This is a genomic window from Pseudomonas sp. SMV71, from assembly GCF_052042015.1.
Classification (GTDB): domain Bacteria; phylum Pseudomonadota; class Gammaproteobacteria; order Pseudomonadales; family Pseudomonadaceae; genus Aquipseudomonas.
Window position 1 is genome coordinate 54,773 of sequence record NZ_JBKGGU010000012.1, and the last position, 55,898, is coordinate 110,670.

Sequence of the window (55,898 nt, forward strand, 5' to 3'; positions counted from 1 at the left end):
CCCTCGCCACAGGGATTTTTTCCTCACATACGCCGCTATGGACCCTCCGCTCGCTCTGCGTACAATGCCCGCAGTCCCGCAGGAGCCCTCCATGACGCGCATCGCCACCCCTCGCAAACCCCGCGCACGCAGCCAGGCCCGGATCGATTCGATTCTCGATGCCGCCCGTACGCTGCTTGCCGCCGAAGGCGTGGCCAGCCTGTCGATCTACAGCGTCGCCGAGCGCGCCGCGATTCCGCCCTCCTCCGTCTATCACTTCTTCGCCAGCGTCCCGGCCCTGCTCCAAGCTCTGACCGCCGATGTCCATGCAGCCTTTCGTGCATGCCTGCAGGCGCCGATCGACCACACAGCACTGCACCATTGGCGTGACCTCTCGCGCCTGGTGGAGCAGCGCATGCTCACCATCTACAGCCAGGACGCCGCCGCTCGCCAATTGATCCTGGCCCAGCACGGCCTGACCGAAGTCACCCAGGCCGACCGCCAGCACGACCTCGAACTGGGCGAGCTGATGCACAAACTGTTCGACCGCCATTTCGAGCTGCCGACCCTGCCCACCGACATCGACGTCTTCGCCCTGGCCATGGAACTGGGCGACCGCGTCTACGCCCGCTCGGTACAACAACACGAGCAGATCACCCCGCGAATGGCCGAGGAAGGCATGCGGGTATTCGATGCGTACCTGGGGTTGTACCTGCCGCCCTACCTGCCCAAGCGACACGCCATCGGCTGATGCCCCGTGGGAGCAAAGCTCGCTCGACGGTCATGCCCAATCGCCAGCAAGCTTTGCTTCCACCGATTTAACGACGTTTGATCCTTCATCCATAGAAAAGCCCCAGAGGGCTCACGCCGTCCGGGGCTGCGGGTAAAGCATCGCTCACAACTTGGCGATCGACACCTCGGTGGATTTAACGAAAGCGATGACTTCGCTACCGATGGCCAGCTCAAGCTCCCTGACCGAACGGGTGGTGATGACCGAAGTGACGATGCCGGAAGCGGTCTGCACGTCGATTTCCGAGAGCACGTCGCCTTCGACGATTTCTTTGATGGTGCCTTTGAACTGGTTGCGTACGTTGATGGCTTTGATAGTCATGTTATTTCTCCTGGGGTCGAAATGAGCTGCAAGTGGCGAGCTACAAGCTGCAAGTAAAAGCGCTCGGCCTCACTTGCGGCTTGAGGCCTGAAGCTTGCAGCCGCTTCATTGCGCCCAACGCAGCTGCGTGGGCAGGGGTGAAACGGGTTCGGGTTCCGGGAGTTGGCCGGGCAAGGACAACACGCGGTTGAGGACTTCGGTTTCCAGCGCCGCCAGCCGATGAGAGCCACGGGCCCGGGGGCGTGGCAGGTCGATGGCCAGGTCAAGGCCGATCTGGCCGTCTTCGATCAGGATCACCCGGTCGGCAATCGCCACTGCTTCGCTGACGTCGTGGGTCACCAGCAGCACGGTGAAGCCATGTTGCTGCCAAAGGTTTTCGATCAACTGTTGCATCTCGATCCGGGTCAGCGCGTCGAGCGCTCCCAATGGTTCGTCGAGCAACAGCAGGCGCGGCTGATGGATCAAGGCGCGGGCCAGGGCCACCCGTTGTTTCTGCCCGCCGGACAGCGCCGCCGGCCATTCCTCGGCGCGGTCGGCCAGGCCTACGGCTTCCAGTGCCTGTAGCGCTTGCGGCCGCCAGTTGCCCTTGAGCCCGAGACCGACGTTGTCGATGATTTTTTTCCAGGGCAGCAAGCGCGCTTCCTGGAACATCAGTCGAGTGTCCTGCTGTGCAGCGCTCAGCGGCGCCGAGCCGGCCAGTAGCTGGCCGTCAGACGGCTGATCCAGGCCGGCCAGCAGGCGCAGCAAGGTACTTTTGCCACAGCCGCTGCGGCCGACCACCGCCACGAATTGCCCGGCGGGGATGTGCAGGTCAATGTCGCGCAACACCTGGCGCGAGCCGAAGGTCTTTTGCAACTTGCGCACCGCCAGAGGGATGCCGCGCAGCAGACGCGGAGGTTGTTGCGCAGTCATGCGACACCTCCCTTGTTGACCTGGTACGCCGGGTGCCAGCGCAGCCACACTCGCTCAAGTCCTCGGGCGGCAAGGTCGGCCAGCTTGCCGAGCACCGCGTACAGCAGAATCGCCAGCACCACCACGTCGGTTTGCAGGAACTCCCGGGCATTCATCGCCAGGTAGCCGATGCCGGAGCTGGCGGAAATGGTTTCCGCCACAATCAGCGTCAGCCACATGAAGCCCAGGGCAAACCGCACGCCCACCAGGATCGAAGGCAAGGCACCCGGCAGGATCACCTGCCAGAACAGGCTGAAACCGGACAAGCCGTAGCTACGGGACATCTCCACCAATGCCGGATCGACGTTGCGGATCCCGTGGTAGGTATTGAGGTAGATCGGAAACAGCGTGCCCAGGGCCACCAGGAAAATCTTCGCCGACTCATCGATGCCGAACCACAGGATCACCAGCGGGATCAGCGCCAGGTGCGGTACGTTCCTGACCATTTGCACTGAACTGTCCAGCAGCCGCTCGCCCCATTTCGACAAGCCAGTGATGAAGCCCAGGGTCAGGCCGATACCGCCACCGATCAGGAACCCGACCGCCGCGCGCCAGCCGCTGATGGCCAGGTGTGTCCAGATCTCGCCGCTGCGTACCAGATTGACCCCGGCCTCGATCACCGCCACCGGTGCCGGCAGGATCCGTGTGGACAGCCAGCCGGCCGAGACCGACAGCTGCCACACCGCCAGCAACAGCAGCGGCACCGCCCAGGGCGCCAGGTTGTGGATAACTTTCTTCATGGCCGCCTCAGCTCTGGGATGCGGCTTTGGGAAGGATATCGTTGGCGACCATTTCACCGAACGGGCTCACGTAACCACCGCTCTTCGGCAATTGCGGGCGTTCGACGTCCAGGTGCGGGAACAGCAACTCCGCCACGCGGTAGGATTCTTCCAGATGTGGATAACCCGAGAAGATGAACGTATCGATGCCCAGCTCGGCATATTCCTTGACCCGCGCCGCCACGGTAGGACCATCGCCCACCAGCGCTGTGCCGGCACCGCCACGCACCAGGCCGACGCCGGCCCAGAGATTGGGGCTGACCTCCAGCTTGTCGCGACGACCGCCGTGTAGCGCGGCCATGCGTTGCTGCCCCACCGAATCGAAGCGCGCCAAAGAAGCCTGCGCGCGGGCGATGGTGTCGTCGTCCAGATGGGAGATCAGCCGGTTCGCGGCTTGCCAGGCTTCGGCATTGGTTTCCCGTACGATCACATGCAGGCGGATGCCGAAGCGCACGGTACGGCCCAGCTTCGCGGCCTTGGCTCGGACCTGAGCGATTTTTTCCGCAACGGCCTCGGGCGGCTCGCCCCAGGTCAGGACCATTTCCACCTGCTCGGCCGCCAGGTCCTGGGCCGCTTCGGAAGAACCGCCGAAATACAGCGGTGGGCGCGGCTGCTGGATCGGTGGATAGAGCAACTTGGCGCCCTTCACGCTGATGTGCTCGCCGTCGTAATCCACGGTCTCGCCTTCCAGCACCCGGCGCCAGATGCGGGTGAATTCCACCGAAGCCTGGTAGCGCTGCTCGTGGTCGAGGAACAGGCCATCGCCCGCCAGCTCATCCGGGTCGCCGCCGGTGACCAGATTGAATAACGCCCGCCCGCCGGACAACCGGTCCAGCGTCGCAGCCTGGCGCGCCGCCACCGTCGGGGAAATGATTCCGGGGCGAAGGGCAACCAGGAATTTCAGGCGCTGGGTGACCGGAATCAGCGAAGCGGCCACCAGCCAGGAGTCCTCGCAAGAGCGCCCGGTGGGGATCAGCACACCGCCGAAACCCAACCGATCCGCCGCCTGGGCAATCTGTTGCAAGTAGCCGTGGTCGACGGCGCGAGCGCCTTCGGCGGTGCCAAGGTAATGGCCGTCGCCGTGGGTAGGCAGGAACCAGAAAATATTGAGGCTCATGGAGTGGTCTCCTGAAGGGATCGAATTACTGCGCGTTCGCAACCGCCGCTGGCGGCGTCCAGATCACGTCCTTGATGCTCAAGGGCTTGGGAATCAATTTGAGCTGATAGAAGCTGTCGGCGATTTTCTGCTGCGCCGCCGCCACGTCCGGGCTGAGGAACAGCGCCCCGTAGCCTTGGCGCTTGACCGAGGTCAGGGTGATGTCGGCGGGCAGGCCGAGCAGTGGCGACACCTGTCTGGTCACGTCTTCGGGGTTGGCCTTGGACCACTCGCCGACTGCGCGCACTTCGTCCACCAAGGCGGTAATGACCTGTGGATGCTTTTGCGCATAGGGCTTGGTGGCGAGGTAGAACTGATGGTTGTCGACGATGCCTTTGCCATCACGCAGGGTGCGGGCCTGCAATTGTTGTTCGGCGGCGGCCTGGTACGGGTCCCAGATCACCCAGGCGTCGACACTGCCGCGCTCGAATGCGGCGCGGGCATCGGCCGGCGGCAGGAAGACCGTCTGGATGTCGGAATATTCGAGGCCGGCGTCTTCCAGCGCTCGCACCAACAGGTAATGGACGTTGGAACCCTTGTTGAGCGCGACTTTCTTGCCCTTGAGGTCTTGTACCGACTGGATCGGCGAGCCCTTGGGCACCAGGATCGCCTCGCTGTCGGGCGCCGGAGGCTCGTAGGCGACGTAAAGCAAGTCGGCGCCGGCCGCCTGGGCAAACACCGGCGGGGTTTCACCGGTCACGCCGAAGTCGATCGAGCCGACGTTCAGGCCTTCCAGCAATTGCGGACCGCCGGGAAACTCGGTCCATTGCACGTCCACGCCTTGGGCCGCGAGGCGTTTTTCCAGAGTGCCCTTGGCCTTGAGTAGCACCAGGGTGCCGTATTTCTGATAACCGATCCGCAAGGTCTCGGCTTGAGCCTGGATCGTGGCGCCGAAGGACACAGCCGCAGTAAACAGAGCGACCAGCCCGCGACGCAAAATGACAGTGCGCATGGCGCCTCTCCTTTTTGCTGTGGGGTTTTGGCTGCACCTGCTTGGCCGTTGGCGGCTGAGTAAGGTGAGTTGAAACTGGGGTTACAACATTCAGATGCTCCAGCGAGCACTCAACAAACGTTCATTCAAAACGCGGGGGTCCAAGGGCCGGGGCCGGCGGGCCATGGCGCTGAAAAACTGTTCCAGCGCCTCATCCAGGCGCTTCTGCAAGGCCGGCGTCAATTGCGCCTGGGCGCTGCCTTCGCCATAAGCGATCTGGTTGTCCTCGGCGAAGATCCCATGAAGCATCTCCTGCGCCTTGAGCGCCGACAGCACGGGCTTGAGGGCGTAATCCACCGCCAGCATGTGGGCGATGCTGCCGCCGGTAGCCATGGGCAGCACGACTTTGTGGCTCAGGGCGCGTTCGGGCAGCAGGTCCAGCACGGTCTTCAGCGCACCGGAAAACGAGGCCTTGTACACCGGCGTTGCGATCAGCAGACCGTCGGCGTTCTCGATCTGCTGGAGCAGGTCGATGATCTTCGGGCTGTCGAAACGCGCATGCAGCAGGTCTTCAGCCGGAAAATCGCGCACCTGATAACTCACCACTTCCACACCTTGCTGCTGCAACCAGCGTTGCGAACGCTCCAGCAGCACCCCGGAACGGGATCGCTGGCTGGGACTGCCACCGAGTGAGACGACCAACATGCCAACCATTCCTTAAATGTCACGTGCGATTCGCGGTGGGCGATCTCGCTGTATGGAGCCAACCATAACAGCCGACTTATATATCTTTAAATCATATTTATTCATTTGGTTATTCGATACAGAGATATGCCGTCAACTTTCCTGAGCGCAAAAAAAGGCCGTCGAAACGGCCGAAAACCCTTGTGCACAGAAAAGACCAACCTGTGGGAGCGAGCTTGCTCGCGATGGCGTTGGATCTGCAGCGTCGATGTCGACTGTTTCACCGCCATCGCGAGCAAGCTCGCTCCCGCAGGTTCAGGTTTTGTATTAACGATTCGGTTGCGGTGTCAGGCGCAGATAGGGCTTCACCGCCCGATAGCCTTTGGGGAAGCGCCGCTTGATCTCTTCTTCATCCTTGAGCGAGGGCACGATCACTACTTCGTCACCGTCCTGCCAGTTGGCCGGGGTGGCGACTTTGTGGTTGTCGGTCAGTTGCAAGGAATCGATCACCCGCAGGATCTCGTTGAAATTGCGGCCCGTACTGGCCGGGTAGGTGATGGTCAGGCGGACCCTCTTGTTCGGGTCGATCACGAACAGCGAGCGCACGGTCAAGGTATCGCTGGCATTTGGATGGATCAGGTCGTACAGGTCCGACACCTTGCGATCGGCATCGGCCAGGATCGGGAAATTGACCACGGTGTTCTGGGTCTCGTTGATGTCCTCGATCCACTTGTGATGGGAATCCACCGGATCCACCGAGAGGGCAATCGCCTTGACGCCGCGCCTGGCGAACTCATCCTTGAGCTTGGCGGTGAATCCCAGTTCGGTGGTGCACACCGGCGTGAAGTCCGCCGGATGAGAGAACAGCACGCCCCAGCTATCGCCGAGCCATTCGTGGAAACGGATTTTGCCGACACTGGAATCCTGTTCGAAATCAGGGGCGATGTCGCCGAGTCTGAGGCTCATGGTGCGGCTCCTTGTGAGGTGTTGTGGAACCTGACTGTGCCTCGGTTCTGGTCCTTTTAAAAAGAATAAATATTGATCTGGCTAGAACTATTAAGAATATAAAAAACTGTTCACTGGCGCTGACCTATCTAATGGGCCGAAGATCCGCGACGAGGTTCGAGAAGGCCTCGAGTTGCTGAAAAGAGGAGTCGTTTCGAGAAAGGCTACAGGGGTGGGCCTGACTCGAAAACGTAAAGCCCCGCCAGGCATGTTGCCGGGCGGGGCTTTTTTTCGTTTCAACATTTCCTGACATGCCTATCAAATTGTTGACCCGATGCCGGAACGAGCGGCTAGGATAGGCGGCATGGACATTCAAGCGTTGTTGATTCATCTGCAGGATCAATTACCCGACTTGTTGGCGGTGTATCTGTTTGGCAGCCATGCGCAAGGAACCGCAGGCCCCGATAGCGATGTCGATATGGCCGTGCTCGTATCCGGCGAAATAGACCCGATGCGGTTATGGCAGATTGCAGGAGATATGGCGGATATAGCCAACGTTCCGGTGGATCTGATCGATCTGCGTGCGACAACCACCGTGATGCAGTACCAGATCGTGACTCGAGGCCAGCGATTGTGGGCCAGGGACGTACAGGCCGGGTTATACGAGAGTTTCATCCTCAGCGAAAAAACCGCCTTCGACGCAGCACGAGCAGGCTTGCTCAAGGATATTCAGGAAAAAGGCTCCGTGTATGGCCGATGATGTACTGATCAACAAAGCAGCGAGTATTGAACGCTGCGTCGCCAGGGTGAGGGAGGAGTACGAGAAGAACCCTGCCACCTTCGCCACGGACCTCACCCGCCAGGATTCGGCGGTTCTAAATATCCAGCGGGCCTGTGAAGCGGCGCTGGACATGGGGCAACATCTGATTCGACGCGAACGCCTGGGCGTCCCGCAAAGTGCCCGGGACGTGTTCGAGTTGCTTTATCAAGCTGGCTGGATCGCCGAAGACCTGGTGAAAAACCTGAAGAATATAGTGGGTTTCAGAAATATCGCTGTGCATGACTACCAAGCACTGCAACTGCCCATCCTGATCGCCATCATTACCCGGCACCTGGGCGATTTCCTGGCGTTCAGCGCGTGCATACTGCGTAAGGACTCGACAGAGACCGCCGTCTGACACCGAAAACCTAAAAGCCCCGCCGGGCATGTCGCCGGGCGGGGCTTTTTTGGGTTCTACGCCTTACATAAAGTTGTAGGTGTAGTTGAAGATCAGACGGGTCTGATCCTGGCTTTCGCCTGCACCGCTGCTACGATAGGTACCCTGACGAAGGGTGGTACCGAAGCCTTTCAATGCGCCTTGCTGGATTACGTAATCCACACGCATGTCGCGTTCCCACTCGGAGTAATCGCTGCCACCCGCGGTGGCGGATTTGACGTCGTCACCACGCAGGTAGGCAACCGAGGCTTTCAGGCCTGGTACGCCCAAGGAAGCGAAGTCGTAGGAGTATTGACCGAAGGTGGTGTTTTCACCGGCACGGACAAACCCGTTGATCATGCTGTCGGTGAACAGGTAGAAGCTCGCGCCACCGGCACCTTCTGGGCGTCCGTTGCCGTTAACGACGTTGCCTTGGTTCAGGTATACGAAGCCGCCGTCATCACCGACTTGCTGGTGACCCAGCAGGAAGGCGCTGCCGCCGAGGGTATAAGTGAACATGGCGCTCCAGGTCTTGTTATCGACCTCGCCCGGGGTCTTGGCATAGCCATTGTTGTTGTTGAACCGGTATCCCGCATCGCCGTTACGACCATCCGAACTGCTGTCGAAGTAACGCAGGTCGGTCTTGAAGGATTGGCCTTCGCTGATCGGGAAAACGTGTACGGCGCCCAGGAAGTGCTGTTTGTAATAGTCTTGCAGGTTGGCGTAGTAATACTGCAGGGTCAGGTCTTTGGTGACTTTCCAGTCAGCACCGGCAAAACGGAACTGGTTGCTGTCCTCGGTACCGCCTGCCACTGCCAGACCGGTGCTGTTGCTCGAAGCACGACCAGTGGCATGTTCCAACTGACCGGCGTTGAAGGTCACATTGTCGATTTCCTTGGAGGTGATGGTGCCACCTTCAAAGGTCTGTGGCAGCAGACGGCTGTCGTTGGCCACCAGGATCGGCAGGTTAGGCTGCAGTGCGCCACCCAGGTGAGCCTCGGTCTTGGAGAAAAGCGCCTTCACGTTACCCGACAAACGGCTCCAATCATGGACTGCCGAACCATCGGTGTCGCTTGGCATGTAGGAGCCATTATTGCGCCCCCTCCCACCATCGAGACGAATGCCAACCAACGCCTGAGCGTCGATACCGAAACCAACGACGCCTTGGGTGAAGCCCGACTTGTAGTCGAACTTGAGGCCGGTGCCCGTTTCGCGCAGGTCTTCGGCGCCGTCGTGGTTATCGTTATTGAAATACAGCGTGCGGGAACTGACAGACGCCTTGCTGTCTTCGATGAAACCGGCGGCGCCTGCCTGCTGCGCCAATACCCCAACGGCCACAGCCAGGGCCAAGGTGGACTTGTTCATGCTTCGCTCCTCTCGTTTTCTAATTCTTGTGTTTCTTTGGTTCCGGGTCGAATGCCCTGAATCCGCGGATGCGCGATTAGCGCCAGACTGTGACTGGCAAGTCAATCGTAACCATTTGTGATTACGACCATGGTCTAACCCCGCGATACCGGCCGGAAGAATAATGGATTCTTTATAATTCCAAAAAGAATTGTTTCCATAGTTTTCAGATTATTTTGAAATATAGCTGCCATCAAAGCATCGTCAAACTGAGATATGGATATCGGCCAGGCCGCGGATTGCTGAACGGTCCTTTCGTCGGCAGTTTTTCAGCCCGAGGAACGCTCTATCTCATGGGCTGCGGCGGGGCTCGGCGCTCACGCTTGCGGAGCGCAGTTGCTGCTGGCTGCAATCTTCAGGCTTCGTCCACCGACAATTCATTGTCTGAAGTCAAAAAGAGCAGCCAGGCGCACGGCTACGGGGAATGAAAGCTACAACGGCTTCTCGAAGATCTTCGAGTTGCGCTGGTAGTTATAGAGCGAGGCCCGCGCCGCCGGCAGCCGGTCGACGCTGCTGGGCTCGAAGCCTCGCTCACGGAACCAGTGGGCAGTGCGGGTGGTGAGTACAAACAAGGTCTTGAGTCCCTGGGCGCGGGCACGGGTCTCGATCCGCTCAAGCAATTCATCGCCCCGGCCACCGTGGCGGTATTCCGGGTTCACCGCCAGGCACGCCAGCTCGCCGGCATCCGAATCGGCGATCTGGTACAACGCCGCGCAGGCGATGATCATGCCTTCGCGCTCCACCACGCTGAACTGTTCGATCTCACGCTCCAGCACTTCCCTGGAGCGACGCACCAGGATCCCCTGCTCCTCCAGCGGGCTGATCAGGTCCAGCAAGCCACCGACATCTTCGATGGCCGCCTCGCGAACGACTTCGAACTGTTCCTGGGCTACCAGCGTGCCGCTGCCGTCGCGCGTGAACAGCTCGGCCAGCAGGGCACCGTCCTCGGCATAGCTGACGATATGACTGCGGGCCACACCACCACGGCAAGCCTGGGCCGCGGCGTCCAGCAGCTCGGCCTGATAGTCGCTGCCCAGGCGCTGGATGTGGGCTGGAACCTGCTGCGGACGCAATTCGCGCACCAGCCGGCCGTCTTCGCCGATTAACCCCTGCTCGGCGCCGAACAGCAGCAACTTGTCGGCCGCCAGGTCGATGGCCGCCCGGGTGGCGACGTCTTCGCAGGCCAGATTGAAAATCTCACCGGTGGGCGAATAGCCCAGAGGCGACAGCAGCACGATGGAACGCTCGTCCAGCAGGCGGTTGATGCCCTTGCGATCGACCCGACGCACCTCTCCGGTGTGGTGGTAATCCACGCCCTCCAGCACGCCGATGGGCCGTGCGGTGACCAGATTGCCGCTGGCTACCCGCAACCGCGAGCCCTGCATGGGCGAAGACGCCATGTCCATCGACAGGCGCGCCTCGATGGCGATGCGCAGTTGACCAACCGCGTCGATCACACACTCAAGCGTCGCCGCATCGGTGATGCGCATGCCGTGATGGTAATGAGGGGTCAGGCCTCGCGCGGCCAGGCGGGCCTCGATCTGCGGGCGTGAACCATGGACCAGCACCAGCCGTACGCCGAGGCTGTGCAACAGCACCAGGTCATGGACGATGTTGCCGAAATTGGGATGCTCCACCCCATCGCCGGGGAGCATGACGATGAAGGTGCAGTCGCGGTGGGCATTGATGTAGGGCGAAGCGTGACGAAGCCAATTGACGTATTCGGGCATGAACCTGAGCCTGTAATAAATAACAGCCGAAAAAAGACGGAACAGAACGCACAGCGGGCTGGTGGTTATCGTCGGAACAGGCTTGGCGACACGCGCGCTCTCCTCATGAATACGGGCCCGCGAGGGGGCGATTTAGTCAGCCGTGGCCGGCGTCAGGCAATAATGTCCGATCAGTTGCCGCAACAACTGCACGGTAGGTTGTATACGTGACATTTCGAGGTACTCACCCGGTTGGTGGGCACAAGCGATATCACCGGGGCCGAGCACCAGGGTTTCGCAGCCAAGGCGCTGAAGATAAGGCGCTTCGGTGCCAAACGCCACTGCTTCGGCACGGTAGCCGGTCAGTCGTTCGGCCACGCGCACCAGCTCGCAGTCCTCGGGCTGCTCGAACGGCGGCGCTTCAGGGAACAGCGGCGCATAGTCGATCCTGACCTTATGACGCTCGGCGATGGGGTCGAGCTTTTGCTGGATGGCCGCTCGCAGCATCTGCGGGTCCATGCCGGGCAAGGGTCGCAGGTCGAATTCCATGGAGCACTGGCCGCAGATCCGGTTGGGGTTGTCGCCGCCATGGATACAGCCGAAGTTCAGGGTCGGCTGTGGCACCGTGAACTGGGGATTGCGGAATTCCCGCTGCCATTGCAGACGCAGGCCGCGCAATTCGCCCATGGCGTCGTGCATGGCTTCGAGGGCGCTGTGACCCAGGCTTGGATCGGATGAATGGCCGCTGCGCCCGAGGATGTCGATGCGCTCCATCATCACGCCTTTGTGCAGGCGGATCGGTCGCAGGCCGGTCGGCTCACCGATGATCGCTGCGCGCCCCAATGGCCGTCCGGCATCGGCCAGCGCCCGGGCGCCGGCCATGGAGCTTTCTTCGTCGCAGGTGGCGAGAATCAACAAAGGTTGCTTGAACGGTTGCTCCAGCAGAGGCCTGAGCGCTTCGATGGCCAGGGCAAAGAAGCCTTTCATGTCACAGCTGCCGAGACCCACCCAGCGATTCTCGACCTCGGTGAGCTTCAGCGGATCGGTCTGCCACAGCCCACCGTCGAACGGGACCGTATCGCTGTGGCCGGCCAGCACCAGCCCTCCGGGACCGCTGCCGTACGTTGCCAGCAGATTGAACTTGCCGGGGCTGACCTGCTGGATATCGCAGAGGAAACCGAGGTCCCCGAGCCAGGCTGCCAGCAGTTCGATCACGGCACGGTTGGACTGGTCCAGCGCCGGCTGGGTACAACTGACCGAAGGCGTGGCGATCAGCGCAGCGAACTGATCTTTCATGGACGGCAAAGGCATCGCTGACTCCGGGCTTACGATTTGGCGTTCATCATAGAACCATCCGGCGCAAGGAAGAAACCGTCGCGGCACGTAGGACGAATGACTCCTGTACACTGCACGACCTTGGCAGCCACACCCTTCCCGGCTGCGCACCCCGATCCCTGGATTTTCCGGCCATGCAGAAAGAAACCGAAATCAAACTCCGCGTCAGCCGCGAGACCCTGGCAGCCCTGCGCGAGCACCCGCTACTGAAAAAACGCAACAAAAGTGGCTGGGAACGCCACGAATTGATGAACCAGTACTTCGACACGCCGGAGCGTGACCTGGCCCGAGCCAAGGTCGCCCTGCGCCTACGTCGCGACGGTGAGGAGGTGATCCAGACCCTCAAGACCCGCGGCCAGAGCATTGCCGGCCTGTCCGAGCGCAACGAATACGACTGGCACCTGCCCAAGGCCAGGCTCGACCTGAAGAAACTCGACGGCGAATGCTGGCCCGAGGTCCTGGCGGACCTGGACAAGAAAACCCTCAAGGCTATCTTCACCACTGACTTCGTTCGCGAACGCGCGGAAATCGCCTGGGGCCGGGGCAAAAGCAAGGTGGTCATCGAAGCCGCACTCGACCTGGGCCATGTGGTGGTCGGCAAGCAGAAGGAAGAGATCTGCGAGCTCGAACTGGAACTGCGCGAAGGCGATCCCGCCGCCCTGCTGGAACTGGCCGCCGAACTGGCCGAGACCCTGCCCCTGATGCCTTGCGACATCAGCAAGGCCGAGCGCGGCTATCGTCTGCATGACGCGGCCAGCTATGCCCTGAGCCTGCCGGCGCCGCAACTGGTCGCTGAAATGCCGCTGGACGATGCCTTCGCCGCGCTGAGCTGGCACCTGCTGGGCAGCAGCCAGCGTCTGGCCGAGCAATACCGCTTCAACGGCCATTGGCGCCTTTTGCAGGACTGGGTGGAGAACCTCGTCGAACTGCGCGCCCTGCTCAGCAGCCTCGGCCAGGCCGCCCCGCGCCAATCGACCCATGACTTGCGCATTGCCCTGGATGCATTGCTGGAAGACTGGCGCCCGCTCGTCCAGGCCGGCCTGGACGATGAGGACGTGCGCAAGGCGGCACCGGAGCAGTTCCTCGAAGAGCTGCAGGATCCACGCTGGGGCCTGTTCTCCCTCAATACCTCGCGCTGGCTGCTGGCCCGCAGTTGGGCCGTCGAGCGCAACACCCGTGGCAACCGCCAGGGCGCGGCGCAACTGGGCAGTTGGCTGCCGCGCCTGCTGTGCGAGGAAGCAACCTCCCTGCAATTGCAACGCTACCAGCAGCAGCCGGAAGACCTCGCCGAGCAATTGCCGCGTATCGAACGCATCCAGGTCTGGCTGCACCACGCCCGCCAGGTGCTGGACGTCCCGGAAATGGACCGTCTCTATGGCGAGCTGAACAAACTGGCGCAACTGGCCAACGCACCGATTACCGACGAAGCCCTGGACGCGCGCAAACACCAGGCGATTGCGGTGTATCAGAATCGGGCTTGGAAGACTTTGTTGCGCCTGTAATACCGCCATCGCGAGCAGGGCTCGCTCCCACAGGGTTTGGACGGTGTCGCGACTACTGCGACTCACCCGGAACAACCTGTGGGAGCGCCTGCTCGCGATGAGGCCCACAGACCCTCCACCGAAATCAGCGCATTACCGGCAGACTCGTCGTGGACTTGATCTCCGAAAGCGCCACGATGGAATTCACTTCCTGGATTCCCGGCACCATCGACAGCTTTTCGAAAAAGAAACGCTCATACGCCTCGATGTCCGCTGTGACGATGCGCAGCAGGAAGTCCACCGCTCCCATCAACACGTAGCACTCCAGCACTTCGGGAAAGCCGCGGATCGCCTCGGTGAACTCGGTGAAATTCGAACGACCGTGGGCGTTGAGTTTGATTTCGGCGAAGATCTGCGTGTCAAGGCCGATCTTCTTGCGATCCAGCAGCGTCACCTGGCTGCGGATAATCCCCTCTTCCTTCATCCGCTGGATCCGGCGCCAGCACGGCGACTGGGACAAGCCCACCCGCTCGGCGATCTGGGCACTGGACAGCGAGGCGTCCTCTTGAAGCAGCGCCAGTATCCTACGGTCGTAACTGTCCAGCTCGCTCTGCATAAAAAAGTCCGCTATCAAGATATTGTCGAATTATTCCATTCGTATAATTCCTAACAGCGGGAATATTAGACAGAAAAAACCGCTTCACCCATGTAAATATTTCTCCCGAAACCCAGGAGAAAATCCATGCCTTCATTCGAAGCTGTCACGGCGGCCCCGGCCCGTGCCGATGCCTGGCACCCCAGCCACCCCCACTGCCACGTGCAGTACCGCCTGCTGGCGGAAACCGAACCGGACCTGTTGTGTCGGGCGTTGAACCTGTTTGCCCTACAGGGCCTGATCCCACAGCGGCTTCACGTCGAGCGCCAGGACGATTTGCTGTCCATGGATATCGTGGTGGGCGGACTGAGCTGGCACCGTGCCCAAGTGCTCGCTGAAAAATTACGTAACCTGATCAGCGTGTTTTCGGTGGAGCTGCAAGAGGCTGATATCGCGCGGGCAGCGCCGGTCCTGGCGGTGGGTTGAGCGGTCGCAGGCAAGAATTCGTAACGCATTGGTCGGGTAGTGGCCCAACGGTCTACGGTGTCGGGACTATGCTTTTGCAGACCGAGCGATGACGCCGAGGCGTCTGAATCGCGGCTTTGCTGCAACTGTCCAATAGGAACCCAAATGTCCACCAAACACGCCACTCAGGACCGCTGGCTGGACCTCAACGATCTGCTCCGCCAACTGGTCGCCCAAGGCATCATCGACCAGGATGCGGCTGAAACCGCGCTGAACGCCCGTCGGCGCCATAGCGCCAACAGCCAGTTGCATCCACTGGAATTCATCGCCAACCAGCATCTGGACGATCTCAGCCGACCCGGCAAACGCCTGGACCTGGAAAGCCTGACGCTGTGGCTGTCCCAGCAGGCCGGCCAGCCCTACATGCGCATCGACCCGCTGAAGATCAACGTCGCGGCCGTGACCCCGCTGATGTCCTACGCCTTTGCCCAACGCCACAAAATCCTCGCGGTAGCGGTCGATCGTGATTCGGTCACCGTTGCCAGTGCCCAGCCCTATGTCAGCAGCTGGGAAGCCGACCTGACCCACGTGCTCAAGCTGCCGGTCAACCGGGTGGTCGCCAACCCGGTGGACATCCAGCGCCTGAGCGTGGAGTTCTACCGCCTGGCCAAATCGGTCAGCGGTGCCACCACGGTCGACCAGCAGCCGAGCAACCTGAGCAATTTCGAACAATTGCTCAACCTCGGCGCCAGCGACCAGGAGCCCGACGCCAACGATGCGCACATCGTCAATATCGTCGATTGGCTGTTCCAGTACGCTTTCCAGCAACGGGCCAGCGATATCCACATCGAGCCGCGCCGCGAGCAGGGCACCGTGCGGTTTCGCATCGACGGCGTGCTGCACACGGTCTACCAGTTCCCGCCGCAAGTCACGATGGCGATCATCAGTCGTCTGAAGAACCTCGGACGGATGAACGTCGCGGAGAAGCGCAAGCCTCAGGATGGCCGGGTCAAGACCAAGACCCCGGAGGGCGGTGAAGTGGAATTGCGCCTGTCGACATTGCCCACGGCGTTCGGCGAAAAGATGGTCATGCGGATCTTCGACCCGGAAGTTTTACTCAAGGATTTCGACCAGCTCGGCTTCTCCGCCGACGACCTGCGCCGCTGGCAGGACATGACGCGCCAGCCCAACGGCATCGTGCTGGTGACCGGGCCCACCGGTTCGGGCAAGACCACCACCCTCTACACCACCCTGAAGAAACTGGCGACGCCGGAGGTCAACCTCTGCACCATCGAGGACCCGATTGAAATGGTCGAGGCGTCCTTCAACCAGATGCAGGTCCAGCACAACATCGACCTGAACTTCGCCGCCGGCGTGCGGGCACTGATGCGGCAAGACCCGGACATCATCATGATCGGCGAGATCCGTGACCTGGAGACCGCTGAAATGGCGATCCAGGCAGCACTGACCGGGCACCTGGTGCTCTCCACGCTGCACACCAACGATGCACCGAGCGCCATCAGCCGCCTGCTGGAGCTTGGCGTGCCCCATTACCTGATCAAGGCCACGGTACTGGGCATCATGGCTCAGCGCCTGGTGCGCACGCTGTGTCCCCACTGCAAGAGCCCGCTGACACTGGAGGAAGACGACTGGCAGACCCTGACCCGCCCGTGGCAGGCGCCTTTGCCGAGCAATGCCCAACAGGCGGTCGGTTGCCTGGAATGTCGCGACACCGGTTACCGTGGCCGTGCCGGGGTCTATGAAATCCTGCAACTGACCGACAGCGTCAAGGCGCTGATCCATCCGGATACCGACCTGCTGGCAGTGCGGCGCCAGGCGTTCAAGGAAGGCATGCGCAGCCTGCGGCTGTCCGGCGCGCAGAAGGTCGCCGCCGGGCTCACGACGGTTGAAGAGGTGCTACGGGTAACGCCCCAGAGCGAGCAGAGGTAAAAATTGCTCCCACCCGACAACGGATGGAAAGGTCCTTGTAAACAAACCGGAGAGAACCCAAGCGAAGATAATGGCCGATTGCCCTACACTCAGGATCACGAGTCATCAACCGAACAAGGTACAGTCATGCAAATCGGCAGCGTACTTTTATTATTCGTCGCCCTGGTGGTCGCCATCCTGCTCATGGGCTTCAAGGTCGTACCCCAGGGCTATCAATGGACCGTCGAACGCTTCGGGCGCTACACCAACACGCTCAAGCCCGGCCTGAACATCATCATCCCGGTGATGGACCGCATTGGTCGCAAGATGAACGTGATGGAAAGCGTGCTGGACATCCCGCCGCAAGAAGTCATCACCTCCGACAACGCCACGGTGCAAATCGATGCCGTGTGCTTTTTCCAGGTGGTCAACACGGCCCAGGCTGCCTATGAGGTCAACAACCTCGAACATGCCATCCGCAACCTGCTGCAGACCAATATCCGGACCGTGCTCGGTTCGATGGAACTGGATGCGATGTTGAGCCAGCGCGATGCCATCAACGAAAAACTGTTGCGGACCATCGACGAAGCCACCGCACCGTGGGGCATCAAAATCACTCGGATCGAGATCAAGGACATCAGCCCACCGGCTGACCTGATGGCCGCGATGTCGGGGCAGATGAAAGCCGAACGGATCAAGCGCGCCCAGATCCTGGAGGCCGAGGGGCTGCGCGCCTCGGCGATCCTCACCGCCGAAGGCAAGAAGCAGGCGCAGATTCTCGAAGCCGAAGGCAGCCGCCAGGCCGCATTCCTGGAGTCCGAGGCCCGTGAGCGCCAGGCCGCGGCCGAAGCGCTCGCCACCAAAGTGGTGTCCGAGGCGATTGCCCAGGGTAACGTCCAGGCGGTGAACTACTTCGTCGCGCAGAAATACGTCGACGCCTTGGGCCGCCTGGCCTCGGCCAACAACAGCAAGGTGATCCTGATGCCGCTGGAAGCCAGCCAGGTGATCGGTGCGGTCGGTGGCATCGGCGAGATCGTCAAGGCCACCTTCGACAGCAAGAAAGCCTGAGGCCCGCCCATGTGGTCTTTCCTGCAACACCTGTCGTATTGGGACTGGCTGGCGCTGGGCGTCATTTTGCTGATCCTGGAAGTATTCGGTGCCGGTGGATACCTGCTGTGGATTGGCATGGCCGCTGCAGCCGTAGGCGTGCTGACCTTCCTTGTCCCGCAACTGTCATGGGAGCTTCAGTTCCTGTTGTTCGGCCTGTTCGCCATGGCGACAGCGCTGTACTGGTGGCGCCGCCAGCACAGCGCTGTACGTGAAAGCGACCAGCCGCTCCTGAACCTGCGCGGGCAGGAGCTGATCGGCAAGACATTCCAGGTACACGAAGCCATCGTCGATGGACGGGGCAAGATCAAGGTCGCCGACGGAGTGTGGTTGGTAAAGGGCCCTGAAGCGCCCGTGGGCACACGGGTCAGGGTGGTTGCACAGGAAGGCGCGGTATTGCGGGTGGAACGCCATGACTGATGGGTCATGGAACTGAACCGGGTAGCCGACGCTCAAAATGAGTAGTTAACCCAGTGGAGTCACCTATCATGCGTCTCAAACTTGCTGTCGCCACCCTGGCCTTGCTGTCGCTTCCCGTTGGCTCGGCAATGGCCGACACGTTTTGGCGTAACGTCATTTCGTCCGGTGCGACCACCGGTTCGACCTACCTGACCTTCAAGGATCACAAGCTGATCGTCGCCGCCCAGGACGACGCCGGCAGCTTCGTCGCCAGTGACGGCGGCATCCGTGGCCCTTACCTGGAAGCCGCGATGCAGAAAGTCCGCGCCGACAACCCAGGCCTGCAAGCCACCGACATGGAACTGGCCAACGCGATCCTGGCGAAAAACGCCGTCGCTCAGGACTGATTTCCAGTCGATGGAAAAAATGCCGCTCGATTGAGCGGCATTTTTTTGCCTGCAACTCCCACAAGCCTGTACCCAGCCCCTTGTGGGAGCGAGCTTGCTCCGGGCGGCGATCCGACGATAGCGCCGGATCAGTCACATTAGGGTTGACTGACACACCGCAATCGCGAGCAGGCTCGCTCCCACAAGTGCAAGGGCTTATTCGCCGATGGCAGCCTTGTAGCCCGCGGCATCCAGCAGCTTGGCCAGGTCGGCCTGGGCGTTGGAAGGCTTGAGCTTGAAGATCCAGGCGCCGTAGGGATCGGAATTCAACAGCTCGGGCGAACCGCCCAGCTCTTCGTTGACCGCAATCACTTCGCCAGCAATAGGCGAATAGATATCGGAAGCCGCCTTGACCGACTCAACCACACCCGCTTGAGCGCCCGCTTCAAACACATTGCCCACTTCGGTCAGCTCGACGAATACCACATCACCCAAAGCTTCCTGCGCGTGGTCGCTGATGCCTACGGTGACGGTACCGTCAGCCTCCACTTTTGCCCACTCGTGGCTTTCGGCGAAACGCAGTTCGGCAGGGATATCGCTCATATTCTGTGTCCTCAAGAAAAGTGTCAGCGGCCAGCCACCTGCCGCAAAAAAGTTAGATCAGGGTTTTGCCATGGCGCACGAAGGTCGGCCTGACCACTCGCACCGGGTACCACTTGCCACGAATTTCTACCTCGGCACGGTCAGCGGTCGCCATCGGAACGCGTGCCAGGGCGATCGACTTGCTAAGCGTAGGAGAAAAACTACCACTGGTGATCTCTCCTTCGCCAACATTGGCGATACGGACTACCTGATGGGCGCGCAGGACGCCGCGCTCCTCCAGCACCAGGCCGACCAGCTTGTGTTGCACACCGGCCGCCAGCTCGGCCTCCAGCGCAGGGCGGCCGATGAACTGACGACTTGCCGGCTCCCAGGCGATGCTCCAGGCCATGTTCGAAGCCAGCGGCGAAACGTCCTGGTGGATGTCCTGGCCGTAGAGATTCATGCCCGCCTCCAGGCGCAACGTGTCGCGGGCGCCGAGGCCGATGGGAGAAATGCCGGCGCCCACCAGGTCGTTGAAGAAACTCGGGGCTTCGTGGGCGGGCAGGACGATCTCCAGGCCATCTTCGCCGGTGTAGCCGGTACGGGCGATGAACCAATCGCCATCGGCGCGCCCTTCGAAAGGCTTGAGCTGCTGGATCAACTGGCCGCGGGACTGGCTGACCAGTTCGGCAATCTTCTGCCGGGCCTGAGGACCCTGGATCGCCAGCATCGCCAGCTCGGGGCGCTCGTGCAGTTGCACGGCGTACTCGCCGACCTGCGCCTGCATCCAGGCCAAGTCCTGATCACGGGTCGAGGCATTGAAGACCAGCCGATAGCCGTCGTCGACCCGGTAGATGATCATGTCATCGACGATGCCGCCGCGTTCATTGAGCATGGCGCTGTACAAGGCACGTCCCGTGTCTTGCAAGCGGTCGACGTCGTTGGCCAGCAGGCGTTGTAGCCAGGCCTTGGCCTGGGCGCCGGTGACGTCGATCACGGTCATGTGGGATACATCGAACACACCACAGTCGCGTCGCACCTGATGGTGTTCCTCGACCTGCGAGCCATAATGCAGAGGCATATCCCAACCGCCAAAATCGACCATCTTCGCGCCGAGTGCGAGATGAAGGTCATACAGAGGCGTACGCAGTCCCATGGGTTTCTCCTTCCGGGCTTGGCGAAGGCGGGGCCGTCCGACAGACGGACCGCACCGAATGCCGCGCATTGTAGCCGCACGATGTAGGACTGGCACCTAAGTGTTTGGGTGCGCAGAACGTCTGATCAATCCGATGACCGGCAGCAATCCCACCAGGACCAGCGTCAACGCCGGTAGCGCGGCCCGGGCCCACTCCCCTTCGCTGGTCATTTCGAAGATTCTCACCGCCAGCGTGTCCCAGCCGAATGGACGCATCAGCAAAGTGGCGGGCATTTCCTTGAGCACATCGACAAACACCAGCAACGCCGCGCTCAACGTGCCGGGCAACAGCAACGGTAAATACACTTTGAAAAACAATCGCGGCCCACTGACCCCGAGGCTCCGTGCAGCCTCGGGCAGCGACGGGCGGATGCGCGCCAGGCTGCTTTCCAACGGACCGTAGGCCACGGCCATAAAGCGCACCAGATAGGTCAGCAGCAATGCCGACAGGCTGCCCAGCAACAACGGCTTGCCCGCACCGCCGAACAGGGTCGACAGCGGGATCACCAGCTCGCGGTCCAGGTAGCTGAACGCAAGCATGATCGACACCGCCAGTACCGAACCGGGCAAGGCATATCCCAGGTTCGCCAGGCCCACCGCGGCGCGGATCGGACGGGTCGGCGCCAGACGCCGGGCAAACGCCAGCAGCAGGGCGACACAGACCGTGATCAGCGCCGCCAGCCCTCCCAGGTACAGGGTGTGGACGATGAGCCCGGCATAACGTTCATCCAGATCGAAGCGACCGCGCTGCCAGAACCACACCATCAGTTGCAGCAGGGGAATGACAAACGCACAGGCGAACACCAGCAAGCACCAACCGCTGGCCGCCAACGCCTTGAGGCCGCTTAGCGGATACAGCGCCTTGGCCCGGGGACGTTCGTTGCTGGCGCGCTGGGCACCACGGGCTCGACGCTCGCCATAGAGCACCAGCATCACCGCCAGCAACAGCAGGCTGGCCAGTTGCGCAGCGCTGGAAAGGCTGAAGAAGCCGTACCAGGTCTTGTAGATGGCGGTGGTAAAGGTGTCGAAGTTGAATACCGATACCGCGCCGAAATCCGCCAGGGTTTCCATCAACGCCAACGCCACGCCGGCGCCAATCGCAGGCCGGGCCATCGGCAGGGCCACGCGCCAGAACGCCTGCCACGGCGATTGCCCGAGCACACGGGCCGCCTCCATCAACCCCTTGCCCTGGGCCAGGAACGCCGTGCGCGCCAACAGGTAGACGTAAGGATAAAAGACCAGGACCAGCACCAGGATCACCCCACCCGTGGACCGGACCCTGGGCAGGCGCAGGCCGCTGCCGAACCATTCACGCAGCAGAGTCTGTACAGGACCGGCGAAATCCAGCAGGCCGACGAAGACGAACGCCAACACATAGGCCGGGATCGCAAACGGCAGCATCAACGCCCAGTCGAGCCAACGCCGACCCGGGAATTCACACAGGCTGGTGAGCCAGGCAAGGCTGACCCCCAGCAACGTCACGCCAACCCCCACGCCGAGGATCAGCGTGAGGGTATTGCCCAGCAGCCTGGGCATCTGCGTATCCCAAAGGTGGGACCAGATCTGTTGATCGACGCTTTGCCAGGACAGCAACAGGACGCTCAGGGGCAACAGGACCAATGCGGCGATGGTGAATACCAGCGGGTACCAGCGGCGTTGAACGGTGTGGCTCAAGGGGAATGCTCGTTCAAATGAATGTGCCCGCGCTTGGCGCAGGCACTTGTTTACGACTCAGAATAACCAGTCGCAGGAGCATTGTGGCGAGGGGATTTAGCGCCAGCCGGCGCGATCCATCAGGCGAATGGCCTCGGCCTGGCGCTTGCCGGCCACTTCCACCGGCAAGGTATCAGCCTTGAATGCGCCCCAGGCGGCCACTTCCTTGGACGGCGCCACGTTCGGGTTGGCCGGGAACTCCTGGTTGACGTCGGCGAAGATACTTTGCGCCTCAGGCGTGGTCATCCATTCCACCAGTTTTTTTGCAGCCTCCGGATGCGGGGCATATCGGGTCAGGCCAATGCCCGACAGGTTGATGTGCACGCCCCGATCCGCCTGGTTCGGCCAGAACAGCTTGACCTTCAGGTCCGGATTCTGCTGGTGCAGGCGACCGTAGTAATAGGTGTTGACGATACCGACGTCGCATTGCCCGGCATTGATCGCCTCAAGCAGCGCGGTGTCGTCGGAGAACACGTCGGTGGACAGGTTCTTCACCCAACCCTGGAGGATTTGCTCGGCTTTCTGAGCACCGTGGGTTTCGATCAGGGTCGCGGTCAGGGACTGGTTATAGACCTTCTTGGACGTACGCAGGCACAGGCGGCCTTCCCATGCATCACCGGCCAGGGCTTCGTAGGTGCTCAGCTCGCCCGGCTTGACCCGGTCGGTCGAGTAGGCAATGGTCCGCGCCCGCAGGCTCAGGCCGGTCCAGGCATGGGACGATGCGCGGTATTGAGGCGGGATGTTGGCATCGATCACCGGCGAGGTGAATGGCTGGAGGATTCCCATCTGCTCAGCCTGCCAGAGGTTCCCGGCATCGACGGTGAGCAGCAGGTCGGCGGTGGCGTTTTCGCCTTCGGCCTTGATCCGCTGCATCAGCGGGGCTTCCTTGTCGGTGATGAACTTCACCGCTACGCCGGTCTTGCGGGTGTAGGCATCGAAGACCGGTTTGATCAGTTCATCGATACGTGAGGAATAGACCACAACCTCGTCGGCGGCCTGGGCGACCGTGGAGCCGATCAAGGTCAGGGCGAGGGCGGACAGCAGGCGCTTGGGTGCCAACATGGGAGCGGTCTCTCGGAACTGTGAAAGTGCGCAAATGATAAGGACTCACATTTGGCTTCTCAATCGAACAGTGGGTGGAGACATTTCCAAATGTTGCGATAAGGGTACGGCGTGGTAATCGGGGGGATCCCATCGCGAGCAGGCTCGCTCCCACAGGGCTCTCTGTCGGGCCACAGATTATGTGTTCGCTGAAGACCCACTGTGGGAGCGAGCCTGCTCGCGATGAGGCCATAAGCCCCCACCCCACATCTCAGGCCTTGGCCAGCTCCGGCAGATCCCCGATCAACCCCAGCGCCTCGCGCACGAACAGTGCCTTGGCTTCAGGCATGCGATCCACCAGCTTTAACCCGGTGTTGCGCAGCCAGCGCACCGGCAACGGATCGGCCTGGAACAATCGCTCGAACCCTTCCATCGCCGCCATCAGCGCCAGGTTATGCGGCATGCGGCGCCGCTCGTAGCGGCTCAACACCTTGACGCCCGCCAGACGTTCGCCCCGCCCGGCCGCCTGCAACAGCACTTCAGCCAGCACGGCGGCGTCGAGGAAACCCAGGTTCACGCCCTGCCCGGCCAACGGGTGGATGGTATGGGCCGCATCGCCGATCAGCGCCAGCCCTTCGGCCACGTAGCGCTTGGCGTGGCGCTGGCGCAGCGGCACGCACAGGCGCGGGTCGGCAGCCAGGACGCTGCCGAGCCGGCCTTCGAAAGCCCGCTCCAGCTCACCGCAGAATTCAACGTCTTCAAGCGCCATCAAGCGCTGTGCCTCGCTGGGGGTGGTGGACCAGACGATCGAGCACCAATCCTTTTGGCCATCGCGTTCCAACGGCAAGAACGCCAGCGGACCGTTGTCGGTGAAGCGCTGCCAGGCGGTCATTCGATGAGGCTGGGCGCTGCGCACGCTGGTGACGATGGCGTGGTGCAGGTAATCCCATTCACGGGTCGCGACGCCCGTCAGCCGGCGCACGGCGGAATTTGCCCCGTCGGCGGCGATCACCAGCGGTGCCCGCAACGTGCGGCCATCGGCCAGGGTCAACAGCCAGTCGTCGCCGGACCGACGCATCTGTTCCAGCCGCGCATTGGCCAACAGACCGAGGTCGCAGTCATGCAGACGGTCCAGCAAGGCATCCTGCACTACCCGATTCTCGACGATGTGCCCGAGCACATCGGCGTGCAGGCTGGCGGCCGAGAAGTGAATCTGCCCGGTGCCGCTGCCGTCCCAGACGTGCATGTCGGTGTAGGGGCTGGCGCGCCGGGCGGTGATGCCTTCCCACACGCCCAGGCGGTCGAGAATCCGCTGGCTGGCGGTCGACAGCGCACTGACCCGCGGTTCGAACGCGGCCTGGGCATCGAACGGTTTGACGCTCATCCCGCCGCCGTCGAGCAGCAGCACTTGCAAGCCACTGCCCTGCAAGGCCAGCGCCAGGGCGCTGCCGACCATACCGGCGCCGACAATCAGCAGATCTGCACGCAATTCCATGCTTTAAGCCTGTTTTGCTGGCGGCTTCAGCCGCCCATGAAAAGAAAAACCAGCGCCTGATTCAAACATCCGGGCGCGTTCCCAGCCCCATGGCCTGGCGGGCGAACCAGCGCTTGGCCGGCGGCAGCAGGTCGAGGCCCAGCAGGCCGAGGTTGCGGCCCAGGGACACCAACGGCAGCTTGCTGCTGAACAGCCTGGTGACCTGATCGGAGAAGCCCACGGTCAGGGTCTGGTCCAGCCGCTGGCGCTCGCGATAGGCTTGCAGCACGGCGAAATCCCCCGGCTCGCTGTCGCTGTCGAGCAAGGCGTCGGCCAACGCCTGGGCGTCGCGCAGCGACAGGTTGAAGCCTTGCCCGGCGATCGGATGCAGGCTGTGGGCGGCGTTGCCGAGGATTGCCAGGTGGGGACGAACCTGCTCTTCAGCCTCTACCAGCGCCAACGGATACAGATGCCGCACGCCCACTTGCTTCAGCGTACCCAGGCGATAGCCGAACACGCCCTGCAATTCACTGAGGAAACTTCGCTCGTCGAGGGCCGCCAACCGTTGCGCGTCCATGCCCTGGCGGGTCCAGACCAGGGCACAGCGATTTTCCGGCAGCGGCAGGAAGGCCATCGGCCCGTCATCGGTGAAGCGTTCGAAAGCCATTCCGTTGTGAGCTTCGCTGGGCGTGACATTGGCAATCAAAGCGCTCTGGTCGTACGGTCGATTGCGCACGCCGACGCCCAGTTGCTCGCGCAGGCCGGAGCGGCCGCCATCCGCCAGCACGGCAAGTTCGCATTCGAGGGTAGTTTCATCGTCCAGGATCAGGCGATACCCGCCGACCAGCGGCTCCATCCGTGTAACCTGGGCCGGACAGCGCCAACTGACCACCTCTTTGTCCAGGCCCTGCCACAGGCACTGGCCGAGCCAGGCGTTTTCCACGACGTAGCCCAGCGCCGGAACGCCCTCTTCCATGGCCGACAGGCGTGCCGTGGAAAACCGCCCGCGATCGGACACATGAATCTGCTTGATCGGTTCGGCGCGTCGGGAAATCTGTTGCCAGATACCCAGGCGCTGATAGATCTGCCGGGCGCCGTAGGACAGCGCCGAGGATCGCGCATCGTAGCTCGGTTGCCAGGTATCGCCAGGAGCGAAGGGCTCGATCAGCATGATCTTCCAGCCGCGAGCCTTGGCGCCGGCTTGCAGGGCCAAAGCCAGGCTCGCTCCGACCAGGCCACCGCCGATGATCGCCAGGTTGACCCGACTCATGCCGCGTCCGTCCGCGCAGCGGCCATCAGGGCCTCGATTTCGGCGACCGTCTTGGGTACGCCTCGGGTCAGGATTTCACAACCGGTTCGGGTCACTACCACGTCATCCTCGATGCGCACGCCAATGCCGCGCCATTTTTTTGCGACGCTGCGGTTGTTCGGGCTGATGTAGATGCCCGGCTCGACCGTCAGCGTCATGCCGACTTCCAATACCCGCCACTCGCCACCGACCCGGTATTCACCGACGTCATGTACGTCCATGCCCAGCCAGTGCCCGGCGCGGTGCATGTAGAACGCCCGGTAGGCTTCGCTGGCGATCAATTCATCCACCTCGCCTTCGAGCAGCCCCAGGCGCACCAACCCTTCGGTGATGACCCGGACCGTCGCCTCATGGGCCTGGTTCCAGTGCTTGTTGGGCGCAATCTCGGTGAACGCCGCTTCCTGCGCCGCCAGCACCACTTCGTATATCGCCTTCTGTTCCGGCGAAAACCGGCCGTTGACCGGCCAGGTGCGGGTGATATCACTGGCGTAGCAATCGATCTCGCACCCGGCGTCGATCAGGACCAGGTCACCGTCCTTGAGCGGCGCGTCGTTCTGCTGATAGTGCAGGATGCAACTGTTGCGCCCCGCCGCGACGATCGAACCATAGGCCGGCATCTTCGCCCCGCCCTTGCGAAACTCATAGTCGAGCTCGGCTTCCAGGCTGAACTCATACAGCCCCGGCCGTGCCGCCTGCATCGCCCGGACATGAGCCTGGGCGGAAATCCGCGCCGCTTCACGCATCACTTTCAATTCTGCCGCAGACTTATACAGGCGCATGTCGTGGAGCAGGTGATCCAGGGCAACGAATTCGTTCGGCGGCTGGGCGCCGAGGTTGGCCTTGGAGCGGATCACGTTGATCCATTCCATGAGGTGCCGGTCGAATTCGGGGTTGCTGCCCATGGCTGAATACACCCGGTCGCGGCCTTCGATCAGGCCCGGCAGGATGTCGTCGATATCGGTGATGGGGAACGCGTCGTCGGCGCCGTAGTCACGGACCGCGCCTTCCTGGCCGGCGCGCAGGCCATCCCACAACTCGCGCTCGGCGTTGCGCTCGCGACAGAACAGGATGTACTCGCCATGGGCCCGGCCGGGCATCAGCACGATGACCGCCTGTGGCTCGGGAAAGCCGCTCAGGTACTGGAAGTCGCTGTCCTGGCGATAGACGTGCTCGACATCGCGGTTGCGAATCGCAACGGCGGCGGCGGGCAGGATTGCGATGCTGTTGGGCTCCATCTGCGCCATCAAGGCCTTGCGGCGACGGCTGTATTCCGATTTCGGGATATGAATCATGGGCAGACGGTGGTCCCTTTCTAGCGATCAGTGCAAGGACGGCTTGGTGGCCGGTTCCGCGGTTTTCCTGGTCTCGGTGAACAGCAGCAACGGCGCGACCCGCAGGTACTCCATCACTTCCATGTAGTCACTCTCGCCATCATCGGATTCTTCCAGGGCGTCCTGGACCTGGGAGATCGCAGCCAGATCCTGCAACACTTCCTTGGCTTCTTCACTCAGCGCGTATTCGCGGCGGGTCAGGCCGAAGCCGGCGAGGAAGCCCTGGCACCATTGGCCCAGCGCAGCGGCACGTTCGGCCAGCGGCGCATCGTCGGTGGGCAGCAGCAAGACGACGGTCATGTCATCGCTGGTCAACTCGCCCTTGACCATTTCCTGCAGGCCGATCAGCGCGTTACGGACGTTGTCCGCCGGCTCGCCTTCCAGCAGCTCGGCAGCGTCGGCCAGCCAGCCGTCGGCATCGAAGCCGGCGCCGGCGCAACTGCGCCCCAGCAACAGGCCGTGCAGTTCGGCGGGCGAGACAGGATGGCCGCTGGTGCTCAGCAGGGTGGCGAATGCTTGATACGGGGAGTTCTGAATGGGCATGGGCAGCTAGGCGCCAGACGGCGCTATGTCTAGAATGGAGGCCTTGTATCCTACATCGACAGACTCGCCAAGACTATCAGAGGCTGTGCGACCCTCATCCCCCATCAGACACAATCTTCAGTGGACACAATGGAAGACAACGACCTGCAAGCGCTGATGGCCAGACTCGAATTGTTAATTGACCGGGTCGAGCAACTTAAAAGCCAGAACGGACTCTTATTAGCTCAGGAAAAAACCTGGCGCGAGGAACGCGCGCACCTCATTGAAAAAAACGAAATCGCCCGGCGTAAGGTCGAATCGATGATTTCGCGCCTCAAGGCCCTGGAGCAAGACTCATGAGTTCAAGCAATAGCGTTACCGTGCAGATCCTCGACAAAGAGTATTCGATCATCTGCCCCCAGGAAGAGCGCAGCAACCTGGTGAGCGCCGCCCGTTACCTGGACGGCAAGATGCGCGAGATCCGCAGCAGTGGCAAAGTCATCGGCGCCGACCGCATCGCCGTAATGGCTGCCTTGAACATCACCCACGACCTGCTGCATCGCCAGGATACGCCGGACCTGCAGGTCAGCGGCTCGACCCGCGAACAGGTGCGCGACCTGCTCGAGCGCGTGGATCTGGTGCTCGCCACTGATCCGGACGTCAGCAAGGGCTGATTCGCGAGGCTGCCTGGGGTATACTTGCGTCACTCCCTGGGGTGCTTGCCAGTTGGTGATGTCCCTGAGCCGATACGCACAACCACGGGGGTTGCACGTTGGGGCCGGTGTGCATGTCCGCTTGACGGAAAGCCTTAACGCCTCCTGCAACTTCCACCTTGAACTTTCGGGTTCAAGGGCTAAGCCGACAGCGGTTCATCCGGGGAGCCTGATCCCAGGCAATGCCAGTCCATACGGACTGGCATTGTCGTTTCTGGCGCAGGCATTCCTGAGCGCGCCGGTTTGCGGTTACGCTGTGGTGCATCGCCACAGCGTGAAGCCTCGATATGACCGATTCTGCGCCACTGTCCCGCCCGCAACTTCGCCGCCTGCTGCGCCAGGCTCGTCGCGCCCTGACGCCCGCGCAGCAGAAGCAGGCGGCCCACGGTCTCTATCGGCAACTGGCCCAGCATCCGCTGTTTCGTCGTGCGCGGCACATCGCCCTGTACCTGCCCAACGATGGCGAGATTGATCCGCGCCTGCTGCTGCGCGCCGCCCAGCGCCGGGGCAAGGCTACTTATCTGCCGGTGCTCAGCCCCTGGCCGCAGACCAAGATGGTTTTCCAACGCATCCGCCCCGGCGAAAAGCTGCGCCCCAATCGGTTTCGCATCCTCGAACCCCAGATGAATATCGCCCGCCAACGCAAGGTCTGGGCACTGGACCTGGTGTTGCTGCCGCTGGTGGGATTTGACGATGCGGGAGGCCGTCTGGGCATGGGCGGCGGCTTCTACGACCGTAGCCTGGCGTACCTGGCGCGACGCGGGCAGTGGCGCAAGCCGACGCTGCTGGGGCTGGCCCATGAATGTCAGAAGGTCGATCGGTTGGCGCAGGCGAGCTGGGATGTGCCGCTACAGGGAACGGTCAGTGACAGGCGATGGTATATCGCAGGGTAGACAGACGCCGCAGATATCAGCGGCGCCTGGAGCACAGGTTCAGCGTTTAAGCGACGGCGCAGGCTGGGTAATATCCATGGGCGCCTCAGTCTTGCTGGCCCACAGGCTTTGGGCGTAACCCGTGGTCACGACACCCAGGCCGAACAGAATGACCAGAATCCACAACAAATCCGGTTTGCGTTTCATCGATTGCCCCCCTCAAGGCATATCACACACGATGACAGCAGCGGTTTTCTTATTGGCCGTGCAGCAGCGTCAAGCTTGGAAGGCCGGCATTTTGCGGCAACCTGAGAATACACGCAAACTCTGGCGTCAACCGACTGTCGGTTTGTCATAAAATCGCTGAACTATTTTAACCACACCGCCCAGGAGTAGAGATCATGGCCTACTGGCTGATGAAATCCGAGCCCGACGAACTGTCTATCCAAGGCCTGGAAAAACTCGGCCAGGCACGCTGGGACGGGGTTCGCAACTACCAGGCACGCAACTTCCTGCGGGACATGGCAGTCGGCGACTCATTTTTTTTCTACCACTCCAGTTGCCCCGAGCCGGGCATTGCCGGGATCGGGCAGATCGTTCGTGCGGCCTACCCTGACCCGACGGCGCTGGAGCCCGACAGCCACTACTTCGACCCGAAGGCCAGTGCGGAGAAAAACCCCTGGACCGCGATCGATGTCGCCCATGTCGAAACCTTTCCCCGCGTACTGAAACTCGACTACCTCAAACAGCAAACCGCTCTGGCTGAAATGCCGCTGGTGCAGAAAGGCTCCCGGCTGTCGGTGATGCCGGTGACGGCCGAGCAGTGGGCGGCGGTGATTGCGTTGCGACCTTGAGCGGTATCCGGACTGATAAACCGCTATCGCGAGCAAGCTCGCTCCCACAGGGGTCTGGTATAGACACATGATCTGCACCCACCTCGGATACTGTGGGAGCGAGCCTGCTCGCGATAGGCCAGCCCGAACAACACAAAACTCACTGAATAATCAGGTTATTGAACAACAGATCATCCACCATCGGCTTGCCGGTCTCGTCGTTCATCACCTGCTGGGTCTGCTTCAACGCTTCCTGACGCAGCTTTTCCTTGGCTTCCAGGTTATTCATCGTTTCGCTGGTCTGCTGCGAGAACAATGCCACCAACTGGTTGCGAATCAGCGGCTCGTTGGCCTTCACCGCCGCAGCGGCGGCGTCGCCGGTCACGCGCAGGGCCACGTCGGCCTTGTAGACCTTCAGCTTCGCCGTGCCGTCCAGGCCATAATTGCCCACGAACGGCGGGCTGAGAGTGATGTAGCTGACTTTCGGCGCCTCGCCTTCTTTGGCTTCCTTGGCCTCTTCAGCCATCACTGCCATTGGCAGCGACAGGGCCAGCATCAACATGATCCACGCTTTCACATTCGACTCCTCATCCGGTTTGCGGCCCAGCATACCGCCCCACCGTTCAAGCACAAGCTTATGGCCGGCTATCAGGGCGGGGCATGCTCGTTGACCCGTTGACTCTCACACCTACACTTATCGGCCATCACTCCCAAAGGAATAGCCCTGATGAAAGCCGTGCTGTGCAAAGAATTCGGTCCTGCCGAATCGCTGGTGCTGGAAGAGGTCGCCAGCCCTGTCGCGAAAAAGAACGAAGTGCTGCTGGACGTGCATGCCGCCGGGGTGAACTTCCCTGACACCCTGATCATCGAGGGCAAATATCAGTTCAAGCCACCCTTCCCGTTTTCCCCGGGCGGCGAGGCGGCGGGAGTGGTCAGCGAAGTCGGTGAAAAGATCAGCCATCTGAAAGTCGGCGACCGGGTCATGGCATTGACCGGCTGGGGCAGTTTTGCCGAGCAGGTGGCGGTACCCGGCTACAACGTGCTGCCGATCCCGCCGTCCATGGATTTCGATACCGCCGCGGCATTCAGCATGACCTATGGCACCTCGATGCACGCGCTCAAGCAGCGGGCCAATCTACAGCCCGGCGAAACGCTGTTGGTACTCGGTGCCTCCGGTGGGGTCGGGCTGGCCGCGGTGGAGATCGGCAAGGCCATGGGCGCTCGGGTGATCGCCGCCGCCAGCAGCGCGCAAAAGCTCGCGGTCGCCAAGACAGCCGGGGCCGACGAATTGATCAACTACAGCGAAACCAGCCTCAAGGACGAAATCAAGCGCCTCACCGACGGCCAGGGCGCCGACGTGATCTACGACCCGGTCGGCGGCGACCTGTTCGACCAGGCCATTCGTGCCATCGCCTGGAACGGCCGGCTGCTGGTGGTCGGTTTTGCCAGTGGGCGCATCCCGGAGCTGCCGGTCAACCTCGCCCTGCTCAAGGGTGCCGCGGTGATGGGCGTGTTCTGGGGCTCCTTCGCCCAGCGCCAGCCCCAAGACAACGCGGCGAATTTCCAGCAGCTGTTCGGCTGGTTCAGCGAGGGTAAGCTCAAGCCGCTGGTCTCACAGGTTTACCCATTGGAACATGCCGCCCAGGCGATCAATGACTTGGGTCAGCGCAAGGCCGTGGGGAAAGTTGTCGTGCAGGTGCGCTGAAAGATCACGGCGGTCCGGGCATCCTGCGTCGGGCCGCCATTGGTCAGTAACAACCATTCGTCATCCCCTTCCTATAGCCTTCTCCTCCCACCTGTAGAAGCCCGCAAGACGGACGTTTTCCTACATTGCTTTCACCAGCGTCCGAAAGAAATGTTCGCTTAAGAACATCCACCGGCAAAAATTCCGCTGTTTAAGCGATGAGAAGCAATGCTATTTTCGGTAACGAAACTGTAACATTCGCATCCGCAGTCATAACAAGAATCTGGAGCCCTTGAATGTTTGCCTTCTTTCGTCCTGCCGCACATCAGGCGTCATTGCCTGAAGAAAAAATAGACAGCACCTACCGACGCCTGCGCTGGCAGATCTTCGCCGGGATTTTCATTGGCTATGCCGGGTATTACTTGCTGCGCAAGAACTTTTCCCTGGCGATGCCCTATCTGATCGACGAAGGCTACAGCCGTGGCCAACTGGGCCTGGCCATGTCGGCCATCGCCATCGCCTACGGGCTTTCGAAATTCCTGATGGGCCTGGTGTCCGACCGCTCCAACCCGCGGTATTTCCTGCCATTCGGGCTGTTGGTGTCGGCAGGCGTGATGTTCATTTTCGGTTTCGCGCCCTGGGCGACGTCCAGCGTAACGATGATGTTCATCCTGTTGTTCATCAACGGCTGGGCCCAAGGCATGGGTTGGCCGCCCAGTGGCCGGACCATGGTGCACTGGTGGTCGCAAAAGGAGCGCGGCGGCGTGGTGTCGGTTTGGAACGTGGCGCACAACGTCGGCGGCGGCCTGATCGGCCCGCTGTTCCTGCTGGGGATGGGCTGGTTCAATGATTGGCATGCGGCGTTTTATGTACCCGCTGCCGTAGCGCTCGCCGTCGCGGTGTTTGCCTTCGTGACCATGCGCGACACGCCGCAATCGGTAGGCCTGCCGCCGATCGAGAAGTACAAGAACGACTACCCGGAAGGCTACGACGCCAGCCACGAGAACGAATTCAGCGCCAAGGAAATCTTCGTCAAGTACGTGCTGCGCAACAAAATGCTCTGGTACATCGCCATGGCCAACGTGTTCGTCTACCTGCTGCGCTACGGCGTGCTGGACTGGGCACCCATCTACCTCAAGGAAGCCAAGGGTTTCACCGTGGACAAGAGCTCCTGGGCTTATTTCTTCTATGAGTGGGCAGGCATTCCCGGCACGCTGCTGTGCGGCTGGATGTCGGACAAGATCTTTCGCGGCAACCGTGGCCTGACCGGCATGGTGTTCATGGCCCTGGTGACCGTGGCGACGCTGGTTTACTGGCTGAACCCGGCGGGCAATCCGACCGTCGACATGATCGCCCTGGTGTCGATCGGTTTCCTGATCTACGGCCCGGTCATGCTGATCGGTTTGCAGGCCCTGGAGCTGGCACCGAAGAAAGCCGCCGGCACCGCTGCCGGTTTTACCGGTCTGTTTGGTTACCTGGGCGGCTCGGTCGCGGCGAGTGCCGCCATGGGCTACACCGTCGACCACTTTGGCTGGAACGGTGGATTTGTCCTGCTGATCGGTGCCTGCCTGCTGGCAATGGCTTTCCTTGCGCCAACCTTGTGGCACAAGCAAGTCGCCAGTCAGAGCCGCGAAGCGGTGGCCTGATCCTGCGCTGATTTGCAGCGCTTGAGCCGCGCCTCCAGATTCCGGTCTGGCATGGCGTGGCTGCGCAGGGCCTGGATCGTCTGCTCGACATAATCGCGAGTGGTGCCAAACCGTCCGCAAGCGCTTTCGAACACCTGGCTCAGCACATGGTCCGGCAGATTGCCGGCATAGCTGGGCAGGTGCCGTTCCAGCACAAACCCCAAGGCTTGCACCCGGCTACCATCCTCGAGGCGGCAACTGAGCCAGTGGGGACGGTAGGACGGAACCGGCATCTCGCGCTGCCACAAGGCAAACAACGAGTCTTCGAGGTTTTCTTCCGGCAACCGGTAGGCAAAACCGCTGCACGAACCGCCCCGATCCAGCCCGAACACCAGCCCCGGCATTTCCGGAGTGCCGCGATGCTCATGGGACCACAGGTACAAACCCCGATGATAACCATGGACCCGGCCGCGTACCCGTTCCACCGCCGTGCATTCGGGCCGCCAGATCAATGAGCCGTACGCGAACAGCCAGACCGGCCCACCTTGGTGCAGGCTCATGGTCGATTGCATCGAGGCGAACAATTGTTCACGGGTCAGCCGTGCCCCCATGTCGAGGCGTGGAGGATAGAAAGTACAGGTAATGGCGGATTCGATAGCGGTCATGGCCGGTAGCGTTTGGCTCGCGATTCGGAATGGCTTGATGCGTCAGGCTGCTGACGTTCGGCAGGAACAAGGCAAGTTAAATGCCATGGCGCGCCTATATACGTTATCGGCATTCAGGCCCGAGCCTAAATACCGATACGAAATATTGGGGGTTATAAAACACCGTGGCGAGGGAGCCTGCTCCCGCTTGGGTGCGAAGCGCACATTAAAATCCTGGGGGCCGCTTCGCAGCCCAGCGGGAGCAAGCTCCCTCGCCACAAACGGCGCGCCCCGGGTTCAGTGGTTCACGCCCGTGGAGCGTAGGCAAACACGTCGGCGCGCATCTGGTGGGCATCCATCCCGGCTTCTACCAGCGCATCGAGGGTGCCGTAGATCATCGCAGGCGAACCGCTGGCGTAGACGTGCACACCCGAAAGGTCGCGGATGTCCTCGCATACGGCTTCGTGGAGCATTCCGCAGCGACCTTCCCAGCCACACAAATCGCTGACGACTTTGTGCAGGTACAGGTTTGGCAGCTTGCGCCATTCATCCCAATGCTCGATCTCATAGAAATCCTCCGGCCGCCGCACGCCCCAGTACAAGTGCACCGGGTACTTGAAGCCGTGGGCCCGACAATGCTCGATCAGGCTGTGCATCTGCGCCATCCCGGTCCCGGCAGCGATCAGCACCAGCGGGCCATCAGGCAGCTCGGACAAGTGAGTGTCGCCGAACGGCATTTCGACACGCACTGAGGGGTTGCGCCGCAACTGCTCCAACAGCGTCTGTGCACTGCTTTCGCGTGCCAGGACATGCAACTCGAGCTCACGTCCGGAATGTGGGGCCGAGGCCAGGGAGAACGCCGATTTCTCGCCGTTTTCCCGCTCGATCATCAGGTACTGCCCCGCGTGATAGCGCGGCGGCTTGCCCGCCGGCGCACGCAGGCGCACTCGCCAGACGTCACCGCCCATGTCGGCAACCTCGACGACCTGGCACGCCAACTTGCGCACCGGCAGCTCGCCCGGCGCCAGCACACCATCCCACAGCACCACGCAGTCCTCCAGGGGTTCGGCGATGCAGGTGAAAATCTCACCGTGATCGCGCACCTCGCCAGCCTGCTCGACGCGGCCCTCCACCAGCAACGCCCCACAGACGTGGCAGTTGCCGTTGCGGCAGCTTTGCGGGCATTCGTAGCCCAGGCGCCGCGCGCCATCGAGAATCCGCTCGGCGGGCCTTATCTCCAGCACCGCCCCGGAAGGCTGCAAGGTCACACGCATCAATCTATTCCTAACTGATTCCAGATGGCATCGATCCGTTGGGTAACGGCTTCATCCTTGACGATAACCCGCCCCCATTCACGGGTGGTTTCACCAGGCCATTTATGCGTGGCGTCGAGCCCCATCTTCGACCCCAGGCCAGAAACCGGCGAGGCAAAGTCCAGGTAGTCGATCGGCGTGTTGTCGATCATCACCGTGTCGCGCTTGGGGTCCATGCGCGTGGTGATGGCCCAGATCACGTCGTTCCAGTCCCGTGCGTTGATATCGTCGTCAGTGACGATAACGAACTTGGTATACATGAACTGTCGCAAAAACGACCAGACCCCCAGCATCACCCGCTTGGCGTGCCCCGGATACGACTTCTTCATGGTCACCACGGCCATGCGATACGAACAGCCTTCGGGCGGCAGGTAGAAATCGGTGATTTCCGGAAACTGCTTTTGCAGGATCGGCACGAACACTTCATTCAGCGCCACGCCGAGAATCGCCGGCTCATCCGGCGGACGGCCGGTATAGGTGCTGTGGTAGATCGGCTTGATGCGATGGGTGATGCGTTCGACGGTGAACACCGGGAAGCTGTCGACTTCATTGTAGTAACCGGTGTGGTCGCCATAGGGACCTTCATCGGCCATTTCGCCGGGATGGATCACGCCTTCGAGGATGATCTCGGCGGTGGCCGGCACCTGCAGGTCGTTACCCCGGCACTTCACCAGTTCCGTGCGGTTGCCGCGCAACAGGCCGGCAAAGGCGTATTCGGAGAGGCTGTCGGGCACCGGCGTGACGGCGCCGAGAATGGTTGCCGGGTCCGCGCCCAGGGCCACCGACACCGGGAAGGGCTGGCCGGGATGCTTTTCGCACCACTCGCGATAGTCCAATGCCCCGCCCCGGTGGCTCAGCCAGCGCATAATGACCTTGTTGCGGCCAATGACCTGCTGGCGATAGATGCCCAGGTTCTGGCGATCCTTGTTCGGGCCTTTGGTGACGGTCAGGCCCCAGGTGATCAAGGGCCCCACGTCGCCCGGCCAGCAAGTCTGCACGGGAAGCATCGCCAGGTCGACGTCGTCGCCCTCGATCACCACTTCCTGGCAGATCGCATCCTTGACGACTTTCGGCGCCATGGAAATGATCTTGCGGAATATCGGCAGCTTGGACCAGGCATCCTTCAGGCCTTTGGGCGGTTCGGGCTCCTTGAGAAACGCCAGCAGCTTGCCAATCTCGCGCAGCTCGCTGACCGAGTCGGCGCCCATGCCCAGCGCCACGCGTTCCGGTGTACCGAACAGGTTGCCCAGCACCGGGATGTCGTAGCCCGTAGGGTTTTCGAACAACAGCGCCGGCCCCTTGGCCCGAAGCGTGCGGTCGCAGACTTCCGTCATTTCCAACACTGGAGAGACAGGTACCTGGATGCGTTTCAACTCGCCGCGCTGCTCAAGCTGCTGCACGAAATCCCGAAGATCCTTGAATTTCATTGAGATGCCACCCCGAAAATAGGCGTACATCCTACCTGCTCCAGCGTGCAAACAGCAGCCTGTGCGTGCACGGCCTTGATCAATTGTCGGTTGTGCCCAGCAACACCGGAGCGAACAGCGGACTTAGCCGGGCACTGCCTGCGTCAGAAAGATGATCCTCGTCCTTGTACTGGGTATGGCCATTGAAATCCAAGCTGCAAACCCCACCGGCACACATCAGGGGCGTCGGATCGATGACGTGCACGCCGGGGTCGGCAGCGCTCATCGAGTCGAATAAAGTGCCGAGAAAGCGCTGGCGTGCCAGATGCTCCTGAAGTGGACGTCCCAATCCTTCGGCCGAACGCCCGATCCGCGCCAGGCTCGTCAGTCTGCTGATTGCAGCTTTGCGCTGCAGAGGTACTTCCTTGAACAACCAGACCTGGGCGCCCGTCTCCCTGATCGCCTTGACCCGTGCCTTGAGCGCAGCGGCCATTCGCGCTTCGGCTTCAATGGTACTGTCATGGGCATTGAGCAAGATCTTACGGTCGCCGTCTTCACGACCGTAGACATACAGGCTCCAGTTTGACGCCAGCACCACGTCCTTGATCTGCAGCCGGCGAATCTGCTCCATGGTGTGCTCGTTGAAATCCCGGCAGCGCTGTCGCAGGTCATCACTGATGACCGGCGGACAGCCGCTCATGCTGTACAGCCATACCGGCCGGCCTTCTCGCGTCGCGTTGCCTTCGATTGCCGGCAACAGCGCCGCCGCGTGACTGTCGCCCCAGAGCAATCGGGTCGCCGTAGCGTCTTTGTTTGCACCCAGCAGACACGCTCTGTCCTGGACCTGGTCTGAGTTCAACAGCAGGCATTTCATCTGCCCGGCCCGCCAATCCCTGGCCTGGGCATACTCCAGCGCCTTACCGCTCAGGCGCTGGGGAAAACCATCGCTCGAACGCACCACCGAGCCCGTCACGGCCAGGACCGCCATGGCCAGCAAGCCCCCCACCAACACCGGCCTGCGCCCGGCCAGCAGGCGCTTGTCCCGGAACGGCAGCTCGACGAAGCGCCAGCTCAACCAGGCCAGGCCCAGCGCCAGCAGTATCCAGCCCGCAGCTTCCGCATGCTGGATACCGTCGACGGATATGGCGTTGGCATACACGAAGACCGGCCAGTGCCACAGATAAAAAGAATAGGAAAGCAGGCCGACCCAGACCATCGCCCTGGTACTCAGTGCCTGGGCGACCCAGGATGGACCCTGGGCACCCGACCAGATGAGCGCGGTGGCGCCGAGCACGGGCAGCAAGGCGGCCCATCCCGGAAACGTCGTGGTCTTGTCGAAGCTGAAAATCGCAATCAGGACAGCGGCCAACCCCGCTACGCCGACACTCTGAAAGAGCCAGGGCTTCACGGCGTGCCTTGGCGCCGGCAGGACAGCAAGCATTGCCCCGCACAACAGCTCCCAGGCGCGGGTGGGCAATGAGAAGAAAGCGACGTCGGGCTTGCGCTCGATAAAGGCAATATTCAACCCGAAGGAAACCAGCAGCACGGCCAGCAGCATCCAGCGCCAATGACGAAGATGGCGCATCAACAAAACCATCAGCAGCGGGAAGAAAATGTAGTACTGCTCTTCCACAGCCAGGGACCAGGTGTGGAGCAGCGGCTTGAGGTCCGACGCCGGCTCGAAATAGCCATCCTCGCGCATGAACAGGATGTTGGAAATGAACAGCGACTGATAGCGCACCGTCCTGCCCAGTTCCGAAAGGTCCTTGGCCGTCAGCAGCAACCAGCCGAGGATCAGCGTCGCCAGCATCATCACGCTCAGGGCCGGGATGATGCGACGCGCCCGGCGCGCCCAGAAGTCAACGAAGCTGAAGCGTTGCGCGCCGATCTCGCGGAACAGGATACTGGTGATCAGGAATCCCGAGATGACGAAAAAGACATCGACCCCAACGAAGCCGCCGCTGAACGAGCTGAAGCCAAAGTGGAACAACACCACCGGAATAACGGCCAGCGCTCTCAAACCGTCGATATCACGGCGATTGCCGAACGTATGCATAACACTCCCTGTTAACTTGGATACCCGTAATGAAGCACGGACACTGGCGCTCTGCGAAAGTTGTCCACTTTGATCCCAATGCTGCGAAAAAAAAAGCGCCCCTGTTCAGGGCGCTCTTTGACCAGGCGTACGGCTTGTTACTTGCGTTTCATCGACAAGAAGAACTCGTCGTTGGTCTTGGTCGTTTTCAACTTGTCGACCAGGAACTCGATGGCAGCGACTTCATCCATCGGATGCAACAGCTTGCGCAGGATCCACATGCGTTGCAGTTCGTCGTCGGCGGTCAGCAACTCTTCGCGGCGGGTGCCGGAGCGGTTGATGTTGATGGCCGGGAACACACGTTTCTCGGCGATACGACGATCCAGAGGCAGCTCCATGTTGCCGGTGCCCTTGAATTCCTCGTAGATCACTTCGTCCATCTTCGAGCCGGTTTCAACCAGCGCGGTGGCGATGATGGTCAGCGAGCCGCCTTCCTCGATGTTGCGCGCTGCGCCGAAGAAACGCTTGGGTTTTTCCAGGGCGTGGGCATCGACACCACCGGTCAGTACCTTGCCGGAGCTCGGGATCACGGTGTTATAGGCACGGGCCAGACGGGTGATGGAGTCCAGCAGGATCACCACGTCCTTCTTGTGTTCGACCAGGCGCTTGGCCTTCTCGATCACCATTTCGGCAACCTGCACATGGCGGGTTGGCGGCTCGTCGAACGTCGAGGCAACCACTTCGCCGCGCACGGTGCGCTGCATTTCGGTCACTTCTTCCGGACGCTCGTCGATCAGCAGCACGATCAGATGAACTTCGGGGTTGTTACGGGCGATGTTGGCCGCAATGTTCTGCAGCATGATCGTCTTGCCCGCTTTCGGCGGCGCCACGATCAGACCGCGCTGGCCTTTGCCGATGGGGGCGCACAGGTCGATCACCCGACCGGTGAGGTCTTCGGTGGACCCGTTGCCGGCTTCCATCTTCATGCGCACGGTCGGGAACAGCGGGGTCAGGTTCTCGAAGAGAATCTTGTTCTTCGCGTTTTCCGGACGATCGAAGTTGATCGTGTCGACCTTGAGCAGCGCGAAATAGCGCTCGCCTTCCTTGGGAGGGCGGATCTTGCCAACGATGGTGTCACCGGTGCGCAAGTTGAAACGACGGATCTGGCTCGGCGAGACATAGATATCGTCTGGGCCGGCGAGATAGGAAGCGTCTGCGGAGCGGAGGAAGCCGAAGCCGTCCTGGAGAATCTCCAGCACGCCATCACCGGAGATTTCCTCGCCGCTTTTCGCGTGCTTCTTGAGCAGGGAGAAAATCACGTCCTGCTTGCGCGAACGGGCCATATTTTCTATGCCCATCTGTTCGGCCAATTCGAGCAGTTCGGTAATCGGCTTTTGCTTGAGTTCAGTCAGATTCATATAGGAATGACGTAATCATTTATGGAGGGGGGAAATTAAGCTTTTGGCTTAATGAGGCCGCGCCGCGGAGAAGGCGACAGGATCGCGTACTTGTTCGAAAGGAGTGCGTCGGCGACGGCTTGCAGGGGGCACTGGAGAAACCGGTGCGGGGCCGAATGTAACACCTGGGTTTGCGAGCGTCTAGCCCCGAACAACGAAAAAGCCCCGCGATTTGCGGGGCCTTTGCCGTGGCATTCGACGCTTAGATGTTGGCGTCAAGGAAAGCCGCCAGCTGCGACTTCGACAGCGCGCCGACCTTGGTGGCCTCGACGTTGCCGTTCTTGAACAGCATCAGGGTCGGGATACCACGCACGCCGTGCTTGGCCGGGGTCTCCTGGTTCTCGTCGATGTTCAGCTTGGCAACGGTCAGCTTGCCTTTGTAGGTCTCGGCAATCTCGTCCAGGACCGGGGCGATCATTTTGCACGGACCGCACCACTCAGCCCAATAGTCCACCAGTACAGCGCCTTCGGCCTTGAGAACGTCAGCTTCGAAGCTAGCGTCGCTAACGTGTTTGATCAGATCGCTGCTCATGGAAATCTCCGGGGTTGTCAGCAAAAAACGTGGCCCATCATAGCTGCCCTTCCCAGGTTCAGGAAGCCGCAGTTGATTGAGTCTCGCTATGGCGCACGTTGCATTTGGGTATAGCTCAGTTCAGAGAGCAGCAGGCGCAACGAAGGAAATTCCAGTGCGCAAGGCGGCATCACGCACATGTTCCTGCATGGCTTTCTGCGCAGCGCCCGATGCGCGACGGGCCAGGGCGCGAAGGATTTTGCGGTATTCCTGCCAGGTCTCAACGGCTCGTTCCGCCCTGATGAACGGTAGCTCCGGGCTCTCCAGGAACAGGGCGGCGCTGGCGGTGAGGATGCTCTGCATCGCCTGGTTCCGGCCGGCAACCCGGGTTGGCCCCATTACCGACGCCCGATAAAGGTGCGCAACGCAGCGCGACTGTGCAGACCGGTAAGGCCTCCGGGCGCCAGCAAAACCGCGGCCTCGACGGATGAAAAAGCGCTTTGGCATGGCCTGTGCTCTGTCCGAACACGCACATTACCTCACCGATTGCGGAGACCCGCCATGATTCAGCGTTGCAGCGCCCTGCTCACTGCCCTGTTTGCCAGCCTGATGCTTTTTCAGCTGCCCGCCCACGCCGATGGCCTGGAAGACGTAGTCAAGCGCGGCACTCTCAAGGTCGCGGTGCCCCAGGACTTCCCGCCGTTCGGTTCGGTGGGCCCGGACATGAAGCCCCGCGGCCTGGACATCGACACCGCGAAACTGCTGGCCGACCAGCTCAAGGTCAAGCTTGAACTGACACCGGTCAACAGCACCAACCGCATCCCGTTCTTGACCACCGGCAAGGTCGACCTGGTGATCTCCAGCCTGGGCAAGAATCCGGAGCGTGAGAAAGTCATCGATTTCTCCAGCGCCTATGCGCCGTTCTACCTGGCCGTGTTCGGTCCGCCCGACGCGCCGGTCAATGGCCTGGATGACCTCAAGGGCAAGACCATCAGCGTCACCCGTGGCGCCATCGAAGACATCGAATTGACCAAGGTCGCCCCCGAAGGCGCCACCATCAAGCGTTTCGAAGACAACAACTCGACCATCGCCGCTTACCTGGCCGGCCAGGTGGACCTGATTGCCAGCGGTAACGTGGTGATGGTCGCTATCAGCGAACGCAATCCCAAGCGCGTCCCGGCCTTGAAGATCAAGCTCAAGGATTCGCCGGTCTACGTCGGCGTGAACAAGAACGAGCCGGCGTTGTTGGGCAAGGTCAACCAGATCCTCGCCACAGCCAAGACCGATGGCAGCCTGGAGAAAAATGCCCAGGCCTGGCTCAAGCAACCACTGCCGGCCGACCTCTGACCGGCGCCTGAGAGACTGAGCATGGCTTATCAGTTCGACTTTCTACCGGTGGTACACAACACCGAGCTGTTGTTGCGCGGCGCGTTGTTCACCCTGGAGCTGACGGCCATCGGCGCGCTGCTGGGCGTCGGCCTGGGCATCGTCGGGGCGGTGGTGCGGGCGTGGAACATCCGTCCGTTCGCAGCGATCTTCGGTGTGTATGTGGAGCTGATCCGCAACACGCCGTTCCTGGTGCAGCTGTTCTTCATCTTCTTCGGCCTGCCCTCCCTGGGCTTGCAGATTTCCGAATGGCAGGCAGCGGTACTGGCCATGGTGATCAATCTCGGTGCGTACTGCACCGAGATCATTCGCGCCGGCATCCAGGCCATCCCACGCGGGCAACTGGAAGCCGCCGCGGCCCTGGCGATGAGCCGCTTCGAAGCCTTCCGCCACGTAGTGCTGCGGCCGGCGCTGGGCAAGGTCTGGCCGGCCCTGAGCAGCCAGATCATCATCGTGATGCTGGGTTCGGCGGTCTGCTCGCAGATTGCCACCGAGGAGCTGAGCTTCGCCGCCAACTTCATTCAGTCGCGCAACTTCCGCGCCTTTGAAACCTATGCGCTGACGACGCTGGTCTATCTGTGCATGGCGCTGTTGATCCGTCAGTTCCTGAACTGGCTGGGACAACGTTACATTTCCAGGAGCGGCCAATGAGCGACTTCACGCTATGGGACGTGATACGCAACCTGCTCACCGGCCTGCAATGGACCCTGGCATTGTCGCTGGTGGCATTTATCGGTGGCAGCGTGATCGGCTTGCTGGTGATGGTGCTGCGCATCTCCAGAAACGCCCTGCCGCGGAACATCGCCCGCACCTACATCGAGCTGTTCCAGGGCACACCGCTGTTGATGCAGCTGTTCCTGGTATTTTTCGGCATAGCCCTGGCCGGCGTGGAGATTTCACCGTGGATGGCCGCAGCGATTGCCCTGACGCTGTTTACCAGCGCTTATCTGGCAGAGATCTGGCGCGGTTGCGTCGAGGCGATCCCCAACGGCCAGTGGGAAGCGTCCGCCAGCCTGGCCCTCAATCCGCTGGAGCAACTGCGCCATGTGATCCTGCCCCAGGCCCTGCGCATCGCCGTGGCGCCGACCGTGGGCTTTTCCGTGCAGGTGGTCAAGGGCACCGCTGTCACCTCGATCATCGGTTTTACCGAACTGACCAAGACCGGCGGCATGCTCGCCAACGCCACGTTCGAGCCTTTCATGGTTTATGGCCTGGTGGCCCTCGGTTACTTCCTGCTCTGCTACCCCTTATCCCTCAGTGCGCGTTACCTGGAAAGGAGACTGCATGCCTCTGCTTAGAATTTCCGCCCTGCATAAATACTATGGCGATCACCACGTGCTCAAAGGCATCGACCTGAGCATCGAGGAAGGCCAGGTGGTGGCGATCATCGGCCGCAGCGGTTCGGGTAAATCCACTCTGCTGCGGACCCTCAACGGCCTGGAATCGATCAACGACGGCGTGATCGAGGTCGATGGCGAATACCTCGACGCGGCCCGTGCCGATCTGCGCAGCCTGCGGCAGAAAGTCGGGATGGTGTTCCAGCAGTTCAACCTTTTCCCGCATCTGACGGTCGGCGAAAACGTGATGCTCGCGCCGCAAGTCGTTCAGAAAGTATCCAAGACCAGGGCCACCGAACTGGCGCGGCAGATGCTGGAGCGGGTCGGCCTCGGCGAAAAATTCGATGCCTTCCCGGACCGTCTGTCCGGTGGCCAGCAGCAGCGGGTGGCGATTGCCCGCGCCCTGGCAATGTCGCCAAAAGTGCTGCTGTGCGACGAGATCACCTCGGCCCTGGACCCGGAACTGGTCAACGAAGTGCTCAGCGTGGTGCGCCAACTGGCGAAGGAAGGCATGACGCTGATCATGGTCACCCATGAAATGCGCTTCGCCCGAGAGGTGGGGGACAAACTGGTGTTCATGCACCAGGGCAAGGTGCACGAGGTGGGCGATCCGAAGGCGTTGTTCGCCGCTCCGCAGACGGCGGAGCTGGCGAATTTCATCGGGACGGTCGAGCCTGCCTGATCCTCGCTGCCAAAGAGGGTCTGTGGCGAGGGCGCTTGCTCCCGCTGGGCTGCGAAGCAGTCCCATGACCATTTGACCCGGTCCATCAGGAAAAACCGATTGGCCGATGTCACGACTGCTTCGCAGCCGAGCGGGAGCAAGCTCCCTCGCCACAGAGTCCTGGGACTTGCTCCGGCTCAAGGGTTTGGCTCAGGTGCGTTGGCGTAAGCGGTCGATCGTGGCAGGATGGCAAGGTTATCGACCGAGACTTTTTGACCATGCCGCCATCCCAAGCCAAGAATCTGTCCCTGATCGCTGCCATAGACCTGGGCTCCAACAGCTTCCACATGGTCGTCGCCAAGGCCCAGAACGGGGAAATCCGCATTCTTGAGCGGCTCGGCGAGAAGGTTCAGTTGGCCGCCGGCATCGACGAAGAGCGCAAGCTGAGCGAAGAATCCATCCAGCGTGGGCTCGATTGTCTCAAGCGCTTCGCCCAACTGATCAATGGCATGCCCCTGGGCGCGGTGCGGATCGTGGGCACTAACGCGTTGCGTGAGGCGCGCAACCGTGGCGAGTTCATCCGCCATGCCGAAGAGATCCTCGGCCACCCGGTGGAAGTCATTTCCGGCCGTGAGGAAGCGCGCCTGATCTACCTCGGTGTCTCCCACACCCTGGCCGACACGCCCGGCAAGCGGCTGGTGGCGGACATCGGCGGCGGCAGCACCGAGTTCATCATCGGCCAACGCTTCGAGCCGCTGCTACGCGAAAGCCTGCAGATGGGCTGCGTCAGCTACACCCAGCGTTATTTCCGCGACGGCAAGATCACGCCCGCCCGCTATGCCCAGGCCTACACCGCGGCACGCCTGGAAATCATGAGCATCGAACACGCCCTGCACCGCCTGACCTGGGACGAAGCCATCGGCTCCTCGGGGACCATTCGCGCCATCGGCCTGGCACTCAAGGCCGGCGGCCATGGTTCCGGCGAGGTCAATGCCGAGGGCCTGGCCTGGCTCAAGCGCAAGGTCTTCAAACTGGGCGAATCGGACAAGATCGATTTCGAGGGCATCAAGCCCGATCGCCGGGCTATTTTCCCGGCGGGCCTGGCCATCCTCGAAGCGATTTTCGACGCCCTCGAGTTGCAACGCATGGACCACTGCGAAGGCGCCCTGCGTGAAGGCGTGCTCTATGACCTGCTGGGCCGTCATCACCACGAAGACGTCCGTGAACGCACCCTGGGCTCGCTCATGGAGCGATATCACGTCGATCAGGAACAGGCCGTCCGGGTCGAGCGCAAGGCGCTGCATGCCTTCGATCAGGTGGCCGACGACTGGGACTTGAACGACGGGGTCTGGCGCGAGCTGCTGGGCTGGGCGGCCAAGGTGCATGAGGTGGGCCTGGACATCGCCCACTATCACTATCACAAGCACGGCGCCTACCTGATCGAGCACTCAGACCTGGCGGGGTTTTCCCGGGAAGACCAGCAAATGCTCGCGCTGTTGGTGCGCGGTCACCGGCGCAATATTCCCAAGGATAAATTCGCCGAGTTCGGCGATGACGGCATCAAGCTGATTCGCCTGTGCGTCCTGCTGCGCTTCGCGATCCTGTTCCACCACATCCGCGGCACCCAGCAAATGCCCCAGGTGGCCCTGCGCGCCGATGGCGATCAGTTGGATGTGATGTTCCCCGCAGGCTGGCTGGAAGAGAACCAACTGACCCAGGCCGACTTTGCCCAGGAAGCCGAGTGGCTGACGCGGGTCGGGATTGTGTTGAACATTCACTGATCCCGCAGCGCAGGGCCCCTGTGGCGAGGGAGCTTGCTCCCGCTGGAGGGCGAAGCCCTTCCAAGGATTTTGGGTCTGCTTCGCAGCCCAGCGGGAGCAAGCTCCCTCGCCACAAAAGCTGAGCCTGCCCCCTTCCAGCAAACCTCTAGCGCACCGGCAACACCGGGCTGCTCAGACGCTCAAGCAAGGTCGCCTGGGCGCTGCGCGGGTTCTGGTTGCCGGTCGGCGTGTTGCGGATGTAGCGACCGTCCGATTGCAGGCTCCAGCTGTGGGTGTTGTCGGTGAGGTAGCTTTCCAGCTCCTTCTTGACCCGCAGGATGAGCTTCTTGCCTTCCACCGGGAAACAGGTCTCGACCCGCTTGTCGAGGTTGCGCTCCATCCAGTCGGCACTGGAGAGGAACATCTGTTCCTCGCCACCGTTGAGGAAGTAGAACACCCGTGTGTGCTCCAGGAAGCGCCCGATGATCGAGCGTACGTGGATGTTATGGGACACCCCCGGAATGCCCGGCCGCAGGCAGCACATGCCGCGCACCACCAGGTCGATGCGCACGCCCGACTGGCTGGCCTTGTACAACGCACGGATGATCTTCGGGTCGGTCAGCGAGTTGAACTTGGCAATGATGTGGGCCGGCTTGCCATCCAGGGCGAACTGCGTCTCCCGGGTGATCATGTCGAGCATGCCCTTCTTCAGGGTGAACGGCGCATGCAGCAGCTTCTTCATGCGCAGGGTCTTGCCCATGCCGATCAACTGACTGAACAGCTTGCCGACGTCTTCGCACAAGGCATCGTCGGAGGTCAGCAGGCTGTAGTCGGTGTACAGACGGGCGTTGGCCGCGTGGTAGTTGCCGGTGCCCAAGTGGGCGTAACGGACGATCTCGCCGGCCTCGCGCCGCAGGATGAGCATCATCTTGGCGTGGGTCTTGAAGCCGACCACACCGTAGATCACCACCGCACCCGCCGCTTGCAGGCGGCTGGCCAGTTGCAGGTTGGACTCTTCATCGAAACGCGCGCGCAATTCGATCACCGCGGTGACTTCCTTGCCGTTGCGCGCCGCATCCACCAGGGCGTCGACGATTTCCGAGTTGGCGCCACTGCGGTACAGGGTCTGGCGCACCGCCAGGACGTGGGGATCCTTGGCCGCCTGGCGCAACAGGTCGACCACGGGCGTAAACGACTCGAATGGGTGCAGCAGCAGGATGTCCTGCTTGCTGATCACACTGAAAATGTTCTCGCTGTTTTGCAGCAGCTTCGGGATCTGCGGCGTGAACGGCGCGTATTGCAGCTCCGGATGGCTGTCCAGCCCGGTGATGCTGAACAGACGGGTCAGGTTGACCGGGCCGTTGACCTGGTACAGCTCGGTCTCCTGCAGGTTGAACTGCTTGAGCAGGTAGTCGGACAGATGCTTGGGGCAGGTGTCGGCCACTTCCAGGCGCACCGCATCGCCGTAGCGACGGGAGAACAATTCACCGCGCAGGGCGCGGGCCAAGTCCTCGACGTCCTCGGTGTCCACCGACAGGTCGGCGTTTCGGGTCAGGCGGAACTGGTAGCACCCCTTCACTTTCATGCCCTGGAACAGGTCATCGGCATGGGCGTGGATCATCGACGAGAGGAACACGTAGTTATCCCCCGGACCACCGACGTCTTCCGGCACCCGGATGATCCGTGGCAGCAAACGCGGCGCGGGAATGATCGCCAGGCCGGAATCGCGACCGAAGGCGTCGATCCCTTCCAGTTCGACGATGAAGTTCAAGCTCTTGTTGACCAGCAACGGGAACGGGTGCGTCGGATCGAGGCCGATCGGGGTGATGATCGGCGCGATTTCATCGCGGAAATACCGGCGCACCCAAGTCTTGATCTTGGTGTTCCAGTTACGACGACGGATGAAACGGACCTGATGTTTCTCCAGTTCCGGCAACAGGATGTCATTGAGGATCGCGTACTGACGGTCCACCTGGCCGTGGACCAGTTCGCTGATGCGCGCCAGGGCCTGATGCGGTTGCAGGCCATCGGCACCGGCCTGTTCACGGGCGAAGGTGATCTGCTTTTTCAGGCCGGCGACGCGGATTTCGAAGAACTCGTCCAGGTTGCTGGAAAAGATCAGCAGGAACTTCAAGCGTTCCAGCAGTGGGTAGGACTCGTCCAGCGCCTGTTCCAATACGCGGATGTTGAACTGCAGTTGCGACAGCTCTCGGTGGATGTACAGGCTGCTGTCATCCAGGCTGGGGATCGCAATCGCCGGGGCCGGGGCGGGCTCGGTGACCGCCGGGGGAGCGGGCTCCATTTCCGGCGGCGTTTCGGCGATCTGCTCGACCAGGGGTTGAGCGTCTTTTACGGCAACTTCAGAGAGTCCTTCGGTATTCATCGCAAGTTCCTGGGAGGCTATTTCTGCTCTCGTAGCAATTGGGCGGCGCGCACGGCGAAGTAGGTCAGGATGCCGTCCGCCCCTGCGCGCTTGAATGCGGTCAAGGATTCGAGGATCACCCCTTCGCTCAACCAGCCGTTCTGGATGGCCGCCATGTGCATGGCGTACTCGCCGCTGACCTGGTAAACGAAGGTCGGCACTTTGAATTCGTCTTTGACCCGGCAGAGAATGTCGAGGTAAGGCATGCCCGGCTTGACCATGACCATGTCTGCGCCTTCTGACAAGTCAGCCGCCACTTCGTGCAAGGCTTCGTGGCTGTTGGCCGGGTCCATCTGATAAGAGGCCTTGTTGGCCTTGCCCAGGTTCAGGGCCGAACCGACCGCATCGCGGAACGGGCCGTAGTAGGCGCTGGCGTACTTGGCTGAGTAGGCCATGATCCGCACGTTGACGTGGCCGGCCACCTCGAGGGCTTCGCGGATCGCCTGGATGCGCCCGTCCATCATGTCCGACGGCGCCACCACCTGGGCGCCGGCCTCGGCGTGGGACAGCGCTTGCCGGACCAGCGCATCGACGGTGATGTCGTTCTGCACGTAACCGTCTTCGTCGAGAATACCGTCCTGGCCGTGGGTGGTGAACGGGTCCAGTGCCACGTCGGTGATCACCCCCAGCTCCGGGAAGCGTGCGCGCAGCGCTCGGGTCGCACGTTGGGCGATACCTTCGGGATTCCAGGCTTCGGCAGCGTCCAGGGACTTGAGCCCCGGTGGCGTCACTGGAAACAACGCCAGGGCCGGGATGCCCAGCTCGACCCATCCGGCGGCCTCTTCAAGCAGCAGGTCGATGGTCAGGCGCTCCACCCCGGGCATCGACGCCACCGCTTCGCGGCGATTCTCACCGTCCAGTAAGAACACCGGCAGGATCAAGTCATTGGTGGTCAGGATGTTTTCACGCACCAGCCGACGTGAAAACTCGTCACGGCGATTACGACGCAACCGGGTGGCAGGGAACAGACGATTGGCGGGGGTAAAGCTCACGGCAGACTCCTGAGCCCGCGCAGACGGGCGAGCGTGACAGTTATAAGCGGTCATTATGACGAACACATTACAGAAGTGTTGCGCCTGTGACTTGCTGTCGCAGTTATTGTGGTTGTAGGAAATGTTCACGTCGAGACACATTTCGATACTTTCCTGAATGTGCCTGAAGGGTTAGGCTGCGCGTTCATTTCGCCAGCACCCAGACAATGCTCCAGCAATTTCTACACGACTTCGGCTACCTGGCCCTCTTTATCGGGACGTTCTTCGAAGGCGAAACCATCCTCGTGCTCGCAGGCTTCCTGGCGTTCCGTGGCTATATGGACATCAACCTGGTGGTGGTCGTGGCATTCTGCGGCAGCTACGCGGGCGACCAACTGTGGTATTTCCTCGGCCGCCGGCACGGGCGCAAGCTGCTGGCGCGCAGGCCACGCTGGCAATTGATGGGCGATCGCGCGCTGGAACATATTCGCCGGCACCCGGACATCTGGGTCCTGAGCTTCCGCTTCGTCTACGGCTTGCGCACGGTGATGCCGGTGGCGATCGGCCTGTCCGGCTATCCGCCGGGCCGCTATCTGCTGCTCAACGGCATCGGCGCGGCGATCTGGGCCACCGCCCTGGCTGCGGCGGCGTACCACTTCGGCGCCGCGCTCGAAACCATCCTGCCCAGCATCAAGAAGTACGAACTGTGGGTACTCGGCAGCCTGCTGGTCCTGGGTTTCGGGCTTTGGCTGCGCCGGCGGATCAAGAACGCCAGGCTTGCCAGGAAGACGCTCGAAGCCGAACGGCTGGAACAGGCCCGCAATAGCGAGCCTACGACGCCAACCGAGTAACCCGGCTGCGGCAGCAATACAGCCCGATACCACTGATCAGGCTGTAGCTGAGCAGCCCGACCCAGGCGATGGAACTGGCCGGCCACAGCCCGGCCAGCGGCGCCAGCCACACCAGCGGCAGACCCGAGGCCAGCCGCAGCAGTTCCAGCTTAAGCGCCCACGGGCGATTCTCCAGGGTTGCGCCCAACACGAACAAACCGGACGCCACCGCGCCCCAACCCAGCACCAGCGCGGCGACGGACAGGCTGTGCTCCAGATTCATCAGGTAGCTACCTAAGGCTATGTAAACGCAGAATTGTAGCGCCACGTACCACTGCTGGCGCCCGTCCAGTGGGACTTCGAATTTGCGAAAGCGTCCCAGGTCCTGTTTGCTCAACGGGTACTTCGCAGCGACATCCGCCGGCCGCCAGCCGGTGGGCATGAACCAGATCCGCAGCTTGTCCCACCAGTGCCCGGCCCGCCTCGCATCGCTCCAGAGCTGGGCGTAGAACTGCAGGTTCGCCCAGAGCGGGTTCCAGCTGGCCAAAGGCGTGGTCACGCCGAAAATCACCGGCTCGTTGTCGTCCTCTTCCTGGAAACTGCCGAACAGACGATCCCAAATAATGAACACCCCGCCGTAGTTGCGATCCATGTAGAGAGGATTCTGTGCATGGTGGGCACGATGATTGGACGGCGTGACGAAGCACCACTCCAGCCAGCCAAGCTTGGGAATATGCTGGGTGTGCACCCAGAATTGATACAACAGGTTCAATGCCGCGACGCTGACGAACACCACCAGCGGCACGCCCGCCACGGCAAGCGGGACGTAGAAAATCCAGCTCAACAGAAACCCGGTGCTGGTCTGGCGCAGCGCAGTGGACAGGTTGTAGTCCTCGCTCTGGTGATGCACCGAATGGGCCGCCCAGAGGATGTTGCGCTCATGGCCCATGCGGTGCAGCCAGTAGTAGCAGAAATCATAGAGCACAAACGCAAAGACCCAGGTCCAGACCTTGTCGGCGGGCAACTGGAAGATCGCTACATGCTTCAACGCGTAGGCGTAGGTCACCAGCCCCACGCCCTTGGTCAACAGGCCGGTGGTGGTCGACAGCACCCCGGTGCTCAGGCTGTTGATCGCGTCCGCCAGGCGGTAGTGGCTCACCCCACGCCAGCGATCGGCGAGCAACTCGACGGCAATCAGCACAAAGAAGAACGGCACGGCATACAGAATGAAATTCATGACGCGACCCGAGCATGGAGGAAACCCGCAGATTAGGTGTAGCCGCTGGATATCCCTATGGCAACGAGTGACAAATTAGTGGACATTTAACGCCATGAATCTGGAGAACAACCCATGAGCAAAAAAATTGCAGTGATCCTTTCGGGCTGTGGCGTGTACGACGGCGCCGAGATCCACGAAAGCGTGATCACCTTGCTGCGCCTCGACCAGCGTGGCGCGCAGGTCCAGTGCTTCGCACCGAACATCACCCAATTGCATGTGATCAATCACCTGACCGGGGAAGAAATGCCTGAAAGCCGCAACGTGCTGGTGGAATCGGCGCGCATCGCCCGGGGTGACGTGAAGGATCTACGCGAAGCCCGGGCCGAGGACTTCGACGCGCTGATTGTGCCCGGCGGTTTCGGTTCGGCGAAGAACCTGTCCAACTTTGCCGTCGAAGGCGCCGGCTGCACCGTCCAGCCGGAAGTCCTGGCGCTGGCCGAAGCCTTCGCCGAGGCCGGCAAGCCGGTGGGCCTGATCTGCATCTCCCCGGCCCTGGCAGCGAAAATCTACGGCCCAGGGGTGGTCTGCACCATCGGCACCGATGTCGACACGGCCGCCGCCGTGGGCAAAATGGGTGGCACCCACGAAGACTGCGCCGTCACCGACATCGTCGAAGACACCGCACGCAAACTGGTCACGACCCCGGCCTACATGCTGGCCAGGAACATCAGCGAAGCGGCGTCGGGGATCAACAAACTGGTGGATCGGGTGCTGGAGCTGACGCACGAGAACGACGTGTAACAGCAGCGCCGCCAACCCAAATGTGGGAGCGAGCCTGCTCGCGATGGCGGTGTGTCAGCCGACAGGTATTTCAACTGAACCGGCGCCATCGCGAGCAGGCTCGCTCCCACAGGGGTCACCGCAAGGTTCAGGACACCCGCGCCAAGCGCGTCAGTATCCGATCCAACGCATTGGCAAACCCTTGCTTGTCCCGCTCGCTGTACGCCGCCGGGCCACCACCGACGTGGCCTTGCTCGCGTAGGTCGGTGAACAGGTTGCGCACCGCCAGGCGTTCGCCCATGTTCTGTGAATCGAACTCCTTGCCCCGCGGGTCCAGGGCGGCGATGCCCTTTTTCACCAGCCGGTCGGCCAGGGGGATATCACTGCAGATCACCAACTCTCCCGGCACGGCGTGCTCCACTAGGTAATCGTCCGCCGCATCCGGCCCACTGGGCACCACGATCAACTTGACGCAAGCCAGGGCCGGCTTGATCTGCGGCTGGCCGGCCACCAGCACCACGTCGAACCGACGCTTCAAGGCGAACTTGACCACCAGCTCCTTGGCAGCCTTGGGACAGGCGTCGGCGTCTATCCATACGCGCATTGGATTTTTCCTCTTCTAAAAGCTTCGCGAGCAAGCCCGCTCCCACAGAGGCAGCGAGGACTTTGTGGGGGCGAGCCTGCTCGCGATAACGAGCGCAGCGAATATTTCAGGAAACCTGGACCCGACGCTTCTCCGCCACCCAACTACGCCCGTACAGCACCATGATCGCCAGGATCGCCACCACCTGGGCCGTCAGCGAATAGGCGTCGGCATGGATGCCCAGCCAGTCGAAGTCGAAAAACGCCACTGGACGGGTTCCGAAGATCCCGGCTTCCTGCAGCGCCTTCACGCCATGCCCGGCGAACACCACCGACAGCGCGCACAACAACGCAGCGTTGATGCTGAAGAACAGCGCCAGCGGCAGTTTCGCCGAGCCGCGCAGAATGATCCAGGCTAACCCCACCAGCAGCACCAGCGCCGCCGCACCGCCGCTCAACACTGCGTTATGCCCGGCCGGGCCGGCCTGCAACCACAGGGTTTCATAGAACAGGATCACTTCGAACAGTTCGCGATAGACCGAGAAAAACGCCAGGACCGCGAAGCCGAAGCGACCGCCGCCGCCCACCAGGCTGCTCTTGATGTAATCCTGCCAGGCGGCCGCATGTCGTCGGTCGTGCATCCACACACCCAACCACAACACCATCACGCTGGCGAACAACGCCGTCGCGCCTTCGAGTAGTTCGCGCTGGGAACCGCTGACGTCGATCACGTAGGCGGCCAAGCCCCAGGTCGCCAGGCCGGCGAGCAGCGCCAGGCCCCAACCGAGGTTGACGCTGCGCACCGCCGTTTCCTGGCCTGTATTGCGAAGAAACGCCAGGATAGCCGCCAGCACCAGGATCGCTTCCAGGCCTTCACGCAACAGGATCAGCAAGCCCGAGATAAAGCTCAACGACCAGCTCAAGCCATCACTGCCCAGCAAACCGGCGGACGCCTTCAGCTTGACCTTGGCCGTGGCCAGACGCTGCTCGGCCTGTTCGACCGGCAAGCCATCCTGCAAGGACTGACGGTAAGCCATCAATGCCTTCTCGGTGTCCTTGCGCACGTTGGTATCGACGTTATCCAGCGAGCTTTCCACCAGCTCGAAGCCTTCCAGGTACGCCGCGACCGACAGGTCGTAGGCCTGGTCGTGATCGCCGGCGCGATAGGCTGCGATACTTTTATCCAGGGTCGCGGCCGTGTAGTCGAGCAACTGCGCCGGGCCACGCTGCACTTGCGGCGGCTGGGCACGCTGGGCGCGGAAGGTGGCCGCTGCCGCCGGGCCTTCGGCGGCAAGGACTTCAGCCGGCGTCTGGCGAGCGAGGTCGGCGAGGTTGTAGGTCTGCTGACCTTTGGCAGCGGCCGGGTCGGCGCTGAAGCTGGCGATGTAGGTCGCCAGGTCCCAACGTTGACGGTCGTCCAGTTGATCGGCGAAGGCCGGCATGTCGGTGCCTTCGATGCCCATGCCCAGAGTGTTGTAGATCGCGTAGAGACTAAGGCGGTCCAGGCGCTGGCCGTCCCGCAGATTGGAAGGCGGCGGCTCCAGGCCGACACCGGCAGGTCCGTCACCGGCACCATTGGCCCCATGGCACACCGAGCAGTTCTGGGCATACAGCGGCGCGCCCCGAGAAGGATCGGGGGTGATCACCGGTGCCTGGCTGACTTCATAGGCCACCGCCAGCCTGGCACCCAGTTGCCGCGCGAGGCGGGCGACGTCAGGGCCGTCTTGGTGCTGAGCAATAGCATTGCGCAAGGTGTCGATGCCCTGGATCAGCTCGGTCTTTTCCGGCTTGGCCGGGAGCCCGGCGATCACCCCCTCCACCACTCGAGTGAATTCCAACTGCTCGCGGTATTCAGCGTCGTCAGTGACCTTGCCCGCCTCGACCGTCGCCGGGTAGTCCGCCCCGATGTAATCCAGCAGATGCAGCGCCTGCGGGGCGCCCTCGACGGTGTCGGCCAGCAGGCAAGGGCTGCACAGCGTAAGCAGCGGCAGTACAAGCCAGGCCAGGAAACGAAACGGCGCAGTCATGAATGACTCTCGGTTGGTAATAAGAAGTAACACATTGTTCACTTCCAATGACTCCGGCTCAAGAGCCGATGTCATCTGGCGGCGCCTTTTCATCGGATATTCATGCTTTGGAAGTGATGTCACAAAAACAGCAATTCGAAATTGAAAAGCCATTACATAGCCTACGGCCATGTTTATAATCGCGCGGCCTTCTTATTGACCAATGGCATAAAAGCTCCTCTTTTCATGAGGAACCGACAGCGTCTCGACGCCTGTCCGTGGGATCGCTCCAGCCCGACCCGCACACTCCGGCTGCTAATTCAGGGAAGAATGTTCATGGCCTCCCGTGCCGTTTTCTCGGTCGCCCTCGGGGCGATCACCTTGTTGTCCGGCTGCTCGGCTTTCCGGAACTACGACAGCGAACTGGCCCAAACCAACCAGCAACTGGCCTCCGGCAACGTCGACGCCGCGCTGACCCTGCTGGAGAAAAACAACTCCAGCCAGGATAAGGACCTGCTGTATTACTTCGAGAAAGGTGAACTGCTGCGCGCCAAGGGCGACCTGTCCGGCAGCCAGAACGCCTGGAACAGCGCCGATCAGCAGGTTGGCCTGTGGGAAGATGCGGTCAAACTCGACACCGCCAAGTACGCAGCCCAGTTCGGCAGTTTCCTGGTCAACGACAAGGTCCGGCGCTATGAAGGCTACGACTACGAAAAGGTCATGCTGACCACGCAGATGGCCCTGAACCTGTTGGCCGTGAACGACTTCGACGGCGCCCGGACCCAGATCAAGAAAACCCACGAACGCGAGGCGGTGATTGCCGACCTGCGGGACAAGCAATACCTCAAGAGCGAAGAAGAGGCCGAGCAGCAAGGGGTCAAGACCGAGTACAAGGACCTCAAGGGTTACCCGGTGGCGAGCCTTGACGCCCCGGAAGTGGTCGGCCTGAAAAACAGCTACCAGAGTGCGTTCAGCCATTACCTGGCCGGCTTCGTCTACGAGGCCCTGGGTGAGAAGGACCTGGCTGCCCCGGGTTATCGCAAAGCCGCCGAACTGCGCCCCAACACGCCGTTGCTGGAGCAAGCACTGGTCAATCTCGACAAACCCGCCACCAAGAGCGACGACAGCGACGTGCTGATCGT

55 protein-coding genes, 1 other RNA gene and 1 pseudogene (1 of these 57 cut by a window edge) are annotated in these 55,898 nt (G+C 61.7%); 24 read left to right on the forward strand and 33 right to left on the reverse strand.

From position 1 onward, the window contains the following. Nucleotides 1-91 precede the first annotated feature (91 nt). Nucleotides 92-730, forward strand: a complete 639-nt coding sequence (locus ACLEJQ_RS14180) for a TetR/AcrR family transcriptional regulator (protein ID WP_440795946.1) — start codon at nt 92-94, stop codon at nt 728-730. Between the two features lie 144 nt (nt 731-874). Here ACLEJQ_RS14180 and ACLEJQ_RS14185 read toward each other — a convergent pair whose 3' ends face one another. From ACLEJQ_RS14185 to ACLEJQ_RS14215, 7 genes are all read right to left on the reverse strand, one after another. Then, a complete protein-coding gene (locus tag ACLEJQ_RS14185) occupies nt 875-1,090 on the reverse strand; it encodes a TOBE domain-containing protein (protein ID WP_007928303.1) in 216 nt (71 codons plus the stop codon). A gap of 105 nt (nt 1,091-1,195) precedes the next feature. After that, entirely contained in the window at nt 1,196-2,002 is an 807-nt protein-coding gene (ssuB, locus tag ACLEJQ_RS14190; RefSeq protein ID WP_440795948.1) for an aliphatic sulfonates ABC transporter ATP-binding protein, read from the reverse strand. Continuing rightward, entirely contained in the window at nt 1,999-2,781 is a 783-nt protein-coding gene (gene ssuC / locus ACLEJQ_RS14195; RefSeq protein ID WP_440795950.1) for an aliphatic sulfonate ABC transporter permease SsuC, read from the reverse strand. The genes ssuB and ssuC overlap by 4 nt, the downstream gene beginning before the upstream one ends. 7 nt (nt 2,782-2,788) lie before the next feature. After that, complete coding sequence (gene ssuD, locus ACLEJQ_RS14200; protein WP_440795952.1) at nt 2,789-3,937, reverse strand: FMNH2-dependent alkanesulfonate monooxygenase; 1,149 nt, start codon at nt 3,935-3,937, stop codon at nt 2,789-2,791. 25 nt (nt 3,938-3,962) lie between these two features. After that, nucleotides 3,963-4,928 (reverse strand): sulfonate ABC transporter substrate-binding protein, encoded by a 966-nt coding sequence (locus ACLEJQ_RS14205; protein WP_440795954.1) that lies wholly within the window; start codon nt 4,926-4,928, stop codon nt 3,963-3,965. Between the two features lie 90 nt (nt 4,929-5,018). Then, nucleotides 5,019-5,612, reverse strand: a complete 594-nt coding sequence (gene ssuE / locus ACLEJQ_RS14210; protein WP_440795956.1) for an NADPH-dependent FMN reductase — start codon at nt 5,610-5,612, stop codon at nt 5,019-5,021. A gap of 306 nt (nt 5,613-5,918) precedes the next feature. After that, nucleotides 5,919-6,557: a peroxiredoxin gene (locus tag ACLEJQ_RS14215; RefSeq protein WP_440795958.1), complete on the reverse strand. Its 639-nt coding sequence runs from the start codon at nt 6,555-6,557 to the stop codon at nt 5,919-5,921. A gap of 343 nt (nt 6,558-6,900) precedes the next feature. Between ACLEJQ_RS14215 and mntA the strand changes: the two genes are divergently transcribed. Together mntA and hepT are read left to right on the forward strand one after the other, a co-directional pair. Beyond that, nucleotides 6,901-7,296: a type VII toxin-antitoxin system MntA family adenylyltransferase antitoxin gene (gene mntA, locus ACLEJQ_RS14220; protein ID WP_440795960.1), complete on the forward strand. Its 396-nt coding sequence runs from the start codon at nt 6,901-6,903 to the stop codon at nt 7,294-7,296. Continuing rightward, a complete protein-coding gene (hepT, locus tag ACLEJQ_RS14225) occupies nt 7,286-7,714 on the forward strand; it encodes a type VII toxin-antitoxin system HepT family RNase toxin (protein ID WP_440795962.1) in 429 nt (142 codons plus the stop codon). Before mntA ends, hepT begins: the two co-directional genes overlap by 11 nt. A 63-nt stretch (nt 7,715-7,777) precedes the next feature. Here hepT and ACLEJQ_RS14230 read toward each other — a convergent pair whose 3' ends face one another. From ACLEJQ_RS14230 to argE, 3 genes are all read right to left on the reverse strand, one after another. After that, complete coding sequence (locus ACLEJQ_RS14230) at nt 7,778-9,097, reverse strand: OprD family porin (protein WP_440795964.1); 1,320 nt, start codon at nt 9,095-9,097, stop codon at nt 7,778-7,780. Between the two features lie 470 nt (nt 9,098-9,567). Beyond that, nucleotides 9,568-10,866 (reverse strand): amino-acid N-acetyltransferase, encoded by a 1,299-nt coding sequence (argA, locus tag ACLEJQ_RS14235; protein ID WP_440795966.1) that lies wholly within the window; start codon nt 10,864-10,866, stop codon nt 9,568-9,570. A gap of 132 nt (nt 10,867-10,998) precedes the next feature. After that, nucleotides 10,999-12,156 carry an acetylornithine deacetylase gene (argE, locus tag ACLEJQ_RS14240; protein WP_440795968.1) on the reverse strand — a complete coding sequence of 386 codons (1,158 nt, stop codon included), beginning with the start codon at nt 12,154-12,156 and terminating at the stop codon, nt 10,999-11,001. Between the two features lie 158 nt (nt 12,157-12,314). On the opposite strand from argE, the gene ACLEJQ_RS14245 reads away from it, so the two are divergent. After that, nucleotides 12,315-13,682, forward strand: a complete 1,368-nt coding sequence (locus tag ACLEJQ_RS14245) for a CYTH domain-containing protein (RefSeq protein ID WP_440795970.1) — start codon at nt 12,315-12,317, stop codon at nt 13,680-13,682. A gap of 124 nt (nt 13,683-13,806) precedes the next feature. On the opposite strand, the gene ACLEJQ_RS14250 is transcribed toward ACLEJQ_RS14245, so the two are convergent. Further along, the gene (locus ACLEJQ_RS14250; RefSeq protein ID WP_440795972.1) at nt 13,807-14,277 is read right to left on the reverse strand and encodes an Lrp/AsnC family transcriptional regulator; all 471 of its coding nucleotides are present in this window, start codon (nt 14,275-14,277) and stop codon (nt 13,807-13,809) included. Nucleotides 14,278-14,403: 126 nt separating this feature from the next. Between ACLEJQ_RS14250 and ACLEJQ_RS14255 the strand changes: the two genes are divergently transcribed. The 5 genes from ACLEJQ_RS14255 to ACLEJQ_RS14275 all read left to right on the forward strand — a co-directional run bounded on the left by ACLEJQ_RS14255 (nt 14,404) and on the right by ACLEJQ_RS14275 (nt 18,563). After that, nucleotides 14,404-14,742, forward strand: coding sequence for a hypothetical protein (locus ACLEJQ_RS14255; RefSeq protein ID WP_440795974.1), 339 nt, complete (start codon nt 14,404-14,406; stop codon nt 14,740-14,742). 144 nt (nt 14,743-14,886) lie between these two features. Further along, entirely contained in the window at nt 14,887-16,671 is a 1,785-nt protein-coding gene (locus tag ACLEJQ_RS14260) for a GspE/PulE family protein (protein WP_440795976.1), read from the forward strand. Between the two features lie 126 nt (nt 16,672-16,797). Then, on the forward strand, nt 16,798-17,718 hold the full coding sequence (locus ACLEJQ_RS14265; RefSeq protein ID WP_440795978.1) for an SPFH domain-containing protein: 921 nt from the start codon (nt 16,798-16,800) through the stop codon (nt 17,716-17,718). Between the two features lie 9 nt (nt 17,719-17,727). Then, the gene (locus tag ACLEJQ_RS14270; protein ID WP_440795980.1) at nt 17,728-18,177 is read left to right on the forward strand and encodes an NfeD family protein; all 450 of its coding nucleotides are present in this window, start codon (nt 17,728-17,730) and stop codon (nt 18,175-18,177) included. 65 nt (nt 18,178-18,242) lie between these two features. Further along, on the forward strand, nt 18,243-18,563 hold the full coding sequence (locus tag ACLEJQ_RS14275; protein ID WP_170846005.1) for a DUF2388 domain-containing protein: 321 nt from the start codon (nt 18,243-18,245) through the stop codon (nt 18,561-18,563). Between the two features lie 195 nt (nt 18,564-18,758). Here the strand turns inward: ACLEJQ_RS14275 and gcvH are convergent, their stop codons facing one another. The 8 genes from gcvH to ACLEJQ_RS14315 form a co-directional block, all read right to left on the reverse strand. Beyond that, nucleotides 18,759-19,145, reverse strand: a complete 387-nt coding sequence (gene gcvH, locus ACLEJQ_RS14280) for a glycine cleavage system protein GcvH (RefSeq protein WP_440795982.1) — start codon at nt 19,143-19,145, stop codon at nt 18,759-18,761. A 52-nt stretch (nt 19,146-19,197) separates the two neighbouring features. Further along, nucleotides 19,198-20,280: a glycine cleavage system aminomethyltransferase GcvT gene (gene gcvT / locus ACLEJQ_RS14285; RefSeq protein ID WP_440795984.1), complete on the reverse strand. Its 1,083-nt coding sequence runs from the start codon at nt 20,278-20,280 to the stop codon at nt 19,198-19,200. Nucleotides 20,281-20,376: 96 nt separating this feature from the next. Beyond that, entirely contained in the window at nt 20,377-21,993 is a 1,617-nt protein-coding gene (locus ACLEJQ_RS14290) for an ABC transporter permease (protein WP_440795986.1), read from the reverse strand. Between the two features lie 96 nt (nt 21,994-22,089). Beyond that, the gene (locus ACLEJQ_RS14295; protein ID WP_440795988.1) at nt 22,090-23,094 is read right to left on the reverse strand and encodes an extracellular solute-binding protein; all 1,005 of its coding nucleotides are present in this window, start codon (nt 23,092-23,094) and stop codon (nt 22,090-22,092) included. Nucleotides 23,095-23,344: 250 nt separating this feature from the next. Continuing rightward, the gene (locus tag ACLEJQ_RS14300) at nt 23,345-24,562 is read right to left on the reverse strand and encodes a 2-octaprenyl-3-methyl-6-methoxy-1,4-benzoquinol hydroxylase (protein ID WP_440796181.1); all 1,218 of its coding nucleotides are present in this window, start codon (nt 24,560-24,562) and stop codon (nt 23,345-23,347) included. 67 nt (nt 24,563-24,629) lie between these two features. After that, nucleotides 24,630-25,817, reverse strand: a complete 1,188-nt coding sequence (gene ubiH, locus ACLEJQ_RS14305) for a 2-octaprenyl-6-methoxyphenyl hydroxylase (protein WP_440795990.1) — start codon at nt 25,815-25,817, stop codon at nt 24,630-24,632. After that, on the reverse strand, nt 25,814-27,148 hold the full coding sequence (gene pepP / locus ACLEJQ_RS14310; RefSeq protein WP_440795992.1) for a Xaa-Pro aminopeptidase: 1,335 nt from the start codon (nt 27,146-27,148) through the stop codon (nt 25,814-25,816). The genes ubiH and pepP overlap by 4 nt, the downstream gene beginning before the upstream one ends. A gap of 27 nt (nt 27,149-27,175) precedes the next feature. Next, a complete protein-coding gene (locus ACLEJQ_RS14315) occupies nt 27,176-27,730 on the reverse strand; it encodes a YecA/YgfB family protein (protein WP_440795994.1) in 555 nt (184 codons plus the stop codon). Between the two features lie 129 nt (nt 27,731-27,859). On the opposite strand from ACLEJQ_RS14315, the gene ACLEJQ_RS14320 reads away from it, so the two are divergent. The 4 genes from ACLEJQ_RS14320 to ACLEJQ_RS14335 all read left to right on the forward strand — a co-directional run bounded on the left by ACLEJQ_RS14320 (nt 27,860) and on the right by ACLEJQ_RS14335 (nt 29,315). After that, nucleotides 27,860-28,069, forward strand: a complete 210-nt coding sequence (locus ACLEJQ_RS14320; RefSeq protein WP_025216048.1) for a TIGR02449 family protein — start codon at nt 27,860-27,862, stop codon at nt 28,067-28,069. Next, a complete protein-coding gene (locus ACLEJQ_RS14325) occupies nt 28,066-28,383 on the forward strand; it encodes a cell division protein ZapA (RefSeq protein WP_030138126.1) in 318 nt (105 codons plus the stop codon). The genes ACLEJQ_RS14320 and ACLEJQ_RS14325 overlap by 4 nt, the downstream gene beginning before the upstream one ends. Nucleotides 28,384-28,413: 30 nt before the next feature. After that, nucleotides 28,414-28,593, forward strand: a non-coding RNA gene (gene ssrS / locus ACLEJQ_RS14330) — 6S RNA. Nucleotides 28,594-28,709: 116 nt separating this feature from the next. After that, the gene (locus ACLEJQ_RS14335; RefSeq protein ID WP_440795997.1) at nt 28,710-29,315 is read left to right on the forward strand and encodes a 5-formyltetrahydrofolate cyclo-ligase; all 606 of its coding nucleotides are present in this window, start codon (nt 28,710-28,712) and stop codon (nt 29,313-29,315) included. 39 nt (nt 29,316-29,354) lie between these two features. On the opposite strand, the gene ACLEJQ_RS14340 is transcribed toward ACLEJQ_RS14335, so the two are convergent. Continuing rightward, complete coding sequence (locus ACLEJQ_RS14340) at nt 29,355-29,501, reverse strand: hypothetical protein (RefSeq protein WP_092179885.1); 147 nt, start codon at nt 29,499-29,501, stop codon at nt 29,355-29,357. 194 nt (nt 29,502-29,695) lie between these two features. On the opposite strand from ACLEJQ_RS14340, the gene ACLEJQ_RS14345 reads away from it, so the two are divergent. After that, nucleotides 29,696-30,148, forward strand: a complete 453-nt coding sequence (locus tag ACLEJQ_RS14345) for an EVE domain-containing protein (RefSeq protein ID WP_440795999.1) — start codon at nt 29,696-29,698, stop codon at nt 30,146-30,148. A gap of 139 nt (nt 30,149-30,287) precedes the next feature. Here the strand turns inward: ACLEJQ_RS14345 and ACLEJQ_RS14350 are convergent, their stop codons facing one another. Continuing rightward, nucleotides 30,288-30,704: a flagellar basal body-associated protein FliL gene (locus ACLEJQ_RS14350; RefSeq protein ID WP_440796001.1), complete on the reverse strand. Its 417-nt coding sequence runs from the start codon at nt 30,702-30,704 to the stop codon at nt 30,288-30,290. A 150-nt stretch (nt 30,705-30,854) separates the two neighbouring features. Here ACLEJQ_RS14350 and ACLEJQ_RS14355 point away from each other — a divergent pair, with 150 nt between their 5' ends. Beyond that, entirely contained in the window at nt 30,855-31,832 is a 978-nt protein-coding gene (locus ACLEJQ_RS14355) for an NADPH:quinone oxidoreductase family protein (RefSeq protein WP_440796003.1), read from the forward strand. A 275-nt stretch (nt 31,833-32,107) separates the two neighbouring features. Beyond that, nucleotides 32,108-33,457 carry a glycerol-3-phosphate transporter gene (gene glpT / locus ACLEJQ_RS14360; protein ID WP_440796005.1) on the forward strand — a complete coding sequence of 450 codons (1,350 nt, stop codon included), beginning with the start codon at nt 32,108-32,110 and terminating at the stop codon, nt 33,455-33,457. On the opposite strand, the gene ACLEJQ_RS14365 is transcribed toward glpT, so the two are convergent. The 7 genes and pseudogenes from ACLEJQ_RS14365 to ACLEJQ_RS14395 all read right to left on the reverse strand — a co-directional run. Continuing rightward, nucleotides 33,433-34,101 (reverse strand): gamma-glutamylcyclotransferase, encoded by a 669-nt coding sequence (locus ACLEJQ_RS14365; RefSeq protein ID WP_440796007.1) that lies wholly within the window; start codon nt 34,099-34,101, stop codon nt 33,433-33,435. The genes glpT and ACLEJQ_RS14365 overlap by 25 nt on opposite strands. 284 nt (nt 34,102-34,385) lie before the next feature. Beyond that, a complete protein-coding gene (locus ACLEJQ_RS14370) occupies nt 34,386-35,354 on the reverse strand; it encodes a CDP-6-deoxy-delta-3,4-glucoseen reductase (protein ID WP_440796009.1) in 969 nt (322 codons plus the stop codon). Beyond that, entirely contained in the window at nt 35,354-36,820 is a 1,467-nt protein-coding gene (gene ubiD, locus ACLEJQ_RS14375) for a 4-hydroxy-3-polyprenylbenzoate decarboxylase (RefSeq protein ID WP_440796011.1), read from the reverse strand. Before ubiD ends, ACLEJQ_RS14370 begins: the two co-directional genes overlap by 1 nt. 79 nt (nt 36,821-36,899) lie before the next feature. Then, complete coding sequence (locus ACLEJQ_RS14380) at nt 36,900-38,855, reverse strand: acyltransferase family protein (protein ID WP_440796013.1); 1,956 nt, start codon at nt 38,853-38,855, stop codon at nt 36,900-36,902. 137 nt (nt 38,856-38,992) lie between these two features. Continuing rightward, on the reverse strand, nt 38,993-40,252 hold the full coding sequence (gene rho / locus ACLEJQ_RS14385; RefSeq protein ID WP_003206716.1) for a transcription termination factor Rho: 1,260 nt from the start codon (nt 40,250-40,252) through the stop codon (nt 38,993-38,995). 241 nt (nt 40,253-40,493) lie between these two features. Next, entirely contained in the window at nt 40,494-40,823 is a 330-nt protein-coding gene (gene trxA / locus ACLEJQ_RS14390; protein ID WP_003206727.1) for a thioredoxin TrxA, read from the reverse strand. A 120-nt stretch (nt 40,824-40,943) separates the two neighbouring features. Continuing rightward, nucleotides 40,944-41,186, reverse strand: a pseudogene (locus tag ACLEJQ_RS14395) (FCD domain-containing protein); the annotation flags it as partial. A gap of 177 nt (nt 41,187-41,363) precedes the next feature. Between ACLEJQ_RS14395 and ACLEJQ_RS14400 the strand changes: the two are divergent. From ACLEJQ_RS14400 to ppx, 5 genes are all read left to right on the forward strand, one after another. Continuing rightward, entirely contained in the window at nt 41,364-42,149 is a 786-nt protein-coding gene (locus tag ACLEJQ_RS14400) for a transporter substrate-binding domain-containing protein (RefSeq protein ID WP_440796015.1), read from the forward strand. A 21-nt stretch (nt 42,150-42,170) separates the two neighbouring features. Next, nucleotides 42,171-42,839, forward strand: a complete 669-nt coding sequence (locus ACLEJQ_RS14405) for an amino acid ABC transporter permease (protein WP_440796017.1) — start codon at nt 42,171-42,173, stop codon at nt 42,837-42,839. After that, nucleotides 42,836-43,486: an amino acid ABC transporter permease gene (locus ACLEJQ_RS14410; protein WP_440796019.1), complete on the forward strand. Its 651-nt coding sequence runs from the start codon at nt 42,836-42,838 to the stop codon at nt 43,484-43,486. The genes ACLEJQ_RS14405 and ACLEJQ_RS14410 overlap by 4 nt, the downstream gene beginning before the upstream one ends. Further along, a complete protein-coding gene (locus ACLEJQ_RS14415; RefSeq protein WP_440796021.1) occupies nt 43,473-44,207 on the forward strand; it encodes an amino acid ABC transporter ATP-binding protein in 735 nt (244 codons plus the stop codon). Before ACLEJQ_RS14410 ends, ACLEJQ_RS14415 begins: the two co-directional genes overlap by 14 nt. A gap of 257 nt (nt 44,208-44,464) precedes the next feature. Then, nucleotides 44,465-45,967 (forward strand): exopolyphosphatase, encoded by a 1,503-nt coding sequence (ppx, locus tag ACLEJQ_RS14420; RefSeq protein ID WP_440796023.1) that lies wholly within the window; start codon nt 44,465-44,467, stop codon nt 45,965-45,967. A 145-nt stretch (nt 45,968-46,112) separates the two neighbouring features. On the opposite strand, the gene ppk1 is transcribed toward ppx, so the two are convergent. Together ppk1 and hemB are read right to left on the reverse strand one after the other, a co-directional pair. Further along, nucleotides 46,113-48,329: a polyphosphate kinase 1 gene (gene ppk1, locus ACLEJQ_RS14425; RefSeq protein ID WP_440796025.1), complete on the reverse strand. Its 2,217-nt coding sequence runs from the start codon at nt 48,327-48,329 to the stop codon at nt 46,113-46,115. Between the two features lie 17 nt (nt 48,330-48,346). Further along, the gene (gene hemB / locus ACLEJQ_RS14430; protein ID WP_440796027.1) at nt 48,347-49,360 is read right to left on the reverse strand and encodes a porphobilinogen synthase; all 1,014 of its coding nucleotides are present in this window, start codon (nt 49,358-49,360) and stop codon (nt 48,347-48,349) included. Between the two features lie 206 nt (nt 49,361-49,566). On the opposite strand from hemB, the gene ACLEJQ_RS14435 reads away from it, so the two are divergent. Next, nucleotides 49,567-50,190 (forward strand): DedA family protein, encoded by a 624-nt coding sequence (locus ACLEJQ_RS14435; RefSeq protein WP_440796028.1) that lies wholly within the window; start codon nt 49,567-49,569, stop codon nt 50,188-50,190. On the opposite strand, the gene ACLEJQ_RS14440 is transcribed toward ACLEJQ_RS14435, so the two are convergent. After that, nucleotides 50,171-51,406 (reverse strand): sterol desaturase family protein, encoded by a 1,236-nt coding sequence (locus ACLEJQ_RS14440; RefSeq protein ID WP_440796030.1) that lies wholly within the window; start codon nt 51,404-51,406, stop codon nt 50,171-50,173. The genes ACLEJQ_RS14435 and ACLEJQ_RS14440 overlap by 20 nt on opposite strands. Nucleotides 51,407-51,520: 114 nt before the next feature. Between ACLEJQ_RS14440 and elbB the strand changes: the two genes are divergently transcribed. Continuing rightward, nucleotides 51,521-52,189: an isoprenoid biosynthesis glyoxalase ElbB gene (gene elbB / locus ACLEJQ_RS14445; protein WP_440796032.1), complete on the forward strand. Its 669-nt coding sequence runs from the start codon at nt 51,521-51,523 to the stop codon at nt 52,187-52,189. A 127-nt stretch (nt 52,190-52,316) separates the two neighbouring features. Here elbB and ACLEJQ_RS14450 read toward each other — a convergent pair whose 3' ends face one another. Continuing rightward, on the reverse strand, nt 52,317-52,772 hold the full coding sequence (locus tag ACLEJQ_RS14450; protein WP_440796034.1) for a YaiI/YqxD family protein: 456 nt from the start codon (nt 52,770-52,772) through the stop codon (nt 52,317-52,319). A gap of 106 nt (nt 52,773-52,878) precedes the next feature. Then, nucleotides 52,879-54,777, reverse strand: a complete 1,899-nt coding sequence (locus ACLEJQ_RS14455; RefSeq protein WP_440796036.1) for an FTR1 family protein — start codon at nt 54,775-54,777, stop codon at nt 52,879-52,881. Nucleotides 54,778-55,092: 315 nt separating this feature from the next. Here ACLEJQ_RS14455 and ACLEJQ_RS14460 point away from each other — a divergent pair, with 315 nt between their 5' ends. Beyond that, nucleotides 55,093-55,898: the 5' portion of a COG3014 family protein gene (locus ACLEJQ_RS14460; RefSeq protein WP_440796038.1), read on the forward strand. 589 nt of this gene lie beyond the right edge of the window; 806 of the gene's 1,395 nt are visible here — the first part of the coding sequence; it begins with the start codon at nt 55,093-55,095; its stop codon lies off the right edge, out of view.

Bases quoted from the DNA above. Each gene is read 5' to 3' on its own strand.
- ACLEJQ_RS14245 (WP_440795970.1), top strand. From the start codon at position 12,315: ATGCAGAAAGAAACCGAAATCAAACTCCGCGTCAGCCGCGAGACCCTG.
- ACLEJQ_RS14180 (WP_440795946.1), top strand. From the start codon at position 92: ATGACGCGCATCGCCACCCCTCGCAAACCCCGCGCACGCAGCCAGGCC.
- ubiD (WP_440796011.1), bottom strand. From the start codon at position 36,820: ATGAAATTCAAGGATCTTCGGGATTTCGTGCAGCAGCTTGAGCAGCGC.
- glpT (WP_440796005.1), top strand. From the start codon at position 32,108: ATGTTTGCCTTCTTTCGTCCTGCCGCACATCAGGCGTCATTGCCTGAA.
- ACLEJQ_RS14370 (WP_440796009.1), bottom strand. From the start codon at position 35,354: ATGCGTGTGACCTTGCAGCCTTCCGGGGCGGTGCTGGAGATAAGGCCC.
- ACLEJQ_RS14320 (WP_025216048.1), top strand. From the start codon at position 27,860: ATGGAAGACAACGACCTGCAAGCGCTGATGGCCAGACTCGAATTGTTA.
- ACLEJQ_RS14455 (WP_440796036.1), bottom strand. From the start codon at position 54,777: ATGACTGCGCCGTTTCGTTTCCTGGCCTGGCTTGTACTGCCGCTGCTT.
- gcvH (WP_440795982.1), bottom strand. From the start codon at position 19,145: ATGAGCGATATCCCTGCCGAACTGCGTTTCGCCGAAAGCCACGAGTGG.
- ACLEJQ_RS14365 (WP_440796007.1), bottom strand. From the start codon at position 34,101: ATGACCGCTATCGAATCCGCCATTACCTGTACTTTCTATCCTCCACGC.
- ACLEJQ_RS14270 (WP_440795980.1), top strand. From the start codon at position 17,728: ATGTGGTCTTTCCTGCAACACCTGTCGTATTGGGACTGGCTGGCGCTG.
- mntA (WP_440795960.1), top strand. From the start codon at position 6,901: ATGGACATTCAAGCGTTGTTGATTCATCTGCAGGATCAATTACCCGAC.
- ACLEJQ_RS14215 (WP_440795958.1), bottom strand. From the start codon at position 6,557: ATGAGCCTCAGACTCGGCGACATCGCCCCTGATTTCGAACAGGATTCC.
- ACLEJQ_RS14415 (WP_440796021.1), top strand. From the start codon at position 43,473: ATGCCTCTGCTTAGAATTTCCGCCCTGCATAAATACTATGGCGATCAC.
- ACLEJQ_RS14265 (WP_440795978.1), top strand. From the start codon at position 16,798: ATGCAAATCGGCAGCGTACTTTTATTATTCGTCGCCCTGGTGGTCGCC.
- ACLEJQ_RS14315 (WP_440795994.1), bottom strand. From the start codon at position 27,730: ATGCCCATTCAGAACTCCCCGTATCAAGCATTCGCCACCCTGCTGAGC.
- ACLEJQ_RS14325 (WP_030138126.1), top strand. From the start codon at position 28,066: ATGAGTTCAAGCAATAGCGTTACCGTGCAGATCCTCGACAAAGAGTAT.
- argA (WP_440795966.1), bottom strand. From the start codon at position 10,866: ATGCCCGAATACGTCAATTGGCTTCGTCACGCTTCGCCCTACATCAAT.
- gcvT (WP_440795984.1), bottom strand. From the start codon at position 20,280: ATGGGACTGCGTACGCCTCTGTATGACCTTCATCTCGCACTCGGCGCG.
- hepT (WP_440795962.1), top strand. From the start codon at position 7,286: ATGGCCGATGATGTACTGATCAACAAAGCAGCGAGTATTGAACGCTGC.
- ACLEJQ_RS14340 (WP_092179885.1), bottom strand. From the start codon at position 29,501: ATGAAACGCAAACCGGATTTGTTGTGGATTCTGGTCATTCTGTTCGGC.
- ACLEJQ_RS14380 (WP_440796013.1), bottom strand. From the start codon at position 38,855: ATGCATACGTTCGGCAATCGCCGTGATATCGACGGTTTGAGAGCGCTG.
- ACLEJQ_RS14450 (WP_440796034.1), bottom strand. From the start codon at position 52,772: ATGCGCGTATGGATAGACGCCGACGCCTGTCCCAAGGCTGCCAAGGAG.
- ubiH (WP_440795990.1), bottom strand. From the start codon at position 25,817: ATGAGTCGGGTCAACCTGGCGATCATCGGCGGTGGCCTGGTCGGAGCG.
- ACLEJQ_RS14250 (WP_440795972.1), bottom strand. From the start codon at position 14,277: ATGCAGAGCGAGCTGGACAGTTACGACCGTAGGATACTGGCGCTGCTT.
- ppx (WP_440796023.1), top strand. From the start codon at position 44,465: ATGCCGCCATCCCAAGCCAAGAATCTGTCCCTGATCGCTGCCATAGAC.
- ACLEJQ_RS14440 (WP_440796030.1), bottom strand. From the start codon at position 51,406: ATGAATTTCATTCTGTATGCCGTGCCGTTCTTCTTTGTGCTGATTGCC.
- ACLEJQ_RS14400 (WP_440796015.1), top strand. From the start codon at position 41,364: ATGATTCAGCGTTGCAGCGCCCTGCTCACTGCCCTGTTTGCCAGCCTG.
- ssuE (WP_440795956.1), bottom strand. From the start codon at position 5,612: ATGTTGGTCGTCTCACTCGGTGGCAGTCCCAGCCAGCGATCCCGTTCC.
- rho (WP_003206716.1), bottom strand. From the start codon at position 40,252: ATGAATCTGACTGAACTCAAGCAAAAGCCGATTACCGAACTGCTCGAA.
- ACLEJQ_RS14295 (WP_440795988.1), bottom strand. From the start codon at position 23,094: ATGTTGGCACCCAAGCGCCTGCTGTCCGCCCTCGCCCTGACCTTGATC.
- ACLEJQ_RS14405 (WP_440796017.1), top strand. From the start codon at position 42,171: ATGGCTTATCAGTTCGACTTTCTACCGGTGGTACACAACACCGAGCTG.
- ACLEJQ_RS14435 (WP_440796028.1), top strand. From the start codon at position 49,567: ATGCTCCAGCAATTTCTACACGACTTCGGCTACCTGGCCCTCTTTATC.
- ssuB (WP_440795948.1), bottom strand. From the start codon at position 2,002: ATGACTGCGCAACAACCTCCGCGTCTGCTGCGCGGCATCCCTCTGGCG.
- trxA (WP_003206727.1), bottom strand. From the start codon at position 40,823: ATGAGCAGCGATCTGATCAAACACGTTAGCGACGCTAGCTTCGAAGCT.
- ACLEJQ_RS14230 (WP_440795964.1), bottom strand. From the start codon at position 9,097: ATGAACAAGTCCACCTTGGCCCTGGCTGTGGCCGTTGGGGTATTGGCG.
- ACLEJQ_RS14185 (WP_007928303.1), bottom strand. From the start codon at position 1,090: ATGACTATCAAAGCCATCAACGTACGCAACCAGTTCAAAGGCACCATC.
- ACLEJQ_RS14345 (WP_440795999.1), top strand. From the start codon at position 29,696: ATGGCCTACTGGCTGATGAAATCCGAGCCCGACGAACTGTCTATCCAA.
- pepP (WP_440795992.1), bottom strand. From the start codon at position 27,148: ATGATTCATATCCCGAAATCGGAATACAGCCGTCGCCGCAAGGCCTTG.
- argE (WP_440795968.1), bottom strand. From the start codon at position 12,156: ATGCCTTTGCCGTCCATGAAAGATCAGTTCGCTGCGCTGATCGCCACG.
- ACLEJQ_RS14410 (WP_440796019.1), top strand. From the start codon at position 42,836: ATGAGCGACTTCACGCTATGGGACGTGATACGCAACCTGCTCACCGGC.
- ACLEJQ_RS14355 (WP_440796003.1), top strand. From the start codon at position 30,855: ATGAAAGCCGTGCTGTGCAAAGAATTCGGTCCTGCCGAATCGCTGGTG.
- elbB (WP_440796032.1), top strand. From the start codon at position 51,521: ATGAGCAAAAAAATTGCAGTGATCCTTTCGGGCTGTGGCGTGTACGAC.
- ACLEJQ_RS14255 (WP_440795974.1), top strand. From the start codon at position 14,404: ATGCCTTCATTCGAAGCTGTCACGGCGGCCCCGGCCCGTGCCGATGCC.
- ssuC (WP_440795950.1), bottom strand. From the start codon at position 2,781: ATGAAGAAAGTTATCCACAACCTGGCGCCCTGGGCGGTGCCGCTGCTG.
- ACLEJQ_RS14205 (WP_440795954.1), bottom strand. From the start codon at position 4,928: ATGCGCACTGTCATTTTGCGTCGCGGGCTGGTCGCTCTGTTTACTGCG.
- ACLEJQ_RS14335 (WP_440795997.1), top strand. From the start codon at position 28,710: ATGACCGATTCTGCGCCACTGTCCCGCCCGCAACTTCGCCGCCTGCTG.
- ACLEJQ_RS14260 (WP_440795976.1), top strand. From the start codon at position 14,887: ATGTCCACCAAACACGCCACTCAGGACCGCTGGCTGGACCTCAACGAT.
- ppk1 (WP_440796025.1), bottom strand. From the start codon at position 48,329: ATGAATACCGAAGGACTCTCTGAAGTTGCCGTAAAAGACGCTCAACCC.
- ssuD (WP_440795952.1), bottom strand. From the start codon at position 3,937: ATGAGCCTCAATATTTTCTGGTTCCTGCCTACCCACGGCGACGGCCAT.